37 protein-coding genes, 2 tRNA genes, 1 rRNA gene and 1 pseudogene are annotated in these 43,964 nt (G+C 39.0%); 34 read left to right on the top strand and 7 right to left on the bottom strand.

Features of this window, described 5'->3' with window-relative positions:
* The first annotated feature begins 10 nt into the window (after positions 1 to 10).
* The 7 genes from rrf to tsaD all read left to right on the top strand — a co-directional run bounded on the left by rrf (position 11) and on the right by tsaD (position 3,359).
* Positions 11 to 127, top strand: a 5S ribosomal RNA gene (gene rrf, locus ACE198_RS26115).
* Positions 128 to 346: 219 nt separating this feature from the next.
* Positions 347 to 420, top strand: a tRNA-Met gene (locus tag ACE198_RS26110).
* A 35-nt stretch (positions 421 to 455) separates the two neighbouring features.
* Positions 456 to 532 (top strand) — tRNA-Asp (locus ACE198_RS26105).
* A 186-nt stretch (positions 533 to 718) separates the two neighbouring features.
* The gene (gene tsaE, locus ACE198_RS26100; RefSeq protein WP_375377567.1) at positions 719 to 1,174 is read left to right on the top strand and encodes a tRNA (adenosine(37)-N6)-threonylcarbamoyltransferase complex ATPase subunit type 1 TsaE; all 456 of its coding nucleotides are present in this window, start codon (positions 719 to 721) and stop codon (positions 1,172 to 1,174) included.
* Complete coding sequence (tsaB, locus tag ACE198_RS26095; RefSeq protein WP_098575115.1) at positions 1,171 to 1,869, top strand: tRNA (adenosine(37)-N6)-threonylcarbamoyltransferase complex dimerization subunit type 1 TsaB; 699 nt, start codon at positions 1,171 to 1,173, stop codon at positions 1,867 to 1,869. Before tsaE ends, tsaB begins: the two co-directional genes overlap by 4 nt.
* Positions 1,870 to 1,890: 21 nt before the next feature.
* Positions 1,891 to 2,340: a ribosomal protein S18-alanine N-acetyltransferase gene (rimI, locus tag ACE198_RS26090; RefSeq protein WP_098575114.1), complete on the top strand. Its 450-nt coding sequence runs from the start codon at positions 1,891 to 1,893 to the stop codon at positions 2,338 to 2,340.
* The gene (tsaD, locus tag ACE198_RS26085) at positions 2,337 to 3,359 is read left to right on the top strand and encodes a tRNA (adenosine(37)-N6)-threonylcarbamoyltransferase complex transferase subunit TsaD (RefSeq protein WP_251463284.1); all 1,023 of its coding nucleotides are present in this window, start codon (positions 2,337 to 2,339) and stop codon (positions 3,357 to 3,359) included. Before rimI ends, tsaD begins: the two co-directional genes overlap by 4 nt.
* A 249-nt stretch (positions 3,360 to 3,608) precedes the next feature.
* On the opposite strand, the gene ACE198_RS26080 is transcribed toward tsaD, so the two are convergent.
* Positions 3,609 to 3,782 carry a hypothetical protein gene (locus ACE198_RS26080; RefSeq protein ID WP_375377566.1) on the bottom strand — a complete coding sequence of 58 codons (174 nt, stop codon included), beginning with the start codon at positions 3,780 to 3,782 and terminating at the stop codon, positions 3,609 to 3,611.
* Between the two features lie 48 nt (positions 3,783 to 3,830).
* Entirely contained in the window at positions 3,831 to 5,750 is a 1,920-nt protein-coding gene (locus tag ACE198_RS26075; protein ID WP_375377565.1) for an ABC transporter ATP-binding protein, read from the bottom strand.
* 177 nt (positions 5,751 to 5,927) lie between these two features.
* Between ACE198_RS26075 and moaC the strand changes: the two genes are divergently transcribed.
* The 10 genes and pseudogenes from moaC to ACE198_RS26025 all read left to right on the top strand — a co-directional run.
* A complete protein-coding gene (gene moaC / locus ACE198_RS26070; RefSeq protein WP_098575111.1) occupies positions 5,928 to 6,425 on the top strand; it encodes a cyclic pyranopterin monophosphate synthase MoaC in 498 nt (165 codons plus the stop codon).
* Positions 6,426 to 6,460: 35 nt separating this feature from the next.
* Positions 6,461 to 7,120 (top strand): redox-sensing transcriptional repressor Rex, encoded by a 660-nt coding sequence (locus ACE198_RS26065; protein WP_098575110.1) that lies wholly within the window; start codon positions 6,461 to 6,463, stop codon positions 7,118 to 7,120.
* Positions 7,121 to 7,331: 211 nt separating this feature from the next.
* Positions 7,332 to 8,084: a sulfite exporter TauE/SafE family protein gene (locus ACE198_RS26060; RefSeq protein WP_142333019.1), complete on the top strand. Its 753-nt coding sequence runs from the start codon at positions 7,332 to 7,334 to the stop codon at positions 8,082 to 8,084.
* 141 nt (positions 8,085 to 8,225) lie between these two features.
* Positions 8,226 to 9,845: a DcuS/MalK family sensor histidine kinase gene (gene dcuS, locus ACE198_RS26055; protein ID WP_251463288.1), complete on the top strand. Its 1,620-nt coding sequence runs from the start codon at positions 8,226 to 8,228 to the stop codon at positions 9,843 to 9,845.
* A complete protein-coding gene (locus ACE198_RS26050; RefSeq protein WP_098575108.1) occupies positions 9,823 to 10,530 on the top strand; it encodes a response regulator in 708 nt (235 codons plus the stop codon). The genes dcuS and ACE198_RS26050 overlap by 23 nt, the downstream gene beginning before the upstream one ends.
* A 118-nt stretch (positions 10,531 to 10,648) precedes the next feature.
* Complete coding sequence (locus ACE198_RS26045; protein WP_098575107.1) at positions 10,649 to 11,995, top strand: 2-hydroxycarboxylate transporter family protein; 1,347 nt, start codon at positions 10,649 to 10,651, stop codon at positions 11,993 to 11,995.
* 118 nt (positions 11,996 to 12,113) lie between these two features.
* Complete coding sequence (locus ACE198_RS26040) at positions 12,114 to 13,328, top strand: NAD(P)-dependent malic enzyme (RefSeq protein WP_098575106.1); 1,215 nt, start codon at positions 12,114 to 12,116, stop codon at positions 13,326 to 13,328.
* A 180-nt stretch (positions 13,329 to 13,508) separates the two neighbouring features.
* Complete coding sequence (locus tag ACE198_RS26035; RefSeq protein WP_098575105.1) at positions 13,509 to 14,132, top strand: YhbD family protein; 624 nt, start codon at positions 13,509 to 13,511, stop codon at positions 14,130 to 14,132.
* A 12-nt stretch (positions 14,133 to 14,144) separates the two neighbouring features.
* The gene (locus ACE198_RS26030; RefSeq protein WP_098575104.1) at positions 14,145 to 14,867 is read left to right on the top strand and encodes a polymer-forming cytoskeletal protein; all 723 of its coding nucleotides are present in this window, start codon (positions 14,145 to 14,147) and stop codon (positions 14,865 to 14,867) included.
* 485 nt (positions 14,868 to 15,352) lie between these two features.
* Positions 15,353 to 16,543, top strand: a pseudogene (locus tag ACE198_RS26025) (MFS transporter); the annotation flags it as partial.
* Between the two features lie 320 nt (positions 16,544 to 16,863).
* On the opposite strand, the gene ACE198_RS26020 reads toward ACE198_RS26025, so the two are convergent.
* Positions 16,864 to 17,082, bottom strand: a complete 219-nt coding sequence (locus ACE198_RS26020) for a YdiK family protein (RefSeq protein WP_251463294.1) — start codon at positions 17,080 to 17,082, stop codon at positions 16,864 to 16,866.
* The gene (locus ACE198_RS26015) at positions 17,079 to 17,801 is read right to left on the bottom strand and encodes a CPBP family intramembrane glutamic endopeptidase (protein WP_251463295.1); all 723 of its coding nucleotides are present in this window, start codon (positions 17,799 to 17,801) and stop codon (positions 17,079 to 17,081) included. Before ACE198_RS26015 ends, ACE198_RS26020 begins: the two co-directional genes overlap by 4 nt.
* A gap of 375 nt (positions 17,802 to 18,176) precedes the next feature.
* Here ACE198_RS26015 and groES point away from each other — a divergent pair, with 375 nt between their 5' ends.
* Positions 18,177 to 18,464, top strand: coding sequence for a co-chaperone GroES (groES, locus tag ACE198_RS26010; protein ID WP_026565252.1), 288 nt, complete (start codon positions 18,177 to 18,179; stop codon positions 18,462 to 18,464).
* Between the two features lie 107 nt (positions 18,465 to 18,571).
* Positions 18,572 to 20,206: a chaperonin GroEL gene (groL, locus tag ACE198_RS26005; protein ID WP_098575100.1), complete on the top strand. Its 1,635-nt coding sequence runs from the start codon at positions 18,572 to 18,574 to the stop codon at positions 20,204 to 20,206.
* Positions 20,207 to 20,319: 113 nt separating this feature from the next.
* Here the strand turns inward: groL and ACE198_RS26000 are convergent, their stop codons facing one another.
* Positions 20,320 to 20,466 carry a hypothetical protein gene (locus ACE198_RS26000; protein ID WP_375377564.1) on the bottom strand — a complete coding sequence of 49 codons (147 nt, stop codon included), beginning with the start codon at positions 20,464 to 20,466 and terminating at the stop codon, positions 20,320 to 20,322.
* A 105-nt stretch (positions 20,467 to 20,571) separates the two neighbouring features.
* On the opposite strand from ACE198_RS26000, the gene ACE198_RS25995 reads away from it, so the two are divergent.
* From ACE198_RS25995 to bla, 3 genes are all read left to right on the top strand, one after another.
* Positions 20,572 to 20,958 (top strand): BlaI/MecI/CopY family transcriptional regulator, encoded by a 387-nt coding sequence (locus tag ACE198_RS25995; RefSeq protein ID WP_098576332.1) that lies wholly within the window; start codon positions 20,572 to 20,574, stop codon positions 20,956 to 20,958.
* Positions 20,958 to 22,760, top strand: a complete 1,803-nt coding sequence (locus ACE198_RS25990) for a BlaR1 family beta-lactam sensor/signal transducer (protein WP_375377563.1) — start codon at positions 20,958 to 20,960, stop codon at positions 22,758 to 22,760. The genes ACE198_RS25995 and ACE198_RS25990 overlap by 1 nt, the downstream gene beginning before the upstream one ends.
* A gap of 312 nt (positions 22,761 to 23,072) precedes the next feature.
* Complete coding sequence (gene bla / locus ACE198_RS25985; RefSeq protein ID WP_375377568.1) at positions 23,073 to 23,987, top strand: class A beta-lactamase; 915 nt, start codon at positions 23,073 to 23,075, stop codon at positions 23,985 to 23,987.
* Positions 23,988 to 24,445: 458 nt separating this feature from the next.
* Here bla and ACE198_RS25980 read toward each other — a convergent pair whose 3' ends face one another.
* Positions 24,446 to 24,652 (bottom strand): DUF1657 domain-containing protein, encoded by a 207-nt coding sequence (locus ACE198_RS25980; RefSeq protein WP_098576330.1) that lies wholly within the window; start codon positions 24,650 to 24,652, stop codon positions 24,446 to 24,448.
* A 273-nt stretch (positions 24,653 to 24,925) separates the two neighbouring features.
* Between ACE198_RS25980 and ACE198_RS25975 the strand changes: the two genes are divergently transcribed.
* The 5 genes from ACE198_RS25975 (at position 24,926) to ACE198_RS25955 (ending at position 33,304) form a co-directional block, all read left to right on the top strand.
* Positions 24,926 to 28,015, top strand: coding sequence for an EAL domain-containing protein (locus ACE198_RS25975; RefSeq protein WP_375377562.1), 3,090 nt, complete (start codon positions 24,926 to 24,928; stop codon positions 28,013 to 28,015).
* 152 nt (positions 28,016 to 28,167) lie between these two features.
* On the top strand, positions 28,168 to 28,365 hold the full coding sequence (locus tag ACE198_RS25970) for a hypothetical protein (protein WP_375377561.1): 198 nt from the start codon (positions 28,168 to 28,170) through the stop codon (positions 28,363 to 28,365).
* 753 nt (positions 28,366 to 29,118) lie between these two features.
* On the top strand, positions 29,119 to 29,541 hold the full coding sequence (locus tag ACE198_RS25965; protein ID WP_375377560.1) for a hypothetical protein: 423 nt from the start codon (positions 29,119 to 29,121) through the stop codon (positions 29,539 to 29,541).
* Between the two features lie 46 nt (positions 29,542 to 29,587).
* Positions 29,588 to 32,020 (top strand): molybdopterin-dependent oxidoreductase, encoded by a 2,433-nt coding sequence (locus ACE198_RS25960; protein WP_375377559.1) that lies wholly within the window; start codon positions 29,588 to 29,590, stop codon positions 32,018 to 32,020.
* A 186-nt stretch (positions 32,021 to 32,206) separates the two neighbouring features.
* Positions 32,207 to 33,304: an L-dopachrome tautomerase-related protein gene (locus ACE198_RS25955; RefSeq protein ID WP_375377558.1), complete on the top strand. Its 1,098-nt coding sequence runs from the start codon at positions 32,207 to 32,209 to the stop codon at positions 33,302 to 33,304.
* Between the two features lie 137 nt (positions 33,305 to 33,441).
* On the opposite strand, the gene ACE198_RS25950 is transcribed toward ACE198_RS25955, so the two are convergent.
* Positions 33,442 to 34,947 carry a phospholipase D-like domain-containing protein gene (locus tag ACE198_RS25950; RefSeq protein ID WP_375377557.1) on the bottom strand — a complete coding sequence of 502 codons (1,506 nt, stop codon included), beginning with the start codon at positions 34,945 to 34,947 and terminating at the stop codon, positions 33,442 to 33,444.
* Between the two features lie 222 nt (positions 34,948 to 35,169).
* Between ACE198_RS25950 and ACE198_RS25945 the strand changes: the two genes are divergently transcribed.
* The 7 genes from ACE198_RS25945 (at position 35,170) to ACE198_RS25915 (ending at position 43,887) form a co-directional block, all read left to right on the top strand.
* Entirely contained in the window at positions 35,170 to 36,216 is a 1,047-nt protein-coding gene (locus ACE198_RS25945) for an ABC transporter substrate-binding protein (protein ID WP_375377556.1), read from the top strand.
* Between the two features lie 92 nt (positions 36,217 to 36,308).
* Entirely contained in the window at positions 36,309 to 37,418 is a 1,110-nt protein-coding gene (locus tag ACE198_RS25940) for an ABC transporter ATP-binding protein (RefSeq protein ID WP_375377555.1), read from the top strand.
* Positions 37,408 to 39,063, top strand: a complete 1,656-nt coding sequence (locus tag ACE198_RS25935; RefSeq protein WP_375377554.1) for an ABC transporter permease — start codon at positions 37,408 to 37,410, stop codon at positions 39,061 to 39,063. The genes ACE198_RS25940 and ACE198_RS25935 overlap by 11 nt, the downstream gene beginning before the upstream one ends.
* 84 nt (positions 39,064 to 39,147) lie before the next feature.
* On the top strand, positions 39,148 to 40,830 hold the full coding sequence (locus ACE198_RS25930; protein WP_375377553.1) for a sensor histidine kinase: 1,683 nt from the start codon (positions 39,148 to 39,150) through the stop codon (positions 40,828 to 40,830).
* 1 nt (position 40,831) lies between these two features.
* The gene (locus ACE198_RS25925; RefSeq protein ID WP_375377552.1) at positions 40,832 to 41,641 is read left to right on the top strand and encodes a response regulator transcription factor; all 810 of its coding nucleotides are present in this window, start codon (positions 40,832 to 40,834) and stop codon (positions 41,639 to 41,641) included.
* 75 nt (positions 41,642 to 41,716) lie between these two features.
* Positions 41,717 to 43,636: a BglG family transcription antiterminator gene (locus ACE198_RS25920; RefSeq protein ID WP_375377551.1), complete on the top strand. Its 1,920-nt coding sequence runs from the start codon at positions 41,717 to 41,719 to the stop codon at positions 43,634 to 43,636.
* Between the two features lie 101 nt (positions 43,637 to 43,737).
* Positions 43,738 to 43,887, top strand: a complete 150-nt coding sequence (locus tag ACE198_RS25915) for a hypothetical protein (RefSeq protein WP_375377550.1) — start codon at positions 43,738 to 43,740, stop codon at positions 43,885 to 43,887.
* Positions 43,888 to 43,964 lie beyond the last annotated feature (77 nt).

Genomic DNA, 43,964 nt, shown 5'->3' with positions numbered 1-43,964 from the left:
AATTAAATAGTCTGGCAGCAATGGCGAGAAGGTCACACCCGTTCCCATACCGAACACGGAAGTTAAGTTTCTCAGCGCCGATGGTAGTTGGGACACGCGTCCCTGTGAGAGTAGGACGTTGCCAGGCTAAAATTACTTTAAAAACCATACATATTTATTTTCTTGTAGTGAGATAATATTATGGTGCAGTAATTTATATTTATCGTCGCGGGGTGGAGCACGTTCGAATATGCTACTTCGAATAATCTACAGCGCAACGATTGAGCCGCTGCTTGAATAAGCTTTCTGAAATCGGGGCGGTCATTAAACTAAGGTCATGTGAAAAACTTTATTTCTTTCTTATCGTCGCGGGGTGGAGCAGTCTGGTAGCTCGTCGGGCTCATAACCCGAAGGTCGCAGGTTCAAATCCTGTCCCCGCAATTAAGTTATTTTCAAGCATTGCTTGAAAGTACTCTGGTCCGGTAGTTCAGTTGGTTAGAATGCCTGCCTGTCACGCAGGAGGTCGCGGGTTCGAGTCCCGTCCGGACCGCCATTTATATTGTAAAATGAGTACGAAACAAAGTTTCGTCTTTTTTTATGCCTTTTTTTGCTCAATTGTAAAAAATCAGGTAAACTACATATGAAATAGGCACCTTAGGAGAAATCCTAAGGTTTTTTTGCAGATAAATAAGGTAAAATGAAGATATGTGCTACGATGTTAAAATAAAAAGGTGATCGAATGAAACAATATGAACGTATTACAACGGATTCTGAGGAGACTTCTCAGTTTGCCGAAAGATTGGCTGGACTCTTAAAACCGGGAGATGTCATTGCACTGGAAGGTGATTTAGGTGCAGGAAAAACAACTTTCACAAAGGGGTTGGCTAAAGGCTTAGAAATTAAGAAAACCGTTAATAGCCCGACATTTACCATTATTAAAGAATATAAAGGAAACCTGCCATTATATCATATGGATGTCTACCGGGTGGCAGATGCATTTGAAGACCTGGGGTTTGATGAGTACTTTGAAGGAGATGGAGTAACGGTAGTAGAATGGGCACATTTAATTGGGGAGCAGCTTCCCGAGGAAAGACTGACCATCTACTTGTATCGTGAAGAAGGGGATCAAAGAAGAATGGTTTTCGCCCCGAGAGGAAAAAGATATGAGCAATTATGTAAGGAGATTTTTTCATGACGATATTAGCGATTGATACTTCTAACTATGCCTTAGGAGTAGCGCTTATTGAAGAGAATCAAGTACTTGGAGAATATATAACCAATTTAAAAAAGAACCATTCTGTTCGGATTATGCCTGCTATTCAAACACTGATGAAGGATTGTGAGCGGGTGCCTGCAGATTTGACGAAGATTGTCGTAGCCAAGGGGCCAGGCTCTTATACAGGAGTTAGAATTGGGGTAACTATTGCTAAAACGTTAGCATGGACCCTAAACATTCCACTTGTCGGTATTTCCAGCCTTGAAATTCTAGCATCAGGTGTCAGCCGTTATTTTGATGGCTATGTTTCGCCTCTCTTTGATGCTAGAAGGGGACAAGTATATACGGGATTATACCAAAATCATGGCAGTGAATTCCTAACAGTTAAAGAGGATCGCTTGGTCATGTTAGCCGATTGGGCAGAGTCTCTAAAAGGAGCCGGTAAATCTATATTATTTATCGGAAATGATTTATTACTCCATCAAGCAACAATCGCTGACCATTTGGAATCACAGGCTGTTTTTGCAGCGATCACAGAACATAATCCTCGTCCATCAGAGCTTGCCCTTCTTGGCAAGGATAAACCTGGAGAGGACATACATTCTTTTGTCCCAAATTATATTCGCTTAGCTGAGGCTGAAGCGAAATGGTTAGAAGCGAAAGGAAAAATATGAAATGGATAGGAATAGAGAGTTATGGTAGATTCATTTGTTTTTCGTAATATGAGGGAAGAGGATATTGATCAGATCTTAGAAGTAGAGCATGCATCTTTTACGACCCCATGGAGTCGTGAAGCTTTCTATAATGAATTACACAATAATCGATTTGCTGTTTATATCGTTTTAGAAGAAAATAATAAAATTCTTGGATACTGCGGAGCGTGGATTGTCATTGACGAGGCCCATGTGACGAATGTAGCAATCTTGCCTGAATATAGGGGCCGGAAGCTGGGGGAAGCTATATTGCAAAAAATGATGTCAGTAGCCCGGGAGATGGGAGCAAAGACCATGACACTTGAAGTACGTGTGACCAATCATGTGGCACAGTCTCTTTATCGAAAGCTAGGCTTTCAAAATGGAGGAATCCGTAAAAATTATTATTCAGATAATCAGGAAGATGGTTTAGTGATGTGGGTAAATTTATGATAAAAGATCAATGGATTATGGGAATTGAAACAAGTTGTGATGAAACGGCTGTCGCAATCATTAAAAACGGCCGTGAGATTGTGGCAAATGTTGTGGCATCTCAAATTGAAAGTCATAAACGTTTTGGTGGTGTTGTGCCAGAGATTGCTTCCCGCCACCATGTTGAACAAATCACCATTGTTACCGAGGAAGCCTTAAAGCAAGCTAATATTTCGTTTGCTGAGATTGATGCGATTGCTGTCACAGAGGGCCCTGGGCTGGTCGGTGCCCTTTTAATTGGGGTAAATGCCGCGAAAGCATTAGCTTTTGCTGAGAACAAACCACTCGTTCCTGTTCACCATATTGCCGGCCATATTTATGCAAATCGGCTGGTAACCGAAATGAAATTCCCGCTCCTCGCTCTTGTCGTTTCTGGCGGGCATACAGAACTGGTGTATATGAAGGAACATGGCCATTTTGAAGTGATTGGGGAAACTAGAGATGATGCTGCAGGGGAAGCCTACGATAAGGTAGCCCGCACATTAAATATGCCGTACCCTGGAGGCCCTCATATTGACCGCCTGGCTCAGTCTGGAAATCCGACGATTAACTTACCTCGGGCATGGCTGGAGGAAGGCTCCTATGATTTTAGTTTTAGTGGTTTAAAATCCGCTGTTATTAATACGGTCCATAATGCGGAGCAACGAGGTGAGGTGATTGCCCCTGAAGACCTAGCTGCAAGTTTTCAAGAAAGCGTCATTGAAGTTTTAGTCACAAAAACAGAAAGAGCGGTCACAGAATACGGCGTAGAGCAAGTATTGGTAGCGGGCGGGGTTGCAGCGAATAAAGGACTTAGACAGGCGTTAGAGAAGGTTTTTTCCAAGAAACCTGGGATTGAATTAGTCATCCCGCCATTATCACTATGTACAGATAATGCAGCAATGATCGCTGCTGCTGGAAGTGTGATGTTTGAAAAGGGAATTCGAGCAAATTTGACGTTAAACGCCAATCCTGGATTAGATATTGAATTATATAATTAGAAACTCTTCTGGATAAGAAGAGTTTTTTTGTTGATAAGAATTTTTGAACTTCCATCAAAATAATCTTAAATGTGGATAAGTGGATTGTTTTCTGTGTATAATGTGGATAAGTAGGGTAATTATTGTGGATATTGTGGAAAACTAAAAAAATCATTGGGAATACTCTGTTTACAATGTGAATAAGCTTGTGGAAAAGTGAATAATTTTTTAAAAAAGTGTTTATATCGAATGTTGTCGATATATGTCTTATTATAAAGAAGGCTGTGTTAAACTTGTCTGTTGATTTCTGTTCCAGGCACAAGCGGTTCGCGGGCGTGCCGGGGAGCCTCCTCGTCGCTTTGCTCCTGCGGGGTCTCCCCTGCCCCGTACTCCCGCAGGAGTCTTCGTGCCTTCCACTCCAATCAACAGAGCCAAAATCAACATTAATCTTTTAACACAGCCAAAAAGAAAAAACCGAGCACTGCTCGGTTTTTACTCTGCCAATTCCGCCCATGCTTCCATTAGCTGCTCGAGTTCAGCCTTGGCTTTTTCATTTTTTATGTTGATTTCTAATACTCTTTCATGATTTTGAAAGATATCTGGATCACATAACTGCTGTTCGAATTCCTGAATTTGCTCTTCCAGTTCTTCAATTCTTTGTTCCACTTCTTCTAATTTCCGTTTTCGCTGACGTTCTTGTTTCTTGCTTTCCTTATCCTGTTGATAAGTATTTTTCTCAAATGCTTCCATTTGTGCAGACCCTTTTTGAATATCCGCCAGCGCCAGGGCAGCAAGCTCCTCCTGCTCCAATTTCTTCTCTACATAATAATCATAATCCCCTAAATACTCTGTACTGCCATGGCGGCTCAGTTCCAAGACCTTTGTGGCAATTCGGTTAATAAAATACCTGTCATGGGAGACAAAAAGAATTGTGCCAGGGTAATCGATTAATGCATTCTCAAGAACTTCCTTGCTATCTAAATCCAAATGGTTGGTGGGCTCATCTAAAATTAGAACATTGGCTTTTTCCAACATCAGCTTAGCTAAAGCAAGTCGAGCTTTCTCCCCACCGCTTAAAGTGGAGACAATTTTTAAGACATCATCACCGGAAAATAAGAAATTACCAAGAACCGTTCGAATCTCTTTTTCGTTTTTTAACGGGTAATCATCCCAGAGTTCATTCAAAACACGCTTATTGGAAGTTAATTCAGCCTGTTCCTGATCGTAATATCCGATGGAAAGGTTTGTTCCATAGAGAATGGTTCCGTCTAGGGCAGGAAGCTTTTTAATAATTGTTTTTAATAAGGTTGATTTACCAATTCCATTTGGGCCAACTAAGGCAATGCTTTCTCCTTTAAAGGCACGAAAAGAAATGGCTTCTGAGACCTTTTCGCCCTGATAACCGACAGCAAGGGAATCGACCGTTAACACGTCATTGCCGCTTTGTTTTTCAATTTCAAACGAGAAGTTTGCCGATTTTTCATCTCCTAAGGGGCGGTCCATCAGTTCCATCTTCTCTAACTTTTTGCGGCGGCTTTGGGCTCGTTTGGTCGTTGATGCACGTGCCAAATTCCGGTTGATAAAATCCTGAAGATCTGCCACCTCTTGCTGTTGCTTTTCAAAAAGCTTTAAATCACGCTCATAATTGGCCGCTTTTTGATCTAGGTAGGCACTATAGTTGCCTGTGAATCGTTGGATTTGCTTACGGGAGACTTCATATACCTGCGTAACCACCTTATCTAAAAAATAGCGGTCATGGGAAACAATCAAAATGGCCCCGTGATAACTTTGTAAATATTGCTCCAGCCAGGACAGGGTATCAATATCAAGATGGTTGGTCGGCTCGTCCAATATTAAGATATCGGGCTTAGTTAATAGCAGTTTACCAAGGGCAAGACGCGTTTTCTGTCCGCCGCTTAAACTTGATATCATCAAGGATTTATCAGGGAAATTTAACCCATGGAGTACAGAACGGAGCTCTGCCTCGTATTGATATCCACCCTGCTCCTTAAATTTCACTTGAAGATGGTCGTACTCTTTTAGGATTCTCTCGTATCTTCCAGTATCATCAAATACATTAGGATCGGCCATTTGCTCTTCAAGGGCCCGAAGTGACTTTTCCATTAAACGCAGCGGTTCAAATACAGTCAACATCTCGTCCCATATCGACAAAGTGGACTCTAAACCAGTATTTTGGGCTAAATAGCCAATCATTACTTCTTTTGGTTTGATGATTTCACCGCCATCATGTGACAAGTGGCCAGCAATAATCTTCAATAATGTTGATTTTCCTGCCCCGTTGCGACCAACTAGAGCCACACGGTCTCGAGTTTGTAATTCTAATTTAATATTCGATAAAATTAGGTCAGCACCATAATATTTTTGTAGTTGATTAACCTGTAACAAAATCATTCTTTTTCACCTCTATTACATAGGTTTAGTGTACCTTATTCCCCGTATATCGGCAATAAACTGAGGCGCAGATTAGGTGGATGAAGGTGTTAAATCGGCAAAAACCTTGAATTTCGTTCAAAGTTTCACAGACAGATAAGGAAAAATAGTGTATGATTTGAAGGGAGGATTATTTATATGGCAGAATTAACGCATTTTAATGAAGAAGGCCGAGCAAAAATGGTCGATGTCAGTGATAAGCCAGAAACAGCACGGACGGCACTTGCTCATTCCAGTATTACAGTTAGGAAAGAAATTTACGATAGAATTACGAATCACGCGATAAAAAAAGGTGATGTCTTAGCAGTGGCACAGGTAGCTGCGGTCATGGCAGCAAAGAAGACGTGGGATTTGATTCCGATGTGTCATCCGATCCCCTTAACGGGGGTTAATATATCTTTTTCCTGGGAGCAGGACACAGAAGAGAATTATCGCTTAAATATATCGGCAGCCGTTAAAACCAAGGGGAATACAGGTGTAGAAATGGAAGCGTTAACAGCTGCGTCAGCATGCGCTTTAACGGTTTATGATATGTGTAAAGCCGTTGATAAAGGTATGGTGATTGGCCCTACATATCTTGTCGAAAAAACAGGCGGTAAAAATGGTGATTTTAAGAGAAACGAAAAAGTTAAATGATTTTTAACTAAATTATCCATGGGGTGTGGGAGATTATGAGTAATGAAACAATGAAAATACCACAGGCGACAGCCAAACGGCTGCCCCTTTATTACCGATTTCTTAAAAACCTGCATTCTTCCGGTAAGCAAAGGGTTTCATCAGCCGAACTAAGTGAAGCCGTAAAGGTCGACTCAGCCACGATTCGCCGCGATTTTTCTTATTTCGGAGCATTAGGAAAAAAAGGTTATGGGTATAATGTCAATTATTTGATTTCCTTCTTTCGTAAAACCTTGGACCAGGATGAATTAACAAAGGTTGCTTTAATAGGGGTAGGGAATTTGGGCACGGCATTTTTAAACTATAATTTTTTAAAGAATAATAACACGAAAATAGAATGTGCCTTTGATGTGGATCCAGAAAAAATGGGAACGAAAATTCGCGAGGTCCCGGTTTATCATATGGATGAATTGGAGAAGGTTTTATCTGAGGGGGGTATATCCGTTGCGATATTAACGGTTCCAGCCCCAGTTGCACAGATGATTACTGATCGACTTGTGAGTGCAAATATAAAGGGAATATTAAACTTTACGCCAGCACGCTTAAATGTTCCCCCGCAAATTAGAGTCCATCATATTGACTTAGCAGTGGAACTGCAATCGCTTGTTTATTTTTTAAAGCATTATCCGACGGTGGAATTAGAGGAAGAAGAATAGTAATTTAGTTAAGAGCAGAGCTTTTCACAACATTTGTGGAGAGCTCTTTTGTATGCTTCATACCCTGCTTTTTTTAATTACATAATCTATCAAAATACTGAGGGCTGGACTAAGATGTAGGTAGTTTATTTGCAAGCGATTACTATCGGGATTATAGATCACACATTCCCTAGAGTGACATCTAGGGTTTTTGCAATTGGAGGGGATGAAGTTGGCGATCGTGCTGACTATGTTTGTACTTGGGGTATTATTAGGATTTGTCGGAGCAGGAGGTTCTGGCTTTATTATTGCCATTTTAACAGTGGTTTTTGGAGTTCCCATCCATGTCGCTTTAGGGACATCTTTAGCTGCCATGGTGTTTACTACCTTGTCAGGTGCGTACAGTCATTTTCGGCAAGGAAATATTTCGATTAAAACGGGTCTAATTGTCGGAGGATTTGGGTCGATTGCTTCCTATTTTGGTTCAAAGCTAGCTGGTTTGATTCCCATCCATTCCTTGCATTGGTTAACCGCAGGGATGTTGTTTCTATCCGCTTTGATCTTGGTCGTACGATTGTTTATTGTTCAAAAAATTAAGGCAAACTATAAAAAAGACGAACCAAGCAACCTTCTTCTTATTAAGAAAGCAGCGCTAGTCGGTTTGGTTACCGGGTTGATGTCTGGGACATTTGGGATTGGTGCTGCACCGTTCATTCAAATCGGACTGCTTTTAATCTTGGGACTTACGCTTAAACAATCGGTGGGTACAACCATGCTTGTTATTCTGCCCATCGCTTTAGCAGGGGGAGCTGGCTATTATTTTCAAGGATACTTGAACTTCCCATTGTTAATTGAAGTGGTGGCAGGAACCATGATTGGTTCTTATGTCGGGGCCAAGTTTACGGACTTTGCACCTCAGCCCGTTTTAAAAAGTGCGATGGTCCTGACCCCTATTTTAGCAGGAGCTATATTACTGATAAGTTAAAGAAAGCTTCTAATGCTGCAAAGTTCTGTCATAGCAAGCTTTGCAGCTTTTTTGCGTTTACTTTACTTACCTGAATGATTACATTGTCATCAAGGGGTGCATCAAGATGGTGCCTGACACCCGGTACAGCTGGAGGGAAATATGAGAAGGGGCAGATGGAGTTTAAAATCAGTGATTATTGTATTCGTTTGTGTAGTGGTTACTTTTTCGCTGTTGATAACGGATTTACTTATAAGTTCCAGAATTGCTTCAGAGACGGAAAAGAATCAGGCGGAGCAAGCAAGAAGTGTAGCTCGCATGGTTGCACATAGTCCGCTTGTGATTGAGGCGATGAGTGGGAAACGCGATGAAAAGGACATTCAAAGCTATGCAAATGAAATGAGGAAAGTTACAAATGTTTACTTTATTGTCGTGATGGATATGAATGCCATTCGAAAATCCCACCCCGACAGTAATAAAATAGGGTTGCCATTCAGGGGTGGAGATGAAGGACCTGTTTTAAAAGGAAGAGAGCATGCGTCAATATCAAAGGGATCGCTGGGACCTTCATTACGCTCTTTTACACCCATTAAGGACGAAAAAGGGAAACAAATCGGGGCAGTGGCCGTTGGGATTTCGCTGGATAATGTGGAAAAGGCCGTCAAAAAGAGCCGAACTGGGATCTATATTGGAACCCTGATCGGTCTATTAATCGGTGTTCTTGGGGCTGTTATTTTAGCTAGATATATCAAAAAAATCTTACTTGGGCTTGAGCCGTTTGCGATCGCAAAATTATTAGAAGAAAGAAGCGCTATGCTTCAATCCGTCAGAGAAGGAATTGTCGCGGTTGATCAAGAGTCAAAGATAACACTTGTCAACCGAGCTGCTTTAAAGATGTTTCACAAGGCAGGACTGCCGGATAATCCGATGGGGGTAAATATAGAAAGGTATTTGTCTACCACGCGCTTAAAAGATCTCTTACAAACGGGTAAAGCTGAATTGGATGAAGAACAGAATTTAAATGGAATGACCATTTTAACTAATCGAGTCCCTGTTATTGTTGGGAATAAGGTCGTAGGGGCCATTGCAACTTTTCGCGATAAAACAGAAATACAAGTACTCGCCGAAGAACTGACTGGAGTGAGAACTTACGCCGATGCACTTCGAGCCCAGGCACATGAATATATGAATAAGCTTCATGTTATTTTAGGGATGGTCCATACAGGGTATTATGAAAAAGTTGTTGAATACATCAATGAAACGGTTAATCATCGCAATAACGAAATTGGCTTTGTGACCAAAAAAATAAAGGACCCTGTATTAGCAGGCTTTTTAATTGGAAAGTTAAGTTATGCAAGGGAATCGGGGACAGAGTTATCAGTTTTGTGTGAACAACCAATTCCTCAACCCGAGGATTCTGATATAACACATGAACTGATTACGATTTTAGGTAATTTAATTGATAATGCGATTATGGCTGTGAGCGGTTGTCCACTCAAAAAAGTAACAGTTTCCCTTGATTATGCAGATGATATTTTAACAATTGAAGTAAAAGATACCGGAAAAGGGATGAGTGAAGAAATACAAAACCAAATTTTCAACAAAGGATTCTCCACAAAAGGCGAAAATAGAGGATTAGGATTGTATCTCGTTTCGCAGGCGGTTAAAAAGTTGGACGGGGATTTAATTCTATCATCAAAACCTGAAAAAGGGACCGTTTTCGCCGTGTATATACCATATGATGGGGAGGGGGACAGAAATGATCCGAGTGATGATCGTTGATGACGATCCAATGGTGGCTGAATTCAATAAACGCTATCTTGAGCAGGTCCCTGGATTTAAATTGATGGCAATGGCTGCATCTGTAGATGAGGCGATTATGAAATTGGAAAAGCTAGAAATCGATCTGATCTTGCTTGATATATTTATGCCGGGGAAACTAGGTTTAGAGCTGTTAACCTACCTCCGCGAAAATGAGAAAGAGACCGATGTAATTATTATTTCAGCAGCGTCAGACATGGAGCGGATTAAAAAGGCCTTGAGGTACGGAGCTGTAGATTATTTAATTAAACCTTTTGAATTTGACCGATTTAGCAGAGCGTTAGTTGACTATAAGAACCAAACAGAGATTATTCAGACACAACATGTAATTAATCAAGACGTACTGGACCAGCAGATCCTGCACCGAGAGGAAAAGTCTCTTATCGAAGACCTCCCGAAAGGATTGACAAAAGACACCTTAAAACAAATTTGGGAAGCCATTCAGGAATTAAAAAATGCTCCGTTTTCAACAGAGGACGTTGTAAAGGTGGTCGGCATTTCTCGGGTATCGGTTCGTAAGTATTTAAACTTTTTAAAGGAAATCGGAATTCTTGATGTGAAGGTAATTTACGGTACCGTCGGCAGACCTGTATACCAGCATGAATATAATCAAATGAAAGAACATCTAATCAAAGCCTTTTTGTAAGCAGCCGAAAACTGCTTACTTTTTTTATTTACAAAAATCTTATTAAATTTACATAAACTATGAAAGCGTTTCAATCGGGAATATGATAGAAACATAAATTTAATAGGGGGATGAATTTATGGAACCAGTTAGAAAATTGCAACCGCTTACGGTTGTTTCAGGGGAAAAGGAAGAAAAGAAAGGTTTTTTAGGTAAAATTGGCAGTATGAAGATAGGGGTTATTCCACTGCCGCTTTATATCGTTATCGCAGCTGTTGTCTACTTTTCAGCTGTCTATAAATTGCTTCCAGCTGACATGATTGGCGGCTTTGCCATCATTATTGTTATGGGTATTTTACTTGGTGACCTTGGTATGAAGATTCCGGTCTTGAAGGATATTGGCGGTCCGGCAATTCTAGCACTGTTGGTCCCATCTATATTAGTCTATTTTAGTGTGATTAACACAACTGGAATGAATGCGGTTACGCAATTAATGAAAACATCAAATTTCCTTTATCTATATATCTCTGTTTTAGTAGTCGGAAGTATTCTTGGGATGAATCGGAGAGTCTTAATTCAAGGTTTCACACGAATGTTTATCCCGCTTATTTTAGGGACCATTGCTTCAGTTATCGTAGGGGTCCTTGTTGGTTTGCTTTTTGGATATGATATGAAACACACACTTTTCTATATTGTTGTACCAATAATCGGTGGCGGCATCGGAGAAGGAATTTTGCCTCTTTCATTAGGCTATGCAGAGGTTCTCGGAAAATCTTCAGAAACATTTGTTGGCCAGTTGATCCCCGCCGCTGTAATTGGGAATATTGTCGCTATCGTTTGTGCTGGTATTTTGTCTCGCATAGGTGAGAAAAAGAAACACCTTACGGGTAATGGTGTATTAGTGAAAACAAAAGGCGGCGACGGAATCACAGAAGCCGCAACGATTGATAAGCCGGTTGATTTCCCACTTATGGGTGCAGGATTGTTAATAGCATGTAGTTTCTTTATCTTAGGTGGACTTGGAAATAAATTTCTTGGAATTCCTGGACCAGTGTTAATGATTATTGCAGCAGCAGTAGTAAAAAGTATTAAGATAATGCCAGCTAAAATGGAACAAGGTGCGTATCACTTATATAAATTTGTATCATCAAGTTTAACATGGCCATTAATGGTTGGTTTAGGGATGCTTTATATTCCGCTTAAGGATGTAGTTAAGATCGTAACACCTGGATATGCGGTTGTTTGTGCTTCTGTTGTAGTCGCAATGATTACTACGGGTTACTTTGTAGGAAAATTGATGAAGATGTATCCTGTTGACTCAGCAATTGTTACAGGCTGTCATAGTGGTTTAGGAGGTACGGGGGATGTCGCGATTCTTTCGGCATCTAATCGGATGTCATTAATGCCATTTGCCCAAGTTTCCACAAGAATTGGCGGCGCCTCAACCGTTATATTGGCTATTCTTTTACTGAAATTATTAAGTTAGTAATTCCTCAAAAGGGCTGTGGCTATCTGTCACGGCTCGACTTTTTAAATAATAGATTTGATTTTCGTCACCCAGATTAACATCTAGACTTAGGTTGGAGCAAAAGGAGAAGGTTGGAATGAATGAAAGAATGATCAAAGAAGAGGCCGTGCTGCTTCACAAAAAGCTTGCCGGGAAAATTAGTATTGTCAGTAAGGTAGAAGTTAACAATGCAGATGATTTAAGTTTAGCCTATACACCAGGTGTAGCGGAGCCATGTAAGATTATTGCCAAAAATAGTGAGGCTTCTTTTGAGCATACAGGGCGTGGTAATTTAGTAGCTGTTGTCACAGATGGAACAGCGGTCTTAGGGTTAGGAGATATTGGTCCCGAAGCAGCAATGCCGGTAATGGAGGGGAAGGCAGTTTTATTTAAACAATTCGCAGGGATTGATGCTTATCCGCTCTGCTTGGGAACAAAAAATGTCGATGAAATAGTCAATATCATCAAAGCATTAGAGCCAACGTTCGGCGGAATCAATTTGGAGGATATCGCTGCTCCAAGATGCTTTGAAATTGAAGAACGCTTAAAAAAGGAATTAAACATTCCTGTGTTTCATGATGACCAGCATGGGACAGCAATTGTCGTACTGGCTGGCCTTTTAAATGCACTTAGAATTGTTAAGAAAAGTATCTATAGGGTAAAGGTAGTCATCAATGGCGCAGGTTCTGCTGGGATTGCGATTGCCAAGCTTTTATTAACTGCCGGTTTTAAGGATATTACGTTAGTAAGCTTGGAAGGGATTGTTTGCCCAGGTGAAATGTGGATGAACGATCGGCAGGCAGAAATAGCAGAGAAAACAAACCTGCGAGGGATACAGGGCACCTTACAAGATGCTATTAAAGATACTGATGTTTTTATCGGAGTCTCAGGGCCAAAGGCTTTAACTGGGGAAATGGTCGGAACAATGAATAAAGATTCAATCGTTTTTGCAATGGCAAACCCGGTACCAGAAATCTATCCTGAGGAGGCTATAGCAGCCGGTGCAGCAGTAGTTGGAACAGGCCGTTCTGATTATCCTAATCAGGTAAATAATGTACTCGCTTTTCCAGGGATCTTCCGCGGAGCTCTTGATGTAAGGGCGACCGATATCACAGAGGAGATGAAGCTTGCCGCCGCCTACGCCATTTCAAGACTTGTATCGGATGAAGAACTTTCACCGCAGTATATCATTCCAAACGCCTTGGATTCACGTGTAGGGGAAAGAGTTGCCGCCGCCGTTTCGAACGCAGCCATTGAAGAGGGAGTAGCTAGAAAAGGAACAAGTAGCAAAAAACTAGTAGAAATCATTTAGAAATCCAATTCAACCCATTGGTGGGTGTTAGAAGTGAATAAGTTTCATAAGGTCTTTCACGTTAATCAACGTGAAGGGCCTTTTTTTGGTGAAAATAATTAGGACAGCCTAATATTTACATTTGCACTTTACATGCGTAACAGTGTTATGTTACATTGTTTATGGAAAGGGGTTTTTAGTATGAGTGAGGAGTTAATCTCAAAGAAAGACCTATTAGAATTAGCAGGAATATCCTATGGTCAGCTATATAGATGGAAACGAAAGGACTTAATCCCGGAAGAATGGTTTGTGCGCAAGTCTACGTTTACAGGTCAAGAAACATTTTTTCCTAAGGAGAAGATCCTTGAAAGAATCGAAAAAATCCAAACAATGAAGGAAAACTTATCCTTAGATGAACTAGCAGATATGTTCTCACCTAATGTAGCAAACTTAAATTATAACAAGGATGAATTAATAAAACGTAACATTGTTTCGACAGCGGTTGTCGATTTTTACTTAGAACAGGAAAACGGTAGTTTGGAATTTAATTTTACAAGGATGCTTGAAGTGTTTGTTTTAGACAAATTGCTTCAATCGGGAGAAATAAACCTAGAGGAAGGGAAAATGGTCTTGCAGGTGTTAAAGGACCATACAGCATTAATTAAGCAAAAAAGCTGTGAGTTAGTGATTACCCGAAAGTTGGGAATGTCATCATGTCTATTACTCGTAAATGCAGAAGAATTTCACTTTGAACGTGGTACGAAGGTAGTCACTGTCCTTTCACTGATGAAGTGCATGGAAGAGATTAAAGCGAAATTATTATAAAGGAGACTGACGATGGATACGAAAAGCAGAGGAGACTTGGTGATTAATGGCTTCGGTGCATCCAACGGGGGGCAGTTCCGAATAGTTACATTAAATGGCAGAGGAACGATTAACAGCGATTTAGAATGTATGGAACTTGATTGTAATGGTTCAGGTATCCTGAATGGCAATGTTATTGCTGAGAAAGTAAAGGTGAACGGGAATGGGAGGTTCAGAGGGAATCTTGAAGCTCAAAACCTATCGATTGATGGATCTGCACGGATCGACAAAAACCTATCGGTAGAAAAATTAAAGGTGAATGGTAAAAGCACCGTTGGCGGCAGGGTTAAATGTGAGGAAATCAAAATCCATGGCACCTTTACGGCCGGGGAGGATTGTGAAGCGGAAATCTTTAAAGCAGAATCGCAGTTTACGATTGGCGGACTTCTAAATGCTGACCATATCGACATAAAGATGTTTGGAGAATGTAAAGCAAAAGAAATTGGCGGGCAAACGATCACAGTAAAGCAGAAGGGATCATCCTTAGTCGGTCATTTGCTTAAGCCCTTTTATAAACCACAGCTGGAAGTGGAATTAATCGAAGGGGACAAAATTGAACTCGAAAATACTACTGCCAAAATCGTACGTGGAAACCAGGTATCAATTGGTCCCAATTGTCAGATTGGTCTCGTTGAATATACAGAGGAATTTTCGATGGATAAAAAGGCCGTGGTTACTGAAAACAGACGGGTTTAATAGGAGGGAAAAGAGTGATGATGGAAAAGAACGGAAATCTTATTATTAATGGATCGGGAAGCTACCCTGGCGGCCGTTACGAAAAAATCAGTATCCGCGGCGAAGGGACCATTATGACTGATGTGGAATGTTCGGCTTTCAATGTATATGGTACAAGTGAAGCCGCTGAAAATGTTAAAACAGGCTCGGTAAAAGTTTTTGGCGAAGCAGAAGTCAAAAGGAATATGGAAGCCGAGGATACACTTGTGATGGGGACGATGATGGTCGGCGGCAATGCTCACATGAAAAAAATCAAGATTTTAGGATTGCTGGAAGTCGGCGAAGGTCTTACGGGAGATGAGGCAAACATTAAAGGTAGTATTGCGGTGAATGGTGATGTGGAGTATGAGACGTTTGACTCGAGCGGCGGTTTTGAGATTAAAGGCTTACTAACGGCGGATACCATTAAGGTGGGTCTTCGTTTCGGGCAAAGCAGTGCCGAGGAAATCGGCGGCGGAGCGTTAGTACCGATTGCCTTTACGATTATGTTTGACCTGTTTCCTCCTGAAAAGCGTGGAAAAATGGGTGGACTGTTCGGAGCGGTTTTTGGCTTATCGAGTATTTTTGGGCCATTGCTTGGGGCGTATATCACAGACTATATCAGCTGGCATTGGATTTTTTATATTAACATGCCACTAGGGATTCTTTCGCTGATTTTTATTACCATTGCCTATAAGGAATCCCCCATTCACAAAAAGCAAATTATTGATTGGTCGGGAGCCGTTACCTTGGTTGGAGCAGTTGTTTGTTTAATGTTTGCGCTTGAACTTGGGGGACAAAAATATGAATGGGATTCTACGGTGATCATGAGTTTGTTTGGTGGATTCGGGCTTCTGTTTTTGATCTTTTTATATGTGGAGACGAAAGCGAAGGATCCGATTATATCCTTTTCGATGTTTAGGAACCGCTTGTTTGCAGGCAGTACGATTGTTGGCTTATTTTATGGTGCGGCATTCATGGCTGCCACGGTGTACATCCCGATTTTTGTGCAAGGGGTGTATGGCGGAACAGCCACTAATTCAGGATTAATTTTATTGCCAATGATGCTTGGTTCGGTCGTTACTGCACAAGCAGGAGGTTTCTTAACGACGAAGATGAGTTACAGAAACATCATGTTTATATCCGGAGTGATATTGATTGGCGGCTTATTGTTGTTGAGCACGATTTCACCGGATACAAAGAGAGCCGTGTTGACGCTTTACATGATAATTATTGGTATGGGGGTCGGCTTCTCCTTTTCGGTGTTAAGTATGGCTGCGATTCATCCGTTTGGAATGGAACAAAGGGGCTCTGCCACCTCGACAAGTAACTTTATCCGTTCTTTAGGAATGACGATTGGGATCACCGTTTTTGGTACGATTCAACGAAGTGACCTTAAAGAAGGGTTGGAAAATGCTTTTGCGGGAATGGGACCGATGCCTAAGGGGCAAAGTTTCGGGGATTCACGTGCATTATTATCGGAGGAAGCAAGAAAATTAATTCCCGCACCAATTCTCGATAAAATCACGGAGGCGCTCTCAAGTTCGATCGTCCACACATTCACATGGGCTCTCGTCCCAGCCGGCCTTGCTTTCCTATTTATCTTTATCCTCGGGAAAGAGCGGATGGTCATCAATAAGGAACAAGTGTCGAAATAATTGTTTGAAAAAGTAACTGATTCAAATTAGGTTAAAAAAGCCTATTTGAGTCAGTTTTTTTGTTATAAACAAACTATAAGTGGTTTGAGACTTACTTATGAGCATTGGTCCTGGATATTAGTAAAGTTTTTGCTTGTTCTTTTATGGGGTTTTCATGTTGTCATTGGTTCTATCGGCGAATTTACTTGTCTAATCAGCGAATATGAGGGTTTAATCGGCGAATTTGGACTTCCAATCAGCGAATTTCAGTTTCCAATCAGCGAATTGTAAAAAGGTGTTAGGCACCATGTGAAAAAAGAATTCACATGGTGCCTGACACCTTAGTTTTTTCTCTGCTTCTTTTTCTTTAACTGATCTTTGTATTTGATGTGAAAGATGACCATTTTTAGGCCTGAGCCAAAGTCAAAGGTGGCTAATAAAATGAGGATGTAGCTGAAAAACCCCCAGCCGTTACTTTGTACATCATCAATGGCGAAGTAAGTAAATAAGCCGCCAAGGAGAAAGTAAATCAATCCTGAAAACAAGGGTGAACGTCTCATAGAAATCCTCCGATAAAGTTTTGAACGGCCTCCGCTTGTCTTTGCAGTCGTTCAATATCGTCTTTAAATATAGATTGAACCAAGACAACCATGGTATTCATCGCAACATGGGCAAATATTGGCACGAAAATGGATTTAGTAATAACATAAAGAAATGCAAACGTAAAGCCCATGGCCGAATAAAGCAAAATGTGCTGAAATTCCATATGTGCTGCAGCAAAAATGACCGAACTAATGAGTGCAGAGATAAAAAAGTTATATCGATTGTGAAGCGATCCGAAAATGATTTTACGAAAAACAATTTCTTCTAAGATGGGGCCAATGATACTGGTAACAATGATCGCCAATGGAAAGGCCTCGATAATCTTTAGAATATCTTTTGTATTTTCAGAGCCCATTTCCACCCCTAATAGGTTCTCAATGAATGCCGCAACGTATTGGGAAAATAGGGCAAGGAAAATGCCGGCAATGGCCCATACCACCGAAATACCGAATGAACCACCATTCTTTCTATAGTTGCGATCGTTCATTTCCTTTCGAAGCATAAAAACAATAATTAATAAGGCAATCGTAAAACTTGCGAGGAGCCATGACGGAACCGCAAGGCTTTGGTTAATCCCCAAGTATTTAAAGCCATACAAAAAGAGTGGTACACCGATTAAACTTGAAAATTGCATTGCGATGTAAACAACTAAGATTATCCAATATTCTCGTTTCAAATATCTAGTCCCCTTTAGATTCCATTTTAATAATTTTGCCGATTAGGTTATTTATAATCATTCATTTTCAAAGATGCCAAAATCGCTCATACCTTAATCTATACTATTCTTCATTCTACTCTTAAAACCAGGATTGTTTCAATTTAGAAATACTTTTAAAAAATAGGTATAGAATATCGTGTTTTTCCCATACTTTATAAGGTTGTCTGAAGGAATGGTTAAACGCTTCCGCTTTTCTATTTTTTTTTGTAAAATTTTATGCTTCATACTTGCAAAAGATTTTGAGATTCATTATTATAATAATTGTGTTAGCACTCATTAAACGAGAGTGCTAATAAGTCAGAATTACATATATCTTTGAGGAGGTTGTTTGATTTGTTAAGACCATTAGGTGATCGTATTATCATTGAGCTTGTTGAATCAGAAGAAAAAACTGCAAGCGGGATCGTATTACCGGATTCAGCGAAAGAAAAGCCTCAAGAAGGAAAAGTTGTTGCCGTTGGTACTGGCCGCGTACTTGAAAGCGGAGAGCGTGTAGCACTTGAAGTTTCTGTAGGTGATCGTATCATCTTCTCAAAATACGGCGGTACAGAAGTTAAATATCAAGGTACTGAATACTTAATCCTGCGCGAATCTGATATTCTTGCAGTCGTTGGTGCTTAATTAGAAAAAGTGCAGCGTCCTTAAATTACTAGTACGAGGGCGCTCGAGCCTGACAAATAGATAAGTTTACCATAAACAGTTAAACAATATGAGGAGGTTTTTAAACAATGGCTAAAGAGATTATGTTTAGTGAAGATGCACGCCGCAAAATGCTAAGTGGTGTTGATGCCCTTGCAAATGCAGTAAAAGTTACTCTTGGACCTAAAGGACGCAACGTGGTTCTTGAGAAAAAATTTGGTTCACCATTAATCACAAATGACGGTGTAACGATTGCAAAAGAAATCGAATTAGAAGATGCATTCGAAAACATGGGTGCAAAACTTGTTGCTGAAGTAGCAAGCAAAACTAACGATGTTGCTGGTGACGGTACAACAACTGCAACTGTTCTAGCTCAAGCGATGATTCGTGAAGGCTTAAAGAACGTAACTGCTGGTGCGAACCCAATGGGTATCCGTAAAGGGATCGAAAAAGCTGTTGCAACTGCTGTACAAGAATTAAAAGCAATTTCTAAACCAATCGAAAACAAAGAGTCAATCGCACAAGTTGCTGCTATCTCTGCTGCTGACGAAGAAGTTGGACAATTAATTGCTGAAGCAATGGAGCGCGTTGGCAACGATGGCGTTATCACAATTGAAGAATCTAAAGGTTTCACAACTGAATTAGATGTAGTAGAAGGTATGCAATTTGACCGTGGTTATACTTCTGCTTACATGGTAACTAATACAGACAAAATGGAAGCTGTTTTAGAAAATCCATATATCTTAATCACTGATAAGAAGATTTCTAGCATTCAAGAAATCCTTCCAGTTCTTGAGCAAGTTGTACAACAAGGCAAGCCATTATTGTTAGTTGCTGAAGATGTTGAAGGTGAAGCACTTTCTACTTTAGTAGTGAACAAACTTCGCGGAACATTCAATGCGGTTGCTGTTAAAGCTCCTGGCTTTGGTGATCGCCGTAAAGCAATGCTTGAAGATATCGCTGCATTAACTGGCGGGGAAGTTATTACTGAAGAATTAGGCCGTGAACTTAAAACTACTCAAATCAGCTCTTTAGGCCGTGCGGCTAAAGTTGTTGTTACAAAGGAAAATACAACAATCGTTGAAGGTGCAGGAGATTCTGCTGAAATCGCAGCTCGTGTGAACCAAATCCGTGTTCAATTAGAAGAAACTACTTCTGAATTTGACCGTGAAAAATTACAAGAGCGTTTAGCTAAATTAGCTGGCGGTGTAGCAGTAATTAAAGTTGGTGCTGCAACTGAAACTGAATTAAAAGAGCGCAAACTTCGTATCGAAGATGCTTTAAACTCAACACGTGCTGCAGTTGAAGAAGGTATCGTATCCGGTGGTGGTGTAGCCCTTCTTAACGTATACAGCAAAGTAGCTGAAATCCAAGCTGAAGGCGACGTAGCAACTGGTATCAACATCGTATTACGTGCGATGGAAGAGCCTGTCCGCACAATCGCTCACAACGCTGGCCTTGAAGGTTCTGTTATTGTTGACCGCTTAAAGCGCGAAGAAATCGGCACTGGTTTCAACGCTGCAAACGGTGAATGGGTAAACATGATTCAAGCTGGTATCGTTGACCCAACTAAAGTAACTCGTTCTGCATTACAAAATGCTGCATCTGTAGCTGCTATGTTCTTAACAACTGAAGCAGTTGTTGCTGACAAACCAGAACCAGCTGGCCAAGGCATGGGTATGCCTGATATGGGCGGCATGGGTGGAATGGGCGGCATGATGTAATTAGGTTTTTAAAACCTTGTTATATCAACGTCTAAAATGATAATATGCTTTTCTTGTCCTCGGATTTGTCCTCGTTTTATAAAAAACAGGGCAGCCTATGATAAAAAAGCTAACTATAGGAGAAGGTCTTTCATCAGTTTGCTAAACTGTTGGGAGGCCTTTTCTTCCATATTGGCGGTCATACGAGCATAGATATTCATTGTCGTATTAATATCCGTGTGTCCAAGCTGCCTTTGCTTCTCGTTGGTTTTTAAAGTCACTTTAGATATCTCCTTGCGTTTTTTAGTGAGTGGACGAATATTCTTTATGTATTTGAGCCGTCTTGCTATAATAAATACTACAGTTGTAAAAGTAGGAGGGTTATCATGAAGGAGATTCCACAAATATCAGAAGCAGAATATGAAGTGATGAAGGTTATATGGAACTATGAGCCGATTTCGACTCCTGAGGTAGTGGAGAAATTATCGAATAAGAGTGATTGGAAGCCAAATACTATTCACACCATGCTGGCGCGCCTAGTTAAGAAAAAGGCTTTGCACGCAAGAAAAGATGGGCGAGTGTTTATTTATACTTCACTGGTTGAAAAGCACGAATATGTTGAGCAAAAAAGTAAATCCTTTCTGCAGCAGTTTTTCGGCGGCACGTTAAATTCAATGATATTAAATTTTATTGAAAATGATAAGTTGTCGAATGACGATATTTCGGAATTAAAGAAAATATTGTCCATGAGAGATAAGAAAGGGGAAAAATAATGGATACCATGCTGCTGCGGATTTTAGTAAGTACAATCGTGGTATCCCTCCTTATTTTCATAATTCTGTTAATCAAAAAGCTATTAAACAATCATATGACAGTGAAAGCACATTATCATATTTGGTATTTTCTTTGCATTCCAATCCTTGCTGCCTTTTTACCTTGGAATTATTTTCGCCTTAGAGAAGGAACTCGCTTTTTTAAAAGCTTCCTTTTTTTCCATAGAGAAACGCCATCGAAGAGTGAAAGGATTAATGGAGTGGATGCCTCTCAGGCGCCAAACAGCGATTTATTACATGATTTCACGGTATCGGTAAATAAGTCAACGCCCGATTTCGTCTACCATACATTTTTTACAGTTTGGATCATTGGAGTGGTTCTTTTTGTTGGGGCTGCTGTTTATTCAAACTATCAACTCTATCAAATTAAAAAGTCGGCTGCAGCTGTTCATAACCAAAAGCTAATTAAACTATTAGAAGCGTGTAAAGAGATGGTTGGGGTGAAAAGAAACATAAGGTTGCGGGAGACCTCTCTTATTTCCTCGCCGATCACGTTCGGGATTTTTCAGCCCTTTATTTTTTTACCAAGCAAAACACGAGAAGCATTCTCGTTAAATGAATTAAAATACGTGTTTTTGCACGAGCTGCACCATCATAAAAGCAAAGATTTGTTCGTGAATTACGTCATGTGGATGTTTCGTATTATTTATTGGTTTAACCCGTTCGTCTGGTATGCCTTAAAAAGGATTCGAATGGATCGGGAATTGGCCTGTGATGCATCCGTTTTAAATCTCTTGGATGAGAGTGGATATATCGAATATGGGCATACCATCATTCGTTTTGCAGATAAAAAATATGATCGTACCCTTGAACAGCTTGCTCCAGGTATAGGTGGGACAAAAAAACAAATCAAACAAAGAATCCAGTGCATTGCAAGCTTCTCTAGTGATTCTCTAGTATTGAAATGGAAAAGCAAGGTCATCTGTTCTGTTTTAGGAATTGTTGTGCTATTCCTTGCTCCGATTACCACCGTCATTGCCAGCCCAGATGATGTGTATCAGTTTAGCGGGAAGAATGCGGTCTATGAAGATCTAAGCTCCTATTTTAAGGGCTACAAGGGCAGCTTTGTTTTATATGATCCCTCTAAAAACCAATATCAAATTTATAATCGAGAGATGAGTGAACAGAGAAATTCTCCTGATAGCACCTATAAAATATATTCTGCCTTATTTGCATTGGAATCCAATGTGATTTCCACGAATAACAATAAACAGGTTTGGGATGGGAAGATTTATCCTTATCCAGAATGGAATCAAAATCAAAATTTAGCGACTGCCTTAAGCCGTTCCGTGAATTGGTATTTCCAGAATACCGATCGAGAGGTAGGGAGAAAGCCGCTGCAAGATTATTTTCACAAGATAAAATACGGAAATGAGGATCTTTCAGGGAATTTGGATAGTTACTGGATGGAATCTTCCTTAAAAATATCACCTATTGAACAAGTCCAATTATTATACCAATTAGAAGAAAATCAATGGGGTTTTAAAGGGGAAAATATCAAAGCGGTAAAAAAGGCAATTTTAATAGATGTGCAAAAGAATGGGCGGTTGTATGGTAAAACGGGAACCGGTATGATTAATGGAAAGAATGTAAATGGCTGGTTTATTGGCTTTGTCGATAGAGGTGATGATCGTTTTTATTTTGCCGTTAATATTCAAAATAAGGATGGTCAAGCTCAAGGAAGTAAGGCAGCGGAGATTGCCAAGCAGATCCTGCATCATAAAAAGATATATTATAATTAACCCCAGAAAGGATTACCCTTCCTTTTTGGGACTTTCTGGTACCAAATACTACAGTCGTAATATTTATAGCTACCTTGTACACAAACTTCCCAGTATGAAAGGGCTGATGTATTTTGAAGCAGAAACCTACCGGGAAACGTACCGGTTGCCAAACGGGGCCAACTACAAAATGATATTGACATCTTTTTATTACACGTGTAGTATTACATATGTAATTAAATACTACATATGTAGTATTATGTGCGTTATCAAATATTACGCATGTAATCAAATTGGAGAAAAGAGGTTAAGATCTTGAGGAAAACACATGATATTTACAGCATTAATAATTTTATATTTGCCCTGCTTGTGCTAGTGGTTGCCATTGTACCCCTCGCCGGTTGGTCAATGACCACCCATAACCTTTCTGATCAGCACGGAAAGGCAGTCAAGAAAACATCAGTACCCCATATACACCGTGAGTTTGCAGAACTCGAGAGCAAATTTGACGCCCGGCTCGGGGTCTACGCTATTGATACAGGTACAAATCGTAACGTCTCCTATCGGCCTCAGGAGCGGTTCGCTTACGCATCTACATACAAAGCTTTAGCAGCAGGTGCATTGCTGCAGCATTACTCAATAGATCAACTAGACGAGTTAGTCACATACAACAGCGAGGACATCGTTTCATATTCACCTGTTACACAGCTTCACGTAGATACCGGGATGACTCTTCGAGAAGTGATTGAGGCAGCTGTTCGATATAGCGACAACACCGCAGGGAACCTTTTATTAAAGAAACTGGGAGGTCCTGAGGGATTTGAAACAGCACTGAGGCAGATTGGCGATAACATTACCCAAGTTGATCGCTACGAGACGGATTTGAACTCAGCTGTTCCTGGAGATACACGTGACACAAGCACACCAAAAGCACTTGCTGCCAGCCTCAAGGCCTTCGCTGTCAGTGACTTGCTCCCTGCTGAAAAACGTACAATCCTGACAGATTGGATGCGGGGAAATACCACTGGGGATGCATTGATCCGTGCTGGTGCACCAACAGGCTGGGAAGTCGGTGATAAGAGCGGGGCAGGTAGCTATGGAACGCGGAATGACATTGCTGTTGTTTGGCCGCCGAATAGAGCTCCCATTGTCATCGCAGTTCTATCCAAGCGGGATACACAGAATGCCACCTATGACAATGCGCTTATCACAGAAGCCGCCAAGGTGGCCCTTACCGCTCTGAAGTGAACAGATAAATAAATTTACTCATCACAATTCTCAATTGCATCAGTGAACAGGCTTATCATTCAGTCATCATATACAATCATTAGAAAAATTTAGTATGTGCTGACTGATATTTTTTTCTATATAATAGGAATGGATAACATTTAGGCAACGGCTGTAAATAATTAGTCGTGTAGATGTTTATCTAGAAAAAGTAAATAAGCTACGGGTAAATATATCTAAATGAAATAATCTAAATTTTGAAAAACAGCACTCGTGTTTAATACATAGAACTAATTTCATTTTTTTCGGATGTGCTATTGTAAAACGCTTATGAAAAATAGGATGGTTTATTTAAAAACAAAACCATCCTATTATGGATGGTTGAGGAAAATGGATTTAATTTTTCATATAATATCATATTATAATCTTCAGATAATGAATCTGGGTTGATTATCATATTTAAGAAAAGCGTTTACAATTTATTGCTGTTTGTACTGAGGTTCTTCACTTTGAATTTCTTGAAGACGTGGTTCAAGACTATCAAGAACCTGTTGTGTTTGTTGTGCTGCCTGTTGATAAAGCTGCTTGGCATTTTGGTTATCGGTTGCTAGGGCGAAGCCTTCAAAGCTCGCTTGTGCACTTTTTAAACCTGCAAGTGCTTGTTGAACTTGTTTTCCAACTGTCATTGGTAAATCCTTCTTTCGTATGATTTTAAATTTCAAAAGTAGTATGTGGAAATCATTATTAACTTATGTAAAAAAATTAAGTAAGAATGTAGCAAATTACATTTTAGCAGTTTTTGAATTTATTTTTTTAAAACAATCATATCAATTGATGGATTAGTTGGAGCCACTTGGTGGCTTTTTTTCTTATGAAGCTAACGTAGCAGGAAATTTAATGGTAACTATGATATGTTGGGGATGAATAATCAATACTCTAATGGAAAGGAGTTTAGGATTTTGAGCAAGACAAGAAATACTGAGATTATCTTGGAAAGAATTTCCGATGCGTTTTATTCGTTAGATAAAGATTTAAAATTTGAATACTTAAATAATGTAACCGAAAGTCTCTTACAAATTAACCGTGAAAAGGCGATTGGACAATATATATATAATGTATTACCACACAGTGATATACAGAAATTTGTAAACCGATACAAAAGGGCTTTATTAAAACAAATTACGGTAGAATTTAAAGAGTATTTTAACAATAGATGGTATGAAATAAGGGCTTTCCCATCTGCTGAAGGGTTGTCCGTATTTTTTCGAGATATTACTGAACAAAAACAAGAGTATCAAAAAATGAATTATCTAGCTAATTATGATGTTTTAACAGATGTACCCAACAGATATTTTTTTTATCATTACTTAAATGATAAGTTACAATCTCTCGATGTGTCTATTGCAGTCGTATTTATATCCATGAACAAAATAGAAAAAGTAAATGATACATTTGGTCATGAAACAGGCGACCAATTAATAAAACACACTGCAGAACGTCTAAAAAGGATTGTAGACACTTTCGGTTTTATTGCTCGTTATTCTGGAAATGAGTTTATTGTCACTTTCGAATACCGAGATGAAAAGGAGATATCTTCTATTATTGATCAAGTAATGGAATCGGTCTCTAGTCCATTTTTAATAAATGGTTTTGAACTAAAAACGTCATTAAGTATTGGCGTAAGTCAGTATCCAAAGGATGGACAAAGTGTAGAATTACTAATGAAAAATGCAGCATTCGCTATGAATAGAGCTAAAAAATCAAGAGGAATTAATTTCAAGTTTTACTCCTTTAATGAGGGAGAAGGAAGTATTGACCCATTAAAGCTGGAAGTGGAGCTTTATAAAGCTATAGATCGAGATCAGTTATTCCTCCACTATCAACCTAAAATAAATTTAAAAACAGGGAAAATAGTAGGTGTAGAAGCGTTAATTCGTTGGGAACATCCAGAGTGGGGATTAGTTTCACCTCGGACATTTATTCCAATAGCTGAAGAAACAGGATTAATTATACCTATAGGTGAATGGGCTTTGAATGCTGCTTGTAAACAAAACAAATTATGGCAAGCACAAGGATTTAATACTGTTGTTTCTGTTAATTTGTCAGCGATTCAATTTAATCAATCAAATTTAATTGATACAATCGAAACTATTCTTCAAAAAACAGGACTTGAACCACATTTTTTAGAAGTTGAACTTACGGAAAGCATAACTGCTGATATTGACAGTACAATTTTAATGTTACAGCAACTAAAAAAAATTGGTATTCATATTAGTATTGATGATTTTGGAGCTGGATTCAGTTCTCTTAGCTATTTAAAGTATTTCCCTGTAGACACCTTAAAGATTGACCAATCATTTGTTAGAAAACTTCACAACAATCCTAACGATGAAACAATTGTTAAAACAATCATTTCAATGGCACATAATTTGAATTTGAAAGTAGTCGCAGAAGGAATTGAAACAAAGGAGCAACTTGTTTTTCTGCAGCACCATTTATGCGACGAAGGGCAAGGTTATTTCTTAAGTAAGCCGTTACTAGCTAATGAATTAGAACAAAAACGTTTTGGAATTGAACAAATTGTTGAAGACCAAGGGATCCCTGGGGATCTAAAAGAAAATTTGTGGATGAAAGAATTTTATGAAAAAGCTAAAAGAGAGTTACAAGATACTGTTCGATTACAACAAGGTATGATTTTCAAGTTTAAAAAAATTAATGATCGATTTATTCATACACTCTGCGATGGGGAATTACTCTACCGATTTGGAATGATTCCTTCTCAAGTTGTTGGTAAAAGTTTAGAGGAAATTCTGCCTCAACAAAATGCTATCGAAAAAACTCCTTTCTACAATAGGTCATGGGAAGGAGAATTTGTTACTTATGAAGACGAGTTAAATGGAATTTGTTACTTAGCCCATTTACGCCCATTAAAAAAGGGAGGAGAAGTAGTTGAAGTTATTGGGTCCTGTATTGATATAACTGCACGAAAAAAAGCAGAGCAAGCTTTAAAAGAGAGTGAGTGTAAATATCGCCTTATTGCTGATAATATGACCGACATAATCATGTTATTGGACATCCATGGAAAAATATTATATTCATCACCATCCTTAGCAAATATAATCGGTTACCCTTTAAGATCATTTATAGGTGAAAGTTCATTTGATTTAATACATCCCGAAGACAAACAAAGCGTAATAATGGAGTTTCAACAAGTAATAGACACGAAAACACCAGCTAGGATGGAAGCTCATTTTTTGACAGGCAGTGGAAATTCCGTGTTATTTGAAGGTGTTGGTACACCGGTACTTGGGAAAAATGGAGAACCAGAATACTTTATTGTGGTTGGAAGAGATATTACCGAAAAAAGGATCACAGAAGAACAGCTCTCAAAAGCTGAAAAACTATCTATTGTTGGTCAACTTGCAGCAGGAGTGGCCCATGAGGTTAGAAACCCTCTAACTTCAATAAAAGGGTTTATTAAGCTTCTTGAGCAAGGAAGCAATAACAAAGAATATTTTGAAATCATTTTTAAAGAATTTGAACAGATTGAGGGAATTCTAAAAGAATTTTTAACTCTTGCAAAACCAGAGGAGATTCAGTTGGAAAAGGTTAATATTCAAACTATTTTTAATGACGTTACTATATTACTTAATTCCGAAGCAAATTTGAGAAACGTAGAGATTTCTCAAGAATTTCAACCAAATCTTCCACAAGTTTTGTGCGATAGGAACCAAATTAAACAAGTTTTCGTTAATATTATAAAAAATAGCATTGAAGCAATTCCTAATGGAGGATATGTGAAAATTGAGGGTTCTGTAGAAGATGGAAATCTCCTAATGAAAATTATTGATAATGGAATTGGTATAAATAAAGAACGTATTAAACGATTAGGTGAACCGTACTACAGCAATAAAGAAAAAGGCACTGGTCTGGGTTTGATGTTATGTTATAAAATTGTTCGGCATCATAATGGGAGCATAATAGTAAAAAGTAAGGAAAGCCATGGTACCACGGTTGAAGTAAGGTTACCGATAAATACATCACAATAGAAGGGTGCCTAATCGATTTATATTATGTTAAAGCCCCTGACAGTAAGTAAATTTCTTCACCATCCTAGCCAGAAGAATTTCCACCCCTATTGAATAAAAAACATTTAAAAATCAACACTAAATTCAATAACTTCGGAAAGGCTGTGTTTTTCTTGAATCAAGAAACAAAAGTAGCTAATGAACTTCAAAAAATGATGACCTGGAACCTAGTTCCTGTATCAGTTCAAGAAGATATAAATGAGATTTGCGACAGTTTAATGAATGGATCTGTAAAACTACATGATTTGGAAAATCGAGATCCCTTTGTGGTAGAAATGATTCATAAAGCAATGAATCAAGCAGGAAAATAAGACAGTGTAAAAACTGCACCTCCAATTGTTAGTTGTGCCTAACAATAGGGGTGCAGTTCCAGGATTAGAATATTCTTTTCCCGTAGAAAAGCGCCTGTTTGCTGAAGTTTAAAGACTATTGAAACTGTCACACTTAGAGAATGTCTTTAATTTTGCATAAATGATTAATAAATAAAGTATGGGGGGGAATAGGGGTAAGGGGGATATGGATACCAGTAAACATATCTATAAGGTCCAACTAATGTACTGACCAATAAACCGCCTAATACTCCACCGAGTAATCCTGATACGAAGGGGTTTCCAAAATAGGGTCTCCAAAATAATGGAGGTCGAAAGAAAAAAGGAGGTCGAAAGAAAAATGGTGGTCGCCAAAAAAATGGTCTTACAAAAAACGGTCTCCTAATAATTCGTTCCTCTTTATTTAATATTTCAGCAGGCTTTGGCATAACCTGTACTTCTGTATTCATAAAAACAGTCCTCATTTCTTTTTGCTATAAAGAGTATGCGTTTACCTATCCCGTTTCTTGTGCTTTTATCATTGTTTAATATTAATTAATATAGTTGTTCAAAAAAGCCCTTAGATTTGCATGATCTCAGGGCCTTTTTTATGCATTAAAAGGGATACATCCAATTTGGGAAGGAGAGGGAAAGTGGTTCCATCTAAAGTATATTCCTCAAGTGATTGGGAAATTTAGTAAAGGATGTGAACGCTCCCTGCAGCATTTTAATTATTTATGAAAGAGAGGAAATTTATTGTTAAAGCTGAAAGGACTATATTCAGACCTTCAAGACCGAACTGAAAAGGCAATAAGAGAAATAGAAAATTCTGATCATCCGATTGCGATTTTACTTCAAACTATTTTGAGAGAGCAACTGGAAATGATTAAACAGGTCATGCTGGAGCTTTCAAATGATGGGGCTGAACTAAAGAACATGACAGAATTTCTGACAATTATTTACCATGATAATGAAATAGCCAACCCTACATTTCGAGCATGGAAAAGAGCGGTTGAATGGATGAGTCTTCCGTACCTGGAATCAGTGAGAAATTTGGAGCCTTTGTTCCAGGAGATTAAGACCAACCTCGAAAAAGCTGCTGCCGAATTGGAAAGGATTTATGGGGCTAAGCAAACGAAGTATATCATTCCTTCCTTTTACCTATCTGCCCTTCGCTAACAGCAAGATCTTTTTTCCCACAACTAATATCCAAGGAGGCAGTTCAATGTCCTGGGAATCTGAAAGAACCGATATAAATGTGTACAGCCAGGGAGATATTGATAAGTGGGTGTACAGTACTTGTAATATATGCTCAATCGGCTGCGGCTGCTATATAGCTGTGAAAGATGAGAAGATAGTTGGAATCAAGGGAAACAGTGCCCATCCCATTAACAGAGGCAGACTTGGCCCCAAAGGGGAAAATCAGTGGTATGCCAATAATAGCCCCGACCGTCTGTTAACTCCCATGATCCGTGACTCTTCCGGAAAGTTGGTTCCCGCTACATGGGATGAGGCGATGAATTTAATGGTAAAAAAAGCGACCGATTCTCTAAAACAGAGAGGGTCAAATAGCATAGCCATCTATTCAACCGGACAAGGTTTCTTAGAGGATTACTATACAATCGCAAAAATCGGCAGGGCCGGCTTGCAAACTCATTTACTAGATGCTAATACCCGGCTTTGTACAGCTACCACCGAATTTTGCTTACTACAATCATTTGGTGCAGATGGCAGCCCGGTTTCCTTTGATGATGTAGACGAAACTGAAACGCTTATGTTATTTGGACACAATGTAGCTGAAACAGGTACAGTGCTGTTTGAACGGATAATGAACCGTAAGAAAAAGACAGGAAAACCGTTCATTATCACTGTTGATCCTAGAAGAACAATGACAGCGAATGCCGCGGACATCCATCTTCAGCTTTATCCTGGAACAAATGTGGCTCTTATAAACGGAATCCTTCATCTGATTTTAAAAAACGGCTGGATTGATCAAAACTTTATTGATATTCATACAATTGGGTTTCAAGAAATGGAGGAATCCGTAAAAAATTGGACCCCGGAGAAAACGTCTGAAGTAACAGGGGTACCTATCGACTTACTCCTGCTTGTGGCAGCACAGCTAGGGAAAACTCCATCACTTATCACTACCACTCTGCAAGGAATCTATCAAAGCGCTGATGCGACAACAGCTTGTGTCGCCATCAATAATTTGCATTTGATTAGAGGGTTAATTGGCAAGCCAGGCTGCGGACCACTCCATATGGCAGGACAACCAAGCTCATCCGCTAACCGGACAGCAGGCGGAGTGGGAACTTTTCCAGCACAGCGGAATTCGGCCAATCCGTCACATATACAAGAGATGGCAAGGCTATGGAATATGGATGAAGCGAAACTTCCGGTGGGGCCGGAAAAGGGTATTGAGGAACAAATTGATATGATGGAAATGGGCCAAATCGGGTTCTTTTGGAATATCGGCACCAATCCCATGGTTTCTCTTCCGAATAGACGGCGGGCCAAAGCAGCATTTGAAAAAACATTCGTTGTAGTTCAGGACCCTTTTTTAACTGAGACAGCGACCGTTGCGGATGTTGTTCTGCCAACTGCTTTATGGGGAGAAAAAGAGGGAGTTATGGAGAATGCAGATCGAACGATTAATTTATTAAGAAAAGCCGTAAACCCACCGGAAGGAGTAAGAACTGATTTTGAAATTTTGTTAGATTTTGCAAAACGTATGGGCTTAAAGGATCGTGATGGAAATCCGTTAATTGCTTACACTACAACAGAAGAATGCTTTGAAGAGTGGAAAAATGTCTCTCGTGGCCGTCCTTGTGATATGACCGGGATCACTTACGATAAGTTAGAAAAGTATAATGGCCTTCGCTGGCCTGTAAATGAACAGCATCCTGAAGGTACAACCAGACTATATACTGATTATAAATTTCCTACAGAAACAGAATATACCCAGAGTTTTACCAAACATCAATTTACAGGACGGCCTTTAACAAAAAAAGAATATGAAAGGAAAAATCCAAATGGCCGGGCAATCCTTTATCCAATCATCTATTTGCCACCTGCTGAACAGCCAACAAAAGAGTATCCAATGTGGCTGACAACAGGAAGACTTGTTTGGCATTGGCATACCAGGACAAAGACAGCTCGATCACCTCTTTTGCATGTAGCTGCTCCCCAGGGATATGTGGAAATCAATGAGGCAGATGCAGAGTTACTTTCTCTTCTTCCCGGAGAACTTATACGTATCTCGTCCCCACGTGGATGGATTGAGGTTCCTGCAAGAATCGGAAATGTGGTACAAAAAGGACTAGTATTTGTTCCATTTCATTTTGGCAGTTGGGAAAGACGGGAAGCCGCGAATGAGTTAACAGCGGATTTTACCGATCCACTATCCAAACAGCCAACATTTAAGCAATCAGCATGTAAAATCGAAAAGTTGCGGACCCAGCATATCGTTACGGAAGAAGATACTTTGCAATCGCTGGCTAATCAATATGGCATATCCGTTGATAATCTACAAAAAGCCAACTCATTCATTTCGCCCTACGATATTCAAATGGGAAAGATACTTGAGATACCGGCATCAACCATAAATGTACCAACACCACCGTATTTACCAGAGTTTAAGGATGGCTCGTTTTAAAAAGGGAATGCCTTCACATCTTCAAACTAAAAAGGCTTCCTCGTCCAGATTGTTAAAAGCCGCTGAACAAAAATACCAAGAGCACCTGATTGAACAGGTACCTGCCGTTAGAAAAACTTATTAAGGAACATGCACTAGAAAAAATATAAATCATATATAGGTGATATCCCGATTGAGGAGGATATTATGAAACCTATGTTACCTAGTGAAAAATATTTCGGTAATTTAGAACTAGTTTATGCATTTTATGGGGCTATGCCTACAGGTGTTACTGTTTCAGAAACCGGTCGTATTTTCATTTGCTTTCCGAAATGGGGAGACGATGTTAAATTTACGGTGGGGGAAATTGTTGAGGATAAATTGCAGCCTTATCCTAATTTACAAACCAATTTGGTTAATCCCGAGAATATCACAATGACTTTCATCAGTGTCCAAAGTGTAATTGCTGATGGAAGGGGAACGCTTTGGGTATTAGATACAGCGGCACCCAATTTTTCTGAACCTATTAAAGGGGGGGCAAAATTAGTCGCTGTTGATTTAGAAACCAATACAATAAGAAAAGTATATACCTTTACAGATGATGTTGTCCTGCCTACAACTTATCTGAATGATGTCCGTTTTGATTTTCGTGTTGGAAAAGCTGGTTATGCCTATATAACAGATTCTTCTTCAAGAGGACCAGGAGCTATTATTGTCGTAGATTTATCAAATGGAAAAGCGGTTAGACGGTTAAATGGGGCAAATTCAACTTCACCCGATCCCTATTTTATACCAAAAGTAGAAGGAAAGGTGTTAATGAATCGAAATAAAGATGGCAGTACTTCTCCATTTAGACTGGCGTCTGACGGTATTGCGATTTCTCCTGATGGAAGTGTAGTATTTTTTTGTCCACTAACCAGTCGTCATCTGTTCTCGATTACAACAGAAGCCCTTAGAGACAGAAATATACCGGACATGGATTTACCTTATCATGTGGAGTATTGGGGAGAAAAAGGTGCGTCTGATGGAATGATCACCGATGCAAAGGGAACTGTTTACGCTGGAGATTATGAAAACAACAGTATCCGTAAGATATTGGCAAATGGCATAATGGAAACTATCGCACATGATCCGAGAATTTTGTGGCCGGATACATTTTCAATTGGTCCAGATCAATATTTGTATGTCATTGTGAACCAATTACATCGACAGCCTAGATTTCATTATGGAAAAGACTTACGACAGAAACCATATAGTTTACTCCGTATCAAAATTGATGAATTTCCTGCTCCGACCTTTTCATAATAAAATCCAACCTGATCTGTTCGTTTGTATTTCTTCCAGGGGTTCTAATATAATTTTCAAAAAAGCCCTCAGATTTGAATCGTCTGAGGGCTTATGAAATGTATTATTATGATTATCTTCAAAATAAAAGTTAATAGCTATAACAGCGGAAAAAGTAGGCGGGCCCCTTGCTGCATTAACCGCTGTGAAGGCGAGAGTTGCAATAAATCATCTATTCGCAATGGGACCGAATCACAAAGGTCTTGCTCAAACTGTTCTGTAAGATCTTTCGCCACATCTTTACTGTGAATAAATTCACTCACTTCGTAATTCAAACGAAAACTTCTCATATCGTAGTTCGCTGCTCCCACTTCTGCTACTTCCCCATCGATAACCATCGTCTTCGCATGTAGCATTCCTTTGTTATATAAGTAGATTTGGACCCCTGCCTCCAATAATTCTCCATAATAAGTAAAGCTTGCACGTTCCACCATTTTTTGGTCCCCTTGATGGGGAACCAGCAATCTTACACGTACTCCACGTTGCACAGCCGTCTTAAGCCCCATAATAATATCCTGATCTGGTACAAAGTAGGGTGTGGTGATATCAACAGTCTTTGTGGCTTGTGTTAACCCTATAAAGTAAGCTTGCCTAATAAAAGGTGTAGGAATACTTGGATTCCCTTCTACTGTCTGAACATAGGCTTGGTGCATTTTCTCATTAGCCGGAACTTTATTCGTCTTTGTTCGTTCAACCGTGCCCAGCTCTGTGCTCCATTCTGTCATCATGGTAAATGGTTTTAACCTGCTGGTTTTAGGAATGATTGAGGGTCCACCCTTTAATTGTATTGTTTTCATCCCAGATTTCCCCTTTATGTTTTCTAGTGAGGCCATCTTCCAATGGTTCTCGAAAACCATTTTCAAATCAGCTGAAGCTTCCCCAACAATTTTTACATGAGTGTCACGCCAGTGGCCTACATTTGGCTTTAATCCAGTATATTCTTCCCCAATATTAATCCCGCCGGTAAACACTTCTTTGCCGTCGATTAGGACAATCTTACAATGATCCCTGTTATTCAATGTTGAAAATATCCAAGGGGGACGTAAAGGAAAAATAGTCCGACATTCTATTCCAGCATCCATCATCCGAAAAACCTGATTTTTGGATAATTTCCTGCTCCCCCAACCGTCTCTTATAAACCGGATATGTACACCTTCCAATGACCGTTCAATCAGTAAGTCCGTCATGTACCTTCCGATTTCGTCGTCTCTATAGATGTAATATTCAAGGTCAATCGTTTTTTGGGCGTTCTGTATAGATTCCATAAGTTTTTCATAAGTATTCATCCCATTTATAAGCACTTGTACTTGACCTGACTTTACTCCATTCCCGGTTAAATGTTTCAATGCTTTCGCTATTTGCTGAGCTGAGCTGCCAAAAGAATCAGGAAGCATGTCTGATTCAGAAGAAATAATCGCTGGCTTTTTACTTCGATTCATACGTATCGGATTTGATGTAATAAGATAGAGCCCAAAACCAATCACAGGGAAGATAAAACTAATGGTTATCCAATTTAAAGCCACTGCTGGTCGCCTTACCTCGCGGACCGCCATAATGATCATAAAAATAGTATTTAATAAATAGAGTCCAAAAATCCATACCAATATAAAGCCCCCCTCCTTTCTCTTTTAAAATGTACAAATGGTAACTCGTTTATAATTTTCTTTAAAAATTTAGTTACATAAGTTTAAAGGGGCAATTTTTTCTTGTTCATTTTTTCAGATATTTACGTCACTTTTTTGGATTGTTGACCAGTATGAAAGCGTTTAATATTTGGAGTGTAGAGAAATGGAAGCGTTTAAAAAGGGAACGGGGGAGATTAAGCAATGAAAAAAAGAAGGTTATTATCAGTAGCGTTAGTCGCAGCTTTAGGGGTATCAGGGATATTAGCTGGTTGTTCTTCAGAGGGCAAATCAGACAAGACAGCGGGCAAAACTGAAAGTAAAGAGCTTGTAGTGTATTCACCGAATCCGATTGAATTTAATGAGCCGCTTGTAAAAGAGTTCGAAGATGAGACAGGAATTAAGGTTGAAGTGATATCAGCAGGAGCAGGAGAGCTTCTTAAACGTATTGAATCGGAAGGTGAAAATCCATTAGGTGATGTGATGTGGGGCGGATCCCTATCCTCGCTTGAACCATTTACCGACCATTTTGAAAAGTATCAATCCCAAAATGAGGAAAAGGTAATAGAGGATTTTAAAAATGAAGATGGCTATATTACAAGATTTTCTTTAGTCCCAAGTGTCATTATGGTTAATAAAAATCTTGTCGGTAACATGAAAATTGATGGATATGAAGATCTTTTAGATAAGCAATTAAAAGGAAAGATTGCTTTCGCAGATCCAGCGAAATCCTCTTCCTCATTTGAACAGGTTATCAACCAATTATATGCCATGGGAAAAGGCGATCCTGAAAAGGGCTGGAATTATGTTACCAAACTCATTGGCAATTTAGATCAGAAATTATTAAGTGGATCCTCCGCAGTTTATAAAGGTGTGGCAGACGGAGAATATTCTGTTGGACTAACATTTGAAGAGCCAGTTGTGAATTACATGAATGATGGAGCACCTGTAGACATTGTCTATCCTAAAGAAGGAACCATTGTTAAACCGGATGGAGTTGTAATTATTAAAGGTGCCAAGAATCTTGAGAATGCTAAAAAATTCATTGATTTCATTACCAACGAGGAATCGCAAACATTGGTGGCCAACGAATTAAACCGTCGTCCGATTTTATCTACAGTAAAAATCAAGGATGACAATGGAATGAAGCCTTTAAAAGACATCGAGTTAATTGAGGATGACCAAGAATGGTCCAATAAAAACAAAGAAGCCATTCTCGATCAATTTAAAGATATCTTTACAAGTAACTAAACCATGAAAGTAAAGAGTATGAGTTGAATTTGACTCATACTCTTTTAAAAATTACGGGTAAATATGAGAGCATCACAAGGAGGAGACAGATCGTGAGTACAACGATTAAGTTTGAACAGGTACGAAAAGATTATGGAAAAAACACCGTTATTTCTAATCTTAATTTAGTAATTAAACCGGGGGAATTATTTACATTATTAGGACCTTCAGGGTGCGGAAAAACAACATTGCTTCGGATGATTGCCGGGTTCCACAGTATTGATGGTGGCTCTATTTCTTTCGATGAACAATCCATTAATGATATTCCGGCCCATAAACGTAATATCGGAATGGTTTTTCAAAACTATGCGATTTTTCCTCATATGACGGTATACAACAATGTAAAATATGGTCTTAAGAATAGAAAAATCAGCAAGGAAGAAATGATTAATCGTCTGGATGATATTATTGAGACTGTAAAGATTACAGAATACAAAGACCGTCTTCCGAACCGATTGTCAGGAGGACAGCAGCAACGTGTCGCCTTGGCTAGAGCGATTGTTATTCATCCTAAAGTGCTCCTAATGGACGAACCGTTATCAAATCTAGATGCAAAATTAAGAATTGATATGCGCCGGGCCATTAGTGAAATTCAAAAGTCTATTGATATCACTACTGTTTATGTTACACATGACCAAGAAGAGGCATTGGCGATATCAGATCGGATTGCGGTAATGAAGGACGGATTTATCCAACAAGTCGGCTATCCTGATACCATTTATTTAAGGCCATTTAATACGTTTGTTGCTACTTTCATCGGGCATTCGAATCTATTCCAGGGTGCGATTGAAAAGGAGAATGGAGTGACGTACGTTCGTGTTACAAAGGATTACCGCGTTGCCATTGATACTCTCATAAATGAGGTTCAAGATAAGCAAAATGTAATGATTGCGGTTCGCCCAGAAGAATTTGCGCTATCTGAGAAACAAGAGGGCATACGTGCAACCGTAAAGCACCGCAACTTTCTTGGAAAATATATAAATTATGAGCTTATTCTCGAAGATGGTCAGAGCATTGAATTTACTCAAGATACGAATCTAAGGAACCGCTTCCTTGAGGTAGGCGGGGTGGTTTATCTAGAGGCAATTACTGAAAAAATCAACGTTTATACCGCAGATGGTGAGAAAAGCCTCATTTCGGGAGTGACCCGATATGTTGAATAAACTAAAGAAAAAACTCGACTTTTGGAACCTAACGACCATTACCTTAATTGTATTCTTTGCGGTATTTTTAATTTACCCATTAGGAGCTTTACTATTAGGAAGCTTTCAAGGCAATGATGGGTCTTTTACTTTGGAGCATTTCCAAACCTTCTTCGAAAAAAAATATTACTATCAATCGTTGATGCATAGTTTTGCTGTTACGATCTGTGTGACAATTTTGGCAATTGCTATAGGAGTGCCACTTGCTTATTTAATGTCTACCTTGAAAATTCGCGGAAAAGGGATTATTGAAATCTTTATTATTATTTCGGTCCTTTCACCACCGTTTATTGGGGCTTATTCCTGGATCCTGTTACTAGGCAGAAGCGGAGTTGTGTCGAAATTCTTCATGGAGCATTTTGATATTACCGTGCCGAGTATTTATGGATTTGGCGGTATTTTGTTAGTGTTTACCTTGAAATTATTTCCTTATATTTATTTGTATGTTTCTGGTGCATTAAAAAAGATGGATTCCTCACTAATGGAAGCGGCGGAAAGTTTAGGTGTGACCGGGATTAAGAAAATGACCACACTCGTCTTACCTCTTGTGCTGCCTACAGTATTAGCAGGAGCAATGCTCGTATTTATGAACTCACTGGCGGATTTTGGTACACCGATGTTAATTGGTGAAGGCTATTCAACCATGCCTGTTCTCATCTACTCTGAGTTTATTAGCGAGGTAGGCGGGAATGCCCATTTTGCTGCGGCCCTATCTACTATTATGATTCTAATCACCACGATTATTTTTATTGCGCAGAAATATGTGGTTAATAAGAAATCCTATGAAATGAGTTCTCTTAGACCAATCCATCCTGTTAAGGCAACAGGAATAAAAAACTTTTTTGCTCATTTATTCATTTATGTTATTGTAGGATTAGCGATTATTCCTCAAGTAACGGTGATCTACACCTCCTTCTTAAAGACTAGAGGTGCCATGTTCATTGAAGGATTTACACTAGATAGTTACAAAAGAGTGCTCGAACGGATGGGTGATTCCATTTTAAATACGTATGTATATGGGATTATCGCTTTAGTAATTATTATTATTTTGGGGATGCTGATTTCCTATGCGTCTGTAAGAAGAAAGAATTTCTTTACTTCGTTCATTGACACGATTGCCATGTTTCCTTATATCGTGCCAGGCTCGGTGTTGGGGATTACCTTATTGCTCGCCTTTAATAAATCACCGCTTTTATTAAGTGGAACGGCAAGTATTTTAATTATATCGTTTATCATTCGTCGACTTCCATATACAATGCGGTCTAGTGCTGCGATTATTTACCAGCTCAGCCCTAGTATGGAAGAGGCCTCGATTAGTCTGGGATATTCACCAATGAGAACATTTATTAATGTGACAGCACGTTTAATGATGCCTGGTGTTTTAGCCGGGGCACTACTAAGTTGGATTACCGTAATAAATGAGTTGAGTTCCTCAATTATCTTGTTTACGGGGAATACCAGGACGATGTCTGTAGCCATTTATTCGGAAGTCATCAGAGCCAGCTACGGAACGGCAGCTGCACTATCGACAATTTTAACGGTCACAACCGTGGTCTCGTTGCTAATTTTCTTCCGGATGACAGGCTCAAAAGAAGTAAGCTTATAACTTGATATGGAAAAGGCAACTCTACGGAAAGGGGTTGTCTTTTTCTGCATGAGATACTATTTCTCTGTGAATAGGGGAGCATTTATGGAACAGACAATGAAGGTATCAAGTCTCTATCGAAAAGAGTTAAAGCGATCATTAATTGGGTTTGGTATTATTCCGGTAGCCATCATTTTGCTTCTTTTTTATAATCTATTTTTCGTGATCAGCTATCAAATTTTGAATGAGAATACGTACAATGAGGGGAAAAAAGTAGGCGATGAACTTCTGTTGAAGTTCTCGCAAATCTCAGCCCAGAGCGTGAATTTAGCGAAAGAGATAGATATCAATAAATTGGAGTTTAATAGCTCCTATCGACAAGAAATGTATGGAAAATTGTACAATGCCGTTAATGAACAAAAACTAAACAGCTTGTTCTCTGTAATTAATGCAGAGGGAGACGTGATTGCTACAAACTGGATTGAGGAACAAGACGATACCCATAAGAATGCAATTTGGTATTTGAATAAACGCTTGAAAAAAGGAAATCCATCTGGAAGCTTAATGTATCCCAATCGTCAGCTGTTAAAAAACGACCGCGTCTTTTATAATATTGCAAATGCCATTTATGATGAGCAAGGGCAGGTAACGGGATATATTATTTTTAATTTATTGGAGAATAAATTTAGGCAGCAAATGAACAATGTTCATTACACAGATATCGTGATTAGTGATCAGTTTGAAAACAGTATTCTAACCTCGAATGAGATGCTGTTAACGCAGGCTGGGAAATTGAGGGCTGTGGATGAACACAGTTATATTACCAAGCAAATCAAGATCCTGAATGAAACCATTGAAGTCCATGCAATTTTGTATATAGGCTTATTAACAAAGATTTATAAAATTGGCTTGGTTACATTAATCAGTATGTTTTTACTGATTACCATCGGAACTATCTTTTTTGCAAACCACTCAACAAGAAAAAAGATGCAATCGATTGATCAGTTATTAAAAATTATCACAAGGGCCAAAAGAGGTCATTTTAATCAGAAAGTGAAGTTTGAAAAAGAGGATGAATTTCAAGTTATTGGAGAGTATGTTCAACAGCTTCTTCAGGATATTGTACGATTAATGAAGGAAAATAATGAGTCGATTAAAAGAAGTGCTCAAGCAGAGCTGAAACAATTAGAAACTCAAATTGATCCCCATTTTTTATTTAACACATTAGAGAATATTAGATATATAACGAAAACCGATCCTGGTAAGGCAGAACGTCTAATCGTGATTCTATCAAATTTATTACGGTATAGTATTAACAATGGGATGCAATTCAACCGAATTGAAGCGGATATAAATTATTTAAGAGATTATTTAACCCTGCAGCAAATTCGGTTTGGCGATGCTTTAGACTATAGCATTAGTGTTCAAGAAGGGACAGAAAGATATCTTCTTCCTAAGCTTATTATCCAGCCGCTTGTAGAAAATTCCATTAAATATGGTTTTCAGTCAAAAGCGGACTTAAAGATTGACATTGTCATTAAGAGCAACAAAAAGGCGATGTACGTAATTATTCGTGATAATGGAGAAGGAATTGAAAAAGAAAGATTAAAAGAGTTGAAAGATTCGCTCCTAGTGGAAGAAAACGAAACCAATCATATCGGAATCCATAATGTAAATCGTCGGATTCAATTGTTATATGGCAAGCGTTATGGCTTACGGATCTTTAGTGAAGAGGGGATTGGAACCCTTGTTATAGTAAGGCTGCCAATCATAAAGGAGGGAAGTTAGGATGATCAAGGCTATTATCGTAGAGGACGAACAAATTATCCGTAAAGGGATGATGTATACGATTGACTGGAAAGCAATGCAGACAGAAATTATCGGCGAAGCAGCCAATGGTCAAGAAGGTCTGAAGAAAATAATCGAGTTAAAACCGGATATTGTGATTACTGATATCAAAATGCCAATATTGAACGGTATCGAAATGGTTCAGGAGGCTTCTCGTTTTCATGATTTTGAAACCGTCATACTCACTAGTTTTAGTGATTTTGAGTATACAAAGAAGTGTATCCAATTAAAGGTTTATGACTATCTACTTAAACCCATTGATGAAGAGATCTTAAGAACAATGATGGAATCCTTGGTGAAGAAAATAAAAGAGAAAAAGAAGCAAGAACTTCTCCAGAATAAAATCGGTATTTCTTCGATGGAGTTACTTTTTCCGGAAAATGAAAACTTGCAATCCTATAACGCCTATACACAGAAGGTAATCGAAAGTCTTCAGTCACGGTATGCCGAAAAGATTAATCTTGATGATTTAGCAAAGGAACTGTGTGTGAGTTCCAGTTATTTAAGCCGAGTGTTCAAAAAGGATACCAACCGGACCTTTCACCATTTCCTTAATCAACAAAGAATTCAAGCCTCGATCCCATTATTGCTATCCAAAAAATATATGATGTATGAAATAGCTGAAAAAGTAGGCTTTAGTGACTACAAACAATACAATTCGGTATTTAATAAATACATGGGCTGTGCCCCGACTGAATTCATTCAGGGGGTTCAGTCGGTGCCTGTCACCCCTCGTGAGGTGAAGGAGTAACCATGACACAAAAACGCAAAATAACCTATGAATAATATATTTATCAACTTATGAAGAAAGGTAGTAGATAAATAAATGGTGTCGAAACGACAAAAGGACATCGTGTTGTCTTTAATGAAAGAGAAAGAACCTGTTACAGCCGAATGGATAGCAAAAGAGCTCGGTGTGAGTGATAGAACCATTCGTACCGAGATCAAGGAACTTCAGTCACAATCCACTTCGCTGGGAATCATGATTGAATCGGTTCGAGGAAAAGGTTACCTATTAGATATAAAGGATACTGAAGTGTTTGAGCAGGAGTTTATTTCTAATGCGAATGATGCAATTAATGAAAGCCAATCTGATTTTTCCGAACAGGAAAATCGGGTTTTGTATATGTTAAAAAGATTTTTATTAGAAAAGGAACCTATAAAATTAGAAAGTCTTGAAGAAGAGCTGTTCGTTTCCAAGCCAAAGCTTCAAAATGACTTAAAAATCGTCCGTGAATTATTGGAAAGTTATCATCTAAAGTTAGTTACAAGACCGCATCATGGTTCGCAGGCAGAAGGCGATGAATATATGAAGCGGCTATGTTTTTCAAATTATATTTTACGGCGAAATAGCAACTTAAACATTGACAGTCATTCCTTTCAACTTTTGGATCAAAATCTGTTAGAAAAGATAAAGGAAACGATTATAAAAAAAGTGAATGAATATAAAATTGAGGTATCTGACATTGCACTCGAAAATTTGGCAACCCATATCACAATTGGATGCAAGAGAATTGAAGAAGGATTTGTCATTGAAAACCTTGAACAAGATTTAATAGGAAACTATCCATTTGAAAAAATAGTGGCCAATGAAATTGTCAAAGAGGTAGAAGATTTTACGGGTTTGGAATTTCCCAAATCTGAGATTGACTATATTATTGTCCATTTGTTGGGGACAAAATTAATCCATAAGAATACGTTGAATGAATTTAGTAAATTTGATGAACTAGGCACCATCATTCATTGCATGTTGGAAAGATTGAAAACCGAATTAAATTGGAATTTCCAAGACGATTCCGAATTCATTCAAGCACTGACTTTGCACATTCGGCCAGCAATGAACAGGTTACGCTATAACATGAACATTCGGAATCCATTATTAGAGGAAATTAAACGAAAATATCCTAGTGCCTTTGAGGGGGCTGCCATTGCGAGCAGATGCATCGACGATTATTTGGAGAGAGAGGTAGGAGAACACGAAATTGCATATATTGCCTTACATATCGGGGTAGCATTAGAAAGAATGAAGACAAGGCAGAAAAAGGCAAAACGGGTACTTGTGGTATGTGCGTCTGGTGTGGGCAGTGCAAGGCTTTTGTTTTATCGTTTACGAAATGAATTCAATGATGAACTCGATATTGTGGCTACAACCAATTATTATCAATTAAAAGAATACGATCTATCGTCTATTGATTTTATTATTAGTACGATTCCTGTAAAAGAAGAGATAGGCGTTCCAGTACTAGTCGTTAATACCTTTTTAGGGGAAGGAGATATTTCTAATATTCGGAAGGGAGTATTGTCTGGAAAAGAGTGTCAGAGCTATTTAGATAGATCCAAAGTGTTTATTCATAAAGACTTGAAGGATAAAGAAAGCGTTATCCGTTTTATGTGTGATGAATTATACAAACAAAAACTCGTCTCCAAAGATTATGTGAATTTGGTATTGGAAAGGGAGGCGGTTGCTCCCACCAGCTTTGGGAATCTTGTGGCCATCCCTCATCCACTTACGCCAGAAACAGATGAAACATTTTGGACCGTGTGCACATTAAAGAGGCCAATCGAATGGACAGACAAACATAGGGTTCAATTTATTTGCTTGTTGAACATAAGAAAAGTACCTGAGAGTGATCTGGATAGTATGTATAAAAGGCTCATTGCTCTAGTTGAAAACAGTTCAACGGTCCAAAAAGTTATAAAGAGTGAATCAGCAGAAGAAATTATAAAGATATTAAATGAATCTTAACGTATGCCATAGGAAAAGAACGAGGGTATTCCAAAAGGAATTCCCTTTTTTATATTGGGTCTAAAATTTACATGACAGTAACTTCATCATAATTTTAGGCTGTGTTAAAGGAAAATGTTGATTTTGGCACCCTGTTGACCTTCGTTACAGGCACGAAGACTCCTGCGGGAGTACGGGGCAGGGGAGACCCCGCAGAAGCGCAGCGACGAGTTATCATGAACGAAACTAGCTCCTTACTCGTAACATCGTAGATTAATTTGGTTAGAATGTTTACTGGAAAAAACATAACCAAATCAGAGCTACATTACGGAAGGAGCTAGTTATTATG

Origin of the sequence: Neobacillus sp. KR4-4, from assembly GCF_042136325.1 — a bacterium.
Taxonomy (GTDB): domain Bacteria; phylum Bacillota; class Bacilli; order Bacillales; family Cytobacillaceae; genus Neobacillus.
Note: the sequence above shows the minus strand (reverse complement) of the source record. Positions and strands in the feature narration are given on the sequence as shown.

Coding starts and splice junctions, on each gene's coding strand:
- ACE198_RS26080 (WP_375377566.1), bottom strand. CDS start 3,782: ATGTTGATTTTGGCTCTGTTGATTGGAGTGGAAGGCACGAAGACTCCT.
- ACE198_RS25955 (WP_375377558.1), top strand. CDS start 32,207: ATGAAACCTATGTTACCTAGTGAAAAATATTTCGGTAATTTAGAACTA.
- moaC (WP_098575111.1), top strand. CDS start 5,928: ATGGCAGAATTAACGCATTTTAATGAAGAAGGCCGAGCAAAAATGGTC.
- rimI (WP_098575114.1), top strand. CDS start 1,891: ATGGTAGATTCATTTGTTTTTCGTAATATGAGGGAAGAGGATATTGAT.
- dcuS (WP_251463288.1), top strand. CDS start 8,226: ATGAGAAGGGGCAGATGGAGTTTAAAATCAGTGATTATTGTATTCGTT.
- ACE198_RS25945 (WP_375377556.1), top strand. CDS start 35,170: ATGAAAAAAAGAAGGTTATTATCAGTAGCGTTAGTCGCAGCTTTAGGG.
- tsaB (WP_098575115.1), top strand. CDS start 1,171: ATGACGATATTAGCGATTGATACTTCTAACTATGCCTTAGGAGTAGCG.
- ACE198_RS26050 (WP_098575108.1), top strand. CDS start 9,823: ATGATCCGAGTGATGATCGTTGATGACGATCCAATGGTGGCTGAATTC.
- ACE198_RS26075 (WP_375377565.1), bottom strand. CDS start 5,750: ATGATTTTGTTACAGGTTAATCAACTACAAAAATATTATGGTGCTGAC.
- ACE198_RS26020 (WP_251463294.1), bottom strand. CDS start 17,082: ATGAGACGTTCACCCTTGTTTTCAGGATTGATTTACTTTCTCCTTGGC.
- ACE198_RS26030 (WP_098575104.1), top strand. CDS start 14,145: ATGGATACGAAAAGCAGAGGAGACTTGGTGATTAATGGCTTCGGTGCA.
- ACE198_RS25930 (WP_375377553.1), top strand. CDS start 39,148: ATGGAACAGACAATGAAGGTATCAAGTCTCTATCGAAAAGAGTTAAAG.
- ACE198_RS25980 (WP_098576330.1), bottom strand. CDS start 24,652: ATGACAGTTGGAAAACAAGTTCAACAAGCACTTGCAGGTTTAAAAAGT.
- ACE198_RS25920 (WP_375377551.1), top strand. CDS start 41,717: ATGGTGTCGAAACGACAAAAGGACATCGTGTTGTCTTTAATGAAAGAG.
- ACE198_RS26045 (WP_098575107.1), top strand. CDS start 10,649: ATGGAACCAGTTAGAAAATTGCAACCGCTTACGGTTGTTTCAGGGGAA.
- ACE198_RS25990 (WP_375377563.1), top strand. CDS start 20,958: ATGGATACCATGCTGCTGCGGATTTTAGTAAGTACAATCGTGGTATCC.
- ACE198_RS25995 (WP_098576332.1), top strand. CDS start 20,572: ATGAAGGAGATTCCACAAATATCAGAAGCAGAATATGAAGTGATGAAG.
- ACE198_RS25960 (WP_375377559.1), top strand. CDS start 29,588: ATGTCCTGGGAATCTGAAAGAACCGATATAAATGTGTACAGCCAGGGA.
- ACE198_RS25935 (WP_375377554.1), top strand. CDS start 37,408: ATGTTGAATAAACTAAAGAAAAAACTCGACTTTTGGAACCTAACGACC.
- groL (WP_098575100.1), top strand. CDS start 18,572: ATGGCTAAAGAGATTATGTTTAGTGAAGATGCACGCCGCAAAATGCTA.
- ACE198_RS25925 (WP_375377552.1), top strand. CDS start 40,832: ATGATCAAGGCTATTATCGTAGAGGACGAACAAATTATCCGTAAAGGG.
- ACE198_RS26040 (WP_098575106.1), top strand. CDS start 12,114: ATGAATGAAAGAATGATCAAAGAAGAGGCCGTGCTGCTTCACAAAAAG.
- tsaD (WP_251463284.1), top strand. CDS start 2,337: ATGATAAAAGATCAATGGATTATGGGAATTGAAACAAGTTGTGATGAA.
- tsaE (WP_375377567.1), top strand. CDS start 719: ATGAAACAATATGAACGTATTACAACGGATTCTGAGGAGACTTCTCAG.
- ACE198_RS26035 (WP_098575105.1), top strand. CDS start 13,509: ATGAGTGAGGAGTTAATCTCAAAGAAAGACCTATTAGAATTAGCAGGA.
- ACE198_RS26065 (WP_098575110.1), top strand. CDS start 6,461: ATGAGTAATGAAACAATGAAAATACCACAGGCGACAGCCAAACGGCTG.